This window comes from Pseudomonas iranensis (assembly GCF_014268585.2).
Classification (GTDB): Bacteria; Pseudomonadota; Gammaproteobacteria; order Pseudomonadales; family Pseudomonadaceae; genus Aquipseudomonas; species Aquipseudomonas iranensis.
The window spans coordinates 2798400-2856070 of sequence record NZ_CP077092.1; the positions used below are offsets into that span (position 1 = coordinate 2798400).

The 57671-nt window shown below is 61.3% G+C and carries 52 protein-coding genes (2 of these 52 cut by a window edge); 31 read left to right on the forward strand and 21 right to left on the reverse strand.

Annotation, left to right across the window (positions count from 1 at the left end; translation table 11 throughout):
• The 4 genes in view from HU724_RS12595 to cydB are tightly spaced (at most 27 nt apart) and all read left to right on the forward strand, a layout consistent with a single transcriptional unit that may run on beyond the window.
• Positions 1-95: the final stretch of a hypothetical protein gene (locus tag HU724_RS12595; RefSeq protein WP_016774424.1), read on the forward strand. The gene continues 121 nt to the left of window position 1, outside the view; 95 of the gene's 216 nt are visible here — the last part of the coding sequence; the start codon falls outside the window, past its left edge; it ends in the stop codon at positions 93-95.
• 23 nt (positions 96-118) lie between these two features.
• Positions 119-508: a VOC family protein gene (locus HU724_RS12600; protein WP_186569045.1), complete on the forward strand. Its 390-nt coding sequence runs from the start codon at positions 119-121 to the stop codon at positions 506-508.
• 27 nt (positions 509-535) lie between these two features.
• Positions 536-1885: a cytochrome ubiquinol oxidase subunit I gene (locus HU724_RS12605; RefSeq protein ID WP_225927684.1), complete on the forward strand. Its 1350-nt coding sequence runs from the start codon at positions 536-538 to the stop codon at positions 1883-1885.
• Between the two features lie 12 nt (positions 1886-1897).
• Positions 1898-2899, forward strand: coding sequence for a cytochrome d ubiquinol oxidase subunit II (gene cydB / locus HU724_RS12610; protein ID WP_186569047.1), 1002 nt, complete (start codon positions 1898-1900; stop codon positions 2897-2899).
• Between the two features lie 3 nt (positions 2900-2902).
• On the opposite strand, the gene HU724_RS12615 is transcribed toward cydB, so the two are convergent.
• A complete protein-coding gene (locus tag HU724_RS12615) occupies positions 2903-5512 on the reverse strand; it encodes a bifunctional diguanylate cyclase/phosphodiesterase (RefSeq protein WP_186569048.1) in 2610 nt (869 codons plus the stop codon).
• Positions 5513-5732: 220 nt separating this feature from the next.
• On the opposite strand from HU724_RS12615, the gene HU724_RS12620 reads away from it, so the two are divergent.
• Both HU724_RS12620 and HU724_RS12625 read left to right on the forward strand, forming a co-directional pair.
• Entirely contained in the window at positions 5733-7937 is a 2205-nt protein-coding gene (locus tag HU724_RS12620; RefSeq protein WP_186569049.1) for an OsmC domain/YcaO domain-containing protein, read from the forward strand.
• A gap of 384 nt (positions 7938-8321) precedes the next feature.
• Positions 8322-9464, forward strand: coding sequence for an IS481 family transposase (locus HU724_RS12625; protein ID WP_437180352.1), 1143 nt, complete (start codon positions 8322-8324; stop codon positions 9462-9464).
• A 61-nt stretch (positions 9465-9525) separates the two neighbouring features.
• Here HU724_RS12625 and HU724_RS12630 read toward each other — a convergent pair whose 3' ends face one another.
• From HU724_RS12630 to HU724_RS12640, 3 genes are all read right to left on the reverse strand, one after another.
• Positions 9526-10041: a PaaI family thioesterase gene (locus HU724_RS12630; protein WP_110599289.1), complete on the reverse strand. Its 516-nt coding sequence runs from the start codon at positions 10039-10041 to the stop codon at positions 9526-9528.
• Between the two features lie 8 nt (positions 10042-10049).
• Positions 10050-11207 carry a GGDEF domain-containing protein gene (locus HU724_RS12635; protein ID WP_016774431.1) on the reverse strand — a complete coding sequence of 386 codons (1158 nt, stop codon included), beginning with the start codon at positions 11205-11207 and terminating at the stop codon, positions 10050-10052.
• A 105-nt stretch (positions 11208-11312) separates the two neighbouring features.
• Positions 11313-11561, reverse strand: a complete 249-nt coding sequence (locus HU724_RS12640) for a hypothetical protein (protein ID WP_186569811.1) — start codon at positions 11559-11561, stop codon at positions 11313-11315.
• A gap of 167 nt (positions 11562-11728) precedes the next feature.
• Between HU724_RS12640 and HU724_RS12645 the strand changes: the two genes are divergently transcribed.
• Positions 11729-12370, forward strand: coding sequence for a class II glutamine amidotransferase (locus tag HU724_RS12645; RefSeq protein ID WP_051600691.1), 642 nt, complete (start codon positions 11729-11731; stop codon positions 12368-12370).
• A gap of 85 nt (positions 12371-12455) precedes the next feature.
• Positions 12456-12797: a YajG family lipoprotein gene (locus HU724_RS12650; RefSeq protein WP_137213401.1), complete on the forward strand. Its 342-nt coding sequence runs from the start codon at positions 12456-12458 to the stop codon at positions 12795-12797.
• An 871-nt stretch (positions 12798-13668) separates the two neighbouring features.
• Here the strand turns inward: HU724_RS12650 and HU724_RS12655 are convergent.
• The 4 genes from HU724_RS12655 to HU724_RS12670 all read right to left on the reverse strand — a co-directional run bounded on the left by HU724_RS12655 (position 13669) and on the right by HU724_RS12670 (position 17590).
• Positions 13669-14625, reverse strand: coding sequence for a 2-hydroxyacid dehydrogenase (locus tag HU724_RS12655; protein WP_186569810.1), 957 nt, complete (start codon positions 14623-14625; stop codon positions 13669-13671).
• Positions 14626-14656: 31 nt separating this feature from the next.
• Positions 14657-15415, reverse strand: coding sequence for an SDR family oxidoreductase (locus tag HU724_RS12660; RefSeq protein WP_186569809.1), 759 nt, complete (start codon positions 15413-15415; stop codon positions 14657-14659).
• A 34-nt stretch (positions 15416-15449) separates the two neighbouring features.
• Positions 15450-16142, reverse strand: a complete 693-nt coding sequence (locus HU724_RS12665; protein ID WP_186569808.1) for a fumarylacetoacetate hydrolase family protein — start codon at positions 16140-16142, stop codon at positions 15450-15452.
• A 98-nt stretch (positions 16143-16240) separates the two neighbouring features.
• Positions 16241-17590 carry an MFS transporter gene (locus tag HU724_RS12670; RefSeq protein ID WP_122507058.1) on the reverse strand — a complete coding sequence of 450 codons (1350 nt, stop codon included), beginning with the start codon at positions 17588-17590 and terminating at the stop codon, positions 16241-16243.
• A 541-nt stretch (positions 17591-18131) separates the two neighbouring features.
• Between HU724_RS12670 and HU724_RS12675 the strand changes: the two genes are divergently transcribed.
• Positions 18132-19064, forward strand: coding sequence for a helix-turn-helix transcriptional regulator (locus HU724_RS12675; protein WP_024012697.1), 933 nt, complete (start codon positions 18132-18134; stop codon positions 19062-19064).
• An 8-nt stretch (positions 19065-19072) separates the two neighbouring features.
• Here the strand turns inward: HU724_RS12675 and HU724_RS12680 are convergent, their stop codons facing one another.
• The 4 genes from HU724_RS12680 to HU724_RS12695 form a co-directional block, all read right to left on the reverse strand.
• Positions 19073-20266, reverse strand: coding sequence for a GAF domain-containing sensor histidine kinase (locus HU724_RS12680; RefSeq protein WP_225927685.1), 1194 nt, complete (start codon positions 20264-20266; stop codon positions 19073-19075).
• 125 nt (positions 20267-20391) lie between these two features.
• Positions 20392-22560 (reverse strand): TonB-dependent siderophore receptor, encoded by a 2169-nt coding sequence (locus HU724_RS12685; RefSeq protein ID WP_186569807.1) that lies wholly within the window; start codon positions 22558-22560, stop codon positions 20392-20394.
• A 270-nt stretch (positions 22561-22830) separates the two neighbouring features.
• On the reverse strand, positions 22831-23670 hold the full coding sequence (yghU, locus tag HU724_RS12690; protein ID WP_186569806.1) for a glutathione-dependent disulfide-bond oxidoreductase: 840 nt from the start codon (positions 23668-23670) through the stop codon (positions 22831-22833).
• A 232-nt stretch (positions 23671-23902) separates the two neighbouring features.
• On the reverse strand, positions 23903-24406 hold the full coding sequence (locus HU724_RS12695; RefSeq protein WP_186569805.1) for a cupin: 504 nt from the start codon (positions 24404-24406) through the stop codon (positions 23903-23905).
• Between the two features lie 181 nt (positions 24407-24587).
• On the opposite strand from HU724_RS12695, the gene HU724_RS12700 reads away from it, so the two are divergent.
• The 19 genes from HU724_RS12700 to HU724_RS12790 all read left to right on the forward strand — a co-directional run bounded on the left by HU724_RS12700 (position 24588) and on the right by HU724_RS12790 (position 48940).
• The gene (locus HU724_RS12700; RefSeq protein ID WP_186569804.1) at positions 24588-26375 is read left to right on the forward strand and encodes a thiamine pyrophosphate-requiring protein; all 1788 of its coding nucleotides are present in this window, start codon (positions 24588-24590) and stop codon (positions 26373-26375) included.
• Between the two features lie 10 nt (positions 26376-26385).
• A complete protein-coding gene (locus HU724_RS12705; protein ID WP_186569803.1) occupies positions 26386-27123 on the forward strand; it encodes a DUF72 domain-containing protein in 738 nt (245 codons plus the stop codon).
• A 75-nt stretch (positions 27124-27198) separates the two neighbouring features.
• The gene (locus HU724_RS12710; RefSeq protein ID WP_071172020.1) at positions 27199-28086 is read left to right on the forward strand and encodes a Dyp-type peroxidase; all 888 of its coding nucleotides are present in this window, start codon (positions 27199-27201) and stop codon (positions 28084-28086) included.
• A gap of 9 nt (positions 28087-28095) precedes the next feature.
• Positions 28096-29061, forward strand: a complete 966-nt coding sequence (locus tag HU724_RS12715; protein WP_186569802.1) for a Gfo/Idh/MocA family protein — start codon at positions 28096-28098, stop codon at positions 29059-29061.
• A 225-nt stretch (positions 29062-29286) separates the two neighbouring features.
• Positions 29287-30039, forward strand: a complete 753-nt coding sequence (locus HU724_RS12720) for a GntR family transcriptional regulator (RefSeq protein ID WP_186569801.1) — start codon at positions 29287-29289, stop codon at positions 30037-30039.
• The gene (locus HU724_RS12725; protein ID WP_186569800.1) at positions 30036-31766 is read left to right on the forward strand and encodes a fumarate reductase/succinate dehydrogenase flavoprotein subunit; all 1731 of its coding nucleotides are present in this window, start codon (positions 30036-30038) and stop codon (positions 31764-31766) included. The genes HU724_RS12720 and HU724_RS12725 overlap by 4 nt, the downstream gene beginning before the upstream one ends.
• A gap of 27 nt (positions 31767-31793) precedes the next feature.
• Entirely contained in the window at positions 31794-32039 is a 246-nt protein-coding gene (locus tag HU724_RS12730; RefSeq protein ID WP_003225615.1) for a 4Fe-4S dicluster domain-containing protein, read from the forward strand.
• A gap of 216 nt (positions 32040-32255) precedes the next feature.
• The gene (locus HU724_RS12735; RefSeq protein ID WP_186569799.1) at positions 32256-33680 is read left to right on the forward strand and encodes an ABC transporter substrate-binding protein; all 1425 of its coding nucleotides are present in this window, start codon (positions 32256-32258) and stop codon (positions 33678-33680) included.
• Between the two features lie 215 nt (positions 33681-33895).
• Positions 33896-34675: an ABC transporter permease gene (locus HU724_RS12740; protein WP_186569798.1), complete on the forward strand. Its 780-nt coding sequence runs from the start codon at positions 33896-33898 to the stop codon at positions 34673-34675.
• Entirely contained in the window at positions 34675-35523 is an 849-nt protein-coding gene (locus HU724_RS12745; protein WP_186569797.1) for an ABC transporter ATP-binding protein, read from the forward strand. The genes HU724_RS12740 and HU724_RS12745 overlap by 1 nt, the downstream gene beginning before the upstream one ends.
• Positions 35520-36482, forward strand: coding sequence for a HEAT repeat domain-containing protein (locus tag HU724_RS12750; protein ID WP_186569796.1), 963 nt, complete (start codon positions 35520-35522; stop codon positions 36480-36482). Before HU724_RS12745 ends, HU724_RS12750 begins: the two co-directional genes overlap by 4 nt.
• Positions 36479-36757 carry a DUF971 domain-containing protein gene (locus tag HU724_RS12755; protein WP_186569795.1) on the forward strand — a complete coding sequence of 93 codons (279 nt, stop codon included), beginning with the start codon at positions 36479-36481 and terminating at the stop codon, positions 36755-36757. Before HU724_RS12750 ends, HU724_RS12755 begins: the two co-directional genes overlap by 4 nt.
• 192 nt (positions 36758-36949) lie before the next feature.
• Positions 36950-37567, forward strand: a complete 618-nt coding sequence (gene lexA, locus HU724_RS12760; protein ID WP_186569794.1) for a transcriptional repressor LexA — start codon at positions 36950-36952, stop codon at positions 37565-37567.
• A complete protein-coding gene (imuA, locus tag HU724_RS12765; RefSeq protein WP_186569793.1) occupies positions 37567-38184 on the forward strand; it encodes a translesion DNA synthesis-associated protein ImuA in 618 nt (205 codons plus the stop codon). The genes lexA and imuA overlap by 1 nt, the downstream gene beginning before the upstream one ends.
• A 5-nt stretch (positions 38185-38189) precedes the next feature.
• Positions 38190-39605 (forward strand): Y-family DNA polymerase, encoded by a 1416-nt coding sequence (locus HU724_RS12770; RefSeq protein WP_123442653.1) that lies wholly within the window; start codon positions 38190-38192, stop codon positions 39603-39605.
• A complete protein-coding gene (locus tag HU724_RS12775; protein WP_186569792.1) occupies positions 39602-42679 on the forward strand; it encodes an error-prone DNA polymerase in 3078 nt (1025 codons plus the stop codon). Before HU724_RS12770 ends, HU724_RS12775 begins: the two co-directional genes overlap by 4 nt.
• 652 nt (positions 42680-43331) lie before the next feature.
• Positions 43332-44021 carry a GntR family transcriptional regulator gene (locus HU724_RS12780; RefSeq protein WP_016774461.1) on the forward strand — a complete coding sequence of 230 codons (690 nt, stop codon included), beginning with the start codon at positions 43332-43334 and terminating at the stop codon, positions 44019-44021.
• A gap of 135 nt (positions 44022-44156) precedes the next feature.
• Positions 44157-46268, forward strand: a complete 2112-nt coding sequence (locus tag HU724_RS12785) for a PAS domain-containing hybrid sensor histidine kinase/response regulator family protein (protein WP_133338163.1) — start codon at positions 44157-44159, stop codon at positions 46266-46268.
• Between the two features lie 38 nt (positions 46269-46306).
• Positions 46307-48940 carry an excinuclease ABC subunit UvrA gene (locus HU724_RS12790; RefSeq protein ID WP_186567205.1) on the forward strand — a complete coding sequence of 878 codons (2634 nt, stop codon included), beginning with the start codon at positions 46307-46309 and terminating at the stop codon, positions 48938-48940.
• A 197-nt stretch (positions 48941-49137) separates the two neighbouring features.
• On the opposite strand, the gene HU724_RS12795 is transcribed toward HU724_RS12790, so the two are convergent.
• From HU724_RS12795 to HU724_RS12820, 6 genes are read right to left on the reverse strand one after another with little or no spacing between them, the layout of a single operon-like run.
• Positions 49138-51081 (reverse strand): PAS domain-containing hybrid sensor histidine kinase/response regulator, encoded by a 1944-nt coding sequence (locus HU724_RS12795; RefSeq protein ID WP_073474818.1) that lies wholly within the window; start codon positions 51079-51081, stop codon positions 49138-49140.
• Positions 51071-51946: a sensor histidine kinase gene (locus HU724_RS12800; RefSeq protein ID WP_024012718.1), complete on the reverse strand. Its 876-nt coding sequence runs from the start codon at positions 51944-51946 to the stop codon at positions 51071-51073. The genes HU724_RS12795 and HU724_RS12800 overlap by 11 nt, the downstream gene beginning before the upstream one ends.
• Positions 51939-52952 (reverse strand): ATP-binding protein, encoded by a 1014-nt coding sequence (locus tag HU724_RS12805; RefSeq protein ID WP_186567237.1) that lies wholly within the window; start codon positions 52950-52952, stop codon positions 51939-51941. Before HU724_RS12805 ends, HU724_RS12800 begins: the two co-directional genes overlap by 8 nt.
• Positions 52949-53353 carry an anti-sigma regulatory factor gene (locus tag HU724_RS12810; RefSeq protein WP_016774465.1) on the reverse strand — a complete coding sequence of 135 codons (405 nt, stop codon included), beginning with the start codon at positions 53351-53353 and terminating at the stop codon, positions 52949-52951. The genes HU724_RS12805 and HU724_RS12810 overlap by 4 nt, the downstream gene beginning before the upstream one ends.
• Positions 53350-53712, reverse strand: a complete 363-nt coding sequence (locus tag HU724_RS12815) for an STAS domain-containing protein (RefSeq protein ID WP_016774466.1) — start codon at positions 53710-53712, stop codon at positions 53350-53352. The genes HU724_RS12810 and HU724_RS12815 overlap by 4 nt, the downstream gene beginning before the upstream one ends.
• A gap of 4 nt (positions 53713-53716) precedes the next feature.
• Positions 53717-54568 (reverse strand): STAS domain-containing protein, encoded by an 852-nt coding sequence (locus HU724_RS12820; protein WP_186567203.1) that lies wholly within the window; start codon positions 54566-54568, stop codon positions 53717-53719.
• 260 nt (positions 54569-54828) lie between these two features.
• Here HU724_RS12820 and HU724_RS12825 point away from each other — a divergent pair, with 260 nt between their 5' ends.
• Positions 54829-55092, forward strand: a complete 264-nt coding sequence (locus HU724_RS12825; RefSeq protein WP_038862096.1) for a hypothetical protein — start codon at positions 54829-54831, stop codon at positions 55090-55092.
• Between the two features lie 56 nt (positions 55093-55148).
• Here the strand turns inward: HU724_RS12825 and HU724_RS12830 are convergent, their stop codons facing one another.
• The gene (locus HU724_RS12830; RefSeq protein WP_016774469.1) at positions 55149-55670 is read right to left on the reverse strand and encodes a DUF4142 domain-containing protein; all 522 of its coding nucleotides are present in this window, start codon (positions 55668-55670) and stop codon (positions 55149-55151) included.
• 204 nt (positions 55671-55874) lie between these two features.
• On the opposite strand from HU724_RS12830, the gene HU724_RS12835 reads away from it, so the two are divergent.
• Entirely contained in the window at positions 55875-56129 is a 255-nt protein-coding gene (locus HU724_RS12835) for a DUF465 domain-containing protein (RefSeq protein ID WP_130909934.1), read from the forward strand.
• A gap of 99 nt (positions 56130-56228) precedes the next feature.
• Entirely contained in the window at positions 56229-56393 is a 165-nt protein-coding gene (locus HU724_RS12840; protein ID WP_186567201.1) for a hypothetical protein, read from the forward strand.
• 107 nt (positions 56394-56500) lie between these two features.
• Here the strand turns inward: HU724_RS12840 and HU724_RS12845 are convergent, their stop codons facing one another.
• Both HU724_RS12845 and HU724_RS12850 read right to left on the reverse strand, forming a co-directional pair.
• Positions 56501-57577 carry an SMP-30/gluconolactonase/LRE family protein gene (locus tag HU724_RS12845; protein ID WP_186567199.1) on the reverse strand — a complete coding sequence of 359 codons (1077 nt, stop codon included), beginning with the start codon at positions 57575-57577 and terminating at the stop codon, positions 56501-56503.
• A protein-coding gene (locus HU724_RS12850) for a sterol desaturase/SRPBCC family protein (protein WP_186567197.1) crosses the window boundary here: on the reverse strand, positions 57574-57671 show its 3' portion. It continues 1048 nt past the right edge of the window; the window shows 98 of its 1146 coding nt (coding positions 1049-1146); the start codon falls outside the window, past its right edge; the stop codon is at positions 57574-57576. Before HU724_RS12850 ends, HU724_RS12845 begins: the two co-directional genes overlap by 4 nt.

Sequence of the window (57671 nt, forward strand, 5' to 3'; positions counted from 1 at the left end):
AGGAGCAGGGCCTGATCACCAGTGCCGAATGGCGCCAATTGGTGCGTGACGCTGGCAATGTTTTTACCCTGAACGAGGAACAGCCACAGCGCTGACAGCTGCCATCGGAGGACATCCCATGCTCAGTTATCTGTTTATCGGCGCCAACGATGTCGAGCGTTCGGTGGCTTTTTACAAGGCGATCCTGACGCCGCTTGGCTACCGGCATGACCGTGAAGAACACTACTGTTTCTACTTGCCCGATTGCGCCGACAAGTCCAACGGCCCCGGGAGTGTGCACATCTCGAAACCGTTCAATGGTGAGCCGGCGACGCCCGGCAACGGCATGATGCCGGCATTTCGCGCCGACTCCCGGCACAAGGTCGATCAGGTGCACAAGGCCGGGCTTGACCATGGCGGTAGCGACGAAGGCGCGCCAGGCACTCGCGAGGCCTATACGCCGGACTTTTACGTGGCCTATCTGCGCGATCCCGAAGGCAACAAGCTTGCTGTGTTCTACAGCGGCTGATGGATGGAGCCTGTTGATTCGGCCCTGATGGCCGCCCGCGCTCAGTTCGCGATCACGATCAGCTTTCACATCGTGCTGGCGGCGTTCAGCATCGGTCTGGCGAATTTCCTCATGGTGCTGGAAGCGTTGTGGTTGAGGACCGGGCGTCAGGTTTATCTGGATGTCTATCGCTACTGGCTCAAGGTGTTTGCGCTGAATGTCGCAGTGGGCACGGCGTCGGGATTGATTCTGGAGTATCAGTTCGGCCTCAACTGGTCGCGGCTGTCGGTGCAGGCCGGTGATGTCCTCGGCCCGTTGATGTTCTATGAAGTGATGGCGGCGTTTTTCATCGAAGCGGGATTTCTCGGCATCATGCTGTTCGGCTTAAAGAAAGTCGGTCCGCGTCTGCACTTTTTTGCCACGTGTGCGGTGGCGGTGGGCTCGCTGATCAGCGCGTTCTGGATTCTTTCCGCCAACTCATGGATGCAAACCCCCGCCGGCTATTCGATTGGCGCGGACGGGCGTTTCCTCGCCGAGGATTGGTGGGCGATCATCTTCAATCCTTCGTTTCCCTATCGCTTGGCGCACATGCTGCTCGCTGTGTTCATCGGCAGCGCGACGCTGATTGCCGGGATCAGCGCCTGGCAATTGCGCCAGGCCCGGGAAAACCCGCGTGCTCGCCTGCAATTCTCCATGGCGCTATGGGTGATTGCGCTGCTGATGCCGGTGCAGATTGTCGTCGGCGATTTGCATGGGCGACACAGCTTGCAAGCCCAGCCGCAGAAAGTCGCGGCAATCGAAGCTTCATGGACGCGCCCGGCCCAAGGGGCAGGGGAGCCACTGCGCCTGTTCGCATGGCCGGATATGCACGAGCGGCGCAACCATTGGGAAGTCGCCATTCCACGCATCGGCTCCCTGTACCTGCAGCATGACCTGACCAGCACCATCGCCGCGCTTGATGAGTTCCCGGCTGAGGACATCCCGCCCGTGGCGCCGGTGTTTTTCGCGTTCCGGCTGATGGTCGGGCTGGGACTGTTGATGCTTGGGCAGGGTGTGGTCAGCCTGATCCTGCGCCGACGTAATCGCCTGTACACGGCACGGCGCTGGCTGGGCGCGTGCGTGCTGCTGGCGCCGGTCGGGTTTCTGGCGATGCTTAGCGGCTGGGTCGTCACCGAAGTGGGGCGACAGCCGTTTACGGTTTACGGATTGATGCGCACGGCGGACAGTCTGTCATCGGTGTCCAAGGCTCAAGTCGTCGGCTCGACGTGGCTGATTTTGTTGTTTTATCTGCTGATCTTCGGCATCGGTCTGTGGGTGTTGCTGCGCCTGTTACGCGAGCCGCCGCAGCAGGATCAACCCGGGCCGCAGCCCACGCTTGCCGACGAAACCGGGCACTGAGGAGTCGCAGACATGGACACCGACTGGCTGACTCTGTTGTGCGCTGCCGCATTGGCGTTCTCGGTGATGAACTACGTGGTGCTCGACGGCACCGATCTGGGCGTCGGCATGCTCATGGGCCTCACGCCTTGCAGCAAGCAGCGCAGGGCGATGGCGGTGTCGATTCTGCCGGTGTGGGACGCCAACGAAACCTGGCTGGTGCTCGGCGGCGGCGGGCTGCTGGCGTTGTTTCCGCTGGCGTACGCGATCTTGCTTCCGGCCTTGTACGTGCCTTTTATCGTGATGTTCCTCGCCTTGATCGCGCGGGCCATGGCGCTGGAGTTTCGCGATTACGCACCGAACGAACGACGCAAGCGCATCGTCGACGGCGTGTTGGCGCTGGCTTCGCTGCTGACCGGGTGTGTTCAGGGGATGGTGCTCGGCACTCTCGTGCAAGGCGTTGCGCATCAGGGCGGTCAGTACCACGGCGATGGCCGCGACTGGCTGAATCCGTTCCCGGTGTTCTGTGGTTTGGTGCTGGTGCTCGGTTACGTCTGGCTGGGGACGTGCTGGTTGTACTGGCGCACCCTTGATGAACTGCAGCAGCACTCGGCGCGCGAGGCCCGCGTGCTGTCGCTGGTCGTTGTGGCGTTATTGCTGGTGCTGATCGCATGGACGGCGACGTTGCAGCCGCAATATGCCCGGAGGCTCGCCGATATTCGCCTGTGGTTGCCGGCAGGACTGATCGTCAGCGCTCTAGGATGGGTGTTCAGCAAAGGCTTTCACTGCCGCTTCGATTTCATCCCACTGTTCGCCGCACTGGGCGTTTGTGTGCTGGCTTTCGCGGTGATGCTGGTCGCGCTGTATCCATTCATCATTCCGCCGGATCTGACCTTGAGCGAAGCAGCCTCAAGCCCCACCAGCCAGATCTTCATGCTGGTCGGATTCGCCGTGCTGATCCCCATCACGCTGGCCTACAACACCTTCGGTTTCCGCGTGTTCAGCGGCAAAGTGCGCGTTGCCAGCGATAGCTGAGATTCACGTCACCCGACCTTTTTTGCTCACCAGCGACAGTCGCGAAGCTCGTAGCAGATCAGCAAAAGCCGCCTTGTCGATCGGCCGACTCATGAAGTAGCCCTGCACTTCGTTGCATTGATCCTTGCCGAGAATCGCCAGTTGCTCCTCGGTCTCGACGCCTTCGGCAGTCACCGTCAAACCCATCGCCTTGCCCAGGCCGATGATCGCCTGCACCACGGCGCGGTCATTGCTGCCGCTGCTGATTGAAGCGATGAAGCGCTTGTCGATCTTGATCCCGTCGAACGGATAAGCGCGCAGATAACCGAGCGACGAATAACCGGTGCCGAAGTCGTCCATGTTCAGACGCACGCCGAGCTCCTTGAGCTGATTCATGGTGGTCAGCGCGCCATCGGTGTCGTTGAGCATCACGTTTTCGGTGATCTCCAGCTCCAGACGGCTGGCCGGGAAACGCGTATCCACCAGCACTTCACGAACATCCTCGACGACATCGCTGAGGGCGAACTGCGCAGGCGAGAGGTTGACCGACAGCAGAATGTCATGGGGCCATTCCAGCGCGGTTTCGCAGGCTTCGCGCAGCACCCAGCGGCCCAGCGGGACGATCAGGTCGGTCTGCTCGGCCAGTGGAATGAACACGTCTGGCCCGAGCAAGCCCTGGGTCGGATGCTGCCAGCGCACCAGCGCTTCCACCGAAACGATGTGCTTGCCATCGACCTTGTAGCGCGGCTGATAGTGCAGGACGAATTCGTTGTGCTTGAGCGCATGGCGCAGGTCATCTTCCATTTGCCGGCGCGTCTGGATCTGGTCGCTCATGTGCGCTTCGAAATAGCACCAGGTGTTCTTGCCGTCGGATTTGGCCTGATACAGCGCGATGTCGGCATAGCGGATCAGATCGCTGGCGACGAAACCGTGCCGGCGACTCAGGGCGATGCCGATGCTGGCGCCAATATGCAGCGGATGCTGTTCGTAGAGGATCGGCTGATGCAGGCTGCCGATCAGCCGTGTGCAGAATTTGTCGATCTCGTTATGGCTGTCCATGCCATTGAGCACTACGACGAATTCATCACCACCGAGGCGGGCGACGAGGTCGTGCTCGCGGGTGCATTCGCGCAGACGCGTGGCGACTTCCTGGAGAACCGCGTCACCGGCAGGATGGCCGAGGGAATCGTTGATCGGTTTGAAGTTGTCCAGATCGATCATCAGCAGCGACAGCGGTGGCGAGTGTTCTTTCAATAGCAGCACTTCATCCAGATAGCGCGCCAGTTTGTTGCGGTTGGGCAGACCGGTCAGGGCGTCATGCATCGACAGGTGCTGGATCTGCGCATGGGCGGCGACTTCGTCGGTGATATCGCTGGCAGTGCCGCGATAGCCGACGACGCTGTCCTTGTCGAAAATCGGCCGCGCCGAGAGCCGGCAGTGGCGTGGCTGCCCGGAGTGATCGCGATAAGTACAGCGCAAATCGCCGGCGCTGTTTTCTTCGCTGAGTTTGCGCAGCCATAGTTCCAGTGGCGTGGTGTCGCAAGTCAGTAATTCGCCGATGTCCTGGCCCAGCCACAGGGCTTGCGGGTAGCCGGTGACTTCGCTGAAGCGTGCCGACAGATAGGTCAGCGCCAACTGATCATCAACTTCCCAGATCCAGTCTGACGCCGCTTCGGCCACGGCGCGAAAGCGTTCTTCACTGGCTTCGAGGGCATGATTGGCTTTCTCGAGTGCCTGATTCGAGGCCTGCATGGCATGGATACTGTTGTCGACGTATTGCGAAGAACGCAGGGCGTGGCGGAAGAAGTATGCCGTCAGCAGCATCAGCACCAGAAACGTCGCGCCGAGCGGCGGCACCAGCGTCCACAACAATTGCTGACCGGGTCGTTGCAGGTCGGCGACCAGGCTGTAGCCGGTGCTGTCGAGCGGCACGCTTGGATGGCCTTTTTCAACGGTGTCGTCCGGGACCAGGGTCAGGTTCGTCAGGCCATAACCGCTGCCGATCTTGCGCAGTTTGGTCGGGGTCAGCTTGTCGACGAACACCAGCACCGAGGTGTTTCTCAGTTCATCCAGCGGGCGCTCGTCGTTGGGAATGATCGCGGCAGCGGTGATCAGCGCCGGCCAGCCTTCGAACAATGAATAGCTACTGATCGGCTTGGTCAGGTCAGGCTGACTCAGCACCTGCTCGACCAGCGTCGAGGCGGGCGCTTGCAGCACCGTGGCCACGTCGGTTTCGAGCATCTGCCCGCGAATCACCGCGTACTTGGTGCGATTGCGATCGAGGACAAACACGCCGTCATAGCCGTCGGTCGTGAACATGGTTTTGCCCATGTTTTGTTCAGTGTAGGCCCAGTTGACGTCGATCGGCCCGCTCAAGGCCTCATAGGCGCGGGTCCAGTAGGCATAACTGGTGATGTAGTTTTTCGACGCGGTGATGCGGTTTTCCACGGCGCGCACGGAATAGAACTGGTTCTGTTCCAGATCCTTCGCGTCAAGGGTATTGGCGATCCCAAGCAAGGTGCTGATCGCGGCGATGACACCCGCAACGAACAGTGCGCCAACGGCGATGGCCAGGCGCCGGGTCACGGCGCGTTGCGGGGTGGGGATTGGCTGCGCAGGGAGAGTAACGGCCATGTGCTCGTCCTTGATCCGGTGTCTTCTGAATCTAGAACAATGGCGAGCGCACAATGTTCAGATTGTTGTTATTGGTATCGCCTGGATTTTTTCAAAGTGTAGCGAATCCGTTGGAATTTCCAGAACCGCCGGCCAGCGGCGAATCCCGAAAGGGCGAGACTTCCCGCACAAAAACCGGATAATGGCCGCCATTCGTTTAGCCGTATTCTGGTAATCCCGCATGGAAATCAAGGTCAACTTTCTCGACAACCTTCGACTTGAAGCCAAGTTCGACGACTTCACGGTGATCGCCGATCAGCCCATTCGCTACAAGGGCGATGGCTCGGCACCGGGGCCGTTCGACTACTTCCTGGCGTCGTCGGCCTTGTGCGCGGCTTACTTCGTCAAGCTGTACTGCGACACGCGCAACATCCCGACAGAGAACATTCGCCTGTCGCAGAACAACATCGTCGACCCGGAAAACCGCTACAACCAGATATTCAAGATCCAGGTCGAATTGCCCGCCGATATTTCGGACAAGGATCGCCAGGGCATCCTGCGTTCCATCGACCGTTGCACCGTGAAGAAAGTGGTGCAGACCGGCCCCGAGTTCATCATCGAAGAAGTCGACAACCTCGACGCCGATGCCCAGGCCTTGTTGATGCCGCAGTCCGATTCCCAGGCGGGCACCTACATCGCCGGCAAGGACCTGCCGCTGGAACAGACCATCGCCAACATGTCGAAGATCCTTGCCGACCTCGGCATGAAGATCGAAATCGCTTCGTGGCGCAACATCGTGCCCAACGTCTGGTCGCTGCACATTCGCGATGCGCATTCGCCGATGTGCTTCACCAACGGCAAGGGCGCGACCAAGGAAGGCGCACTGGCGTCGGCGCTGGGCGAGTTCATCGAGCGCCTCAATTGCAACTTCTTCTATAACGACCAGTTCTGGGGCGAAGACATCGCCAACGCCGAATTCGTCCATTACCCGGACGAGAAATGGTTCAAGCCGGGTCCGAAGGACGAATTGCCCAGCGAGATTCTCGACGACTACACCCTCGGCATTTACAACCGCGACGGCGAGCTGCGTGGCTCGCACCTGTACGACACCAACTCCGGCAACACCCAGCGCGGCATCTGCTCGCTGCCGTTTGTGCGCCAGTCGGATGGCGAAGTGGTGTACTTCCCGTCGAACCTCATCGAAAACCTCTACCTGAGCAACGGCATGAGCGCCGGCAACACCCTGGCCGAAGCGCAGGTGCAGTGCCTGTCGGAAATTTTCGAGCGCGCGGTCAAACGCGAAATCCTCGAAGGCGAAATGGCCCTGCCGGACGTACCGCAAGCGGTACTGGAGAAATACCCGAGCATCCTCGCCGGCATCAAAGGCCTGGAAGAGCAGGGCTTCCCGGTGCTGGTCAAGGACGCCTCGCTGGGCGGTGAATTCCCGGTGATGTGCGTGACCCTGATGAATCCGCGCACCGGCGGCGTCTTCGCTTCCTTCGGCGCGCACCCGAGCCTGGAAGTTGCGCTGGAACGCAGCCTGACCGAACTGCTCCAGGGCCGCAGCTTCGAAGGCCTCAACGACTTGCCGCAGCCGACTTTCTCCGGGCAGGCAGTGACCGAACCGAACAACTTCGTCGAGCACTTCATCGATTCCAGCGGTGTGGTGTCGTGGCGCTTCTTCAGTGCCAAAGCGGATTTCGAATTCGTCGAGTGGGACTTCTCAGGCCAAGGCGAAAACTCCAACGCCGAAGAAGCCGCGACCCTGTTCGGCATCCTCGAAGACATGGGCAAGGAAGTCTACATGGCGGTCTACGAGCACATCGGCGCCAAGGCCTGCCGCATCCTCGTGCCGGATTACTCGGAGATCTACCCGATCGAAGACCTGATCTGGGACAACACCAACAAAGCCCTGCAATTCCGCGCCGACATCCTCAATCTGCACAACCTCAGTAAGGTTGGCTTGCGCAATCTGGTCCAGGGCCTGGAACGCAGCGAGCAGGATGACTACACCGATATCACCACGCTGATCGGCATCGAGTTCGATGACAACACACCATGGGGCAAGCTGACGATTCTGGAACTGCGCCTGCTGATCTACCTCGCACTGCAGAAGTTTGACGAGGCGAAGGATCTGGTTGAGGCGTTCCTGCAATACAACGACAACACTGTTGAGCGTGGCTTGTTCTATCAGGCTGTGAATGTGGTGCTGGAGATGGAGCTGGACGAGGATCTCGAGCTGGAAGACTACGAGGCCAACTTCCGCCGGATGTTTGGTGACGAGCGTATGGATGCGGCGATTGGTTCGGTGAATGGCAGTGTGCGTTTTTACGGTTTGACGCCAACGAGCATGAAGCTGGAAGGGCTGGATCGGCATTTGCGCTTGATCGAGAGCTATAAAAAACTGCATGCGGCGCGCGCTGGTGTGGCGGCGTTGTCGCGCTGAAGAGCTGGCTACGAACGTTTCGCTTTCGGCTTGAGTGTGGCTGCGTGGCTTGAACCGCAGCCCCTCACCCCAGCCCTCTCCCGAGGGAGAGGGAGCCGATTTTCAAGCTTTTCAGAATTTGTGTTCGACTCGGTTTCCCAGGTCGGTGTATCTGCACCAGACACTGCGGTCAATTCCCTCTCCCTCTGGGAGAGGGCTAGGGTGAGGGTTTTTTCAGGATTTGAGTTCGACTCGGTTTCCCAGGTCGGTGTATCTGCACCAGACACTGCGGTCAGTTCCCTCTCCCTTTGGGAGTGTATGTACCGGACACATGGTGGACAGGTGTTCGGAGACATGGTGGACACTTTTTAATAGGCACATTGCTCATCATCAAGGAGATGACCTGTGTCCTGGCAAGAGGCATCCACCATGCAACTTCGTACAGAGTTTGTGCGTTTAGCTCGGCAAGAAGGGGCGAATGTTCGGCAGCTTTGCCGTCGATTCAATATCAGCCCAAGTACTGCCTACAAATGGCTCAACAGGTTTGAAACCTCGGGTGCAGAGGGCTTGCACGATCAGTCCCGGCGACCGAAAACATCACCCAAACGTTGTGCTGAAGAGGTTGAGCAGCAAATTTTGACCATGAGTCAGCAATACGAGGCTTGGGGTGCCCGCAAGCTCAAGCGCGTGCTGGAAGACGAAGGCGCTGTGATGCCCTCTGTCAGCACGGTGCATGCGGTTTTACAGCGTCATTCGCGTGTTGATCCAAAGGCTGCCGAGATCAAACCATTTATCCGATTTGAGCACGAAGCGCCTAACGATCTATGGCAGATCGACTTCAAGGGACACTTCGGCCTGAGCCAAGGACGCTGTCATCCATTCACGATACTGGACGATCACTCACGCTTTTCGTTGTGTATTGCCGCATGTGCCAATGAGCAGCGCCAAACCGTTCAGGACCATCTAATGCGGGCGTTTCGACGTTACGGCTTGCCGTTACGCATGACGATGGACAACGGCTCGCCATGGGGCGATCAGACTGGCGTTTACACCGCGCTGGAAGTCTGGCTGATGAGCCAGGGCATCAAGGTTGGCCACTCCCGGCCTTATCACCCGCAAACTCAGGGAAAACTGGAACGCTTCCATCGCAGCCTGAAAAGTGAAGTCCTGCAAGGCCGGTATTTCACCGATCTCGACGACGCACAACGGGCGTTTGATACCTGGCGCGACATCTACAACCAGAAGCGCCCTCATCAGGCGCTGGGCATGGCGGTGCCGGCGACTCGTTACAGTGGCAGCCCACGGGAATATCAGGAGCAACCGGCGGAGCCGGATTACAACGACGCAGATGTGGTCAGGAAGGTACAGGTGGGAGGTGAAATCTTCTGGAAAAACCGGGAATACAAGATCGGAAAGGCTTTTTACGGCAGGTGCATAGCGATCAGGGAGACGACGGAAGACGGCATCCACGATGTCTACTGGAGTAGACATCGTGTCGCTCGAATCGACTTGAACTTGCAGATCGTGACGGCAGGTAAGAAGATCTAAAACCGTCCACCATGTCTCCGAAAATGTGTCCACCATGTCTCCGGTACATACAGGGAGAGGGCTAGGGTGAGGGGCTTTGGCTTTCGCGGCCATGCGCTGCATCCGCCAACTGCCCCGTATCCACCCGCACAAATACCGAATCACCCACTGCCGTGAGCACTTCCCCTGCATACACCTCGCAAATCACCCGGGTCTTGCGCCCGACTTCACCTTCGACCCGTGCACGCAAGAGCAGCGGTACGCCCATCGGCGTTGGCTTGATGAACTTGATCCCGAGGTTACCGGTGACGCAGTCGATGCGCGGCAGGCTGCCGGCTTCGCGGTTTTCTGCGCGGTAGTGCCAGGCCATGGCGGTCCAGTTGGAGTGACAGTCGACGAGCATGGCAATCAGCCCGCCGTAAACCAGATCCGGCCAGCCGCAATATTGCGCTTCGGGCAGATGCTCGGCGATGACGTGGTTGCCGTCCTCATCCCAACGACTTTTCACGTGCAGGCCTTGCGGATTGCGGCCGCCGCAGCCGTAACAAACGCCTTCGGGGGCGGCGAGGTCTTGCAGCGGGGTGTCGTGGCTGGACATGGCGGGTTTCATCCTGGAGTGGCGAGGCCGGACAGGCGCAAGCGGTTGCGGCCGCCGCGTTTGGACTCATAGAGCGCGGCGTCGCCAAGTTCGATCAGCGCCGCCAGACTGGCCGGCGGTTTGTCGAACAGGGTGGCGCCGATGCTTAAAGTCACCGCAGCGGACGTGGGATAGGTGTGCGACGCGAGGGCCAGAAACTGTTCGCGCAAGGCATTGCCCAGTTCAAGGATAGCTTCGGCTGAGGCGTTGTTGAGCAGCATCAGAAACTCATCGCCACCCAGCCGCGCCGTCAACGCATGGGGCGGCAGCTGGGCGCGGATCATCTCGCTCAAGGCGATCAGCAAGCGATCACCGGCAATATGCCCGTACTGGTCGTTGACCAGTTTGAAGTTGTCGATATCGATCAACAGCAACGCACCCGGTCTTTGCGCGGATACGCCGGCCAGCAGGCGAGGCGTGCGTTTTTCCAGGGCGCGGCGGTTGTAGAGGGCCGTGAGCGGATCGCGCTCGGCGAGGCGGGCAATCTGTTTTTCCCGGCGATAACGCTCGGTGCCGGTCATCGACAGGGCGATCAACATGATCGCCATCGCGCCTTCGACCAGCGAGATCTGAATGATCTCGCCGCGAAACGCCGCCAGATCGATCAGCGTGCCGGGGATCACCACGGTCAGGGCCTTGGCCACATAAAAGATGCCGTGGCCGAGCAGCACATAGCGCAATTGCACCGCGCCAACGCTCAACGACTTGCCGTGCGGGCGCAGCAGCGAACTGGCCTTGAGTGTCGGGATCGCCACCAGCAGCGAGTTGGCCACCAGCATGGCCTTGGACCACAGCGGGCCGTCCGGCATCATCAACATGATCAGCCACGTCGCGAAAATCAGGTACCACGCCGGCGACAGTCGGGTCTGGGTGAAGCGCGCCACGCCGAGGAGGAAGAAGAAGTGCGCGGTCACCAGCAGGCCGTTGGCGAACCAGATGCCCAGCAGCAGAAAACCGCTGCTGCGCAGCAGCGCGAGGGTGGAACCGATGGTGATGGTGGCGAAACCGGCGCTCCAGAACAGTAGCGAAGGCTCACGGATGCTGCGCCACTCGACCGCCAGGTACAGCGCGGCAGCGGCTGCGAGGGCGATCGTGATGGTCAGCATCGTTGGCGGGTCGAGCGGCATTTCCGGGCAGGCCTGTCTGTATGGCAATAGGCCTGCGATTGTAAGCGTTTGGTCAGGTTTTTCGCAGGGGGCGTGTTGCCGGGCAGACCACTGGCGCTCCAGCGGTCACTCTTGCGGGCTTAGCCAGGTGTTTACCACGCGGCGATCGAGCTCTTCCCAATAGGCCATGCCCAGCACCCGCGTGGTGTTGAGCCCACGCAGGTAACCGCGCAGTTGATGGGCAGTGTCGCGGATCAGTTGCGCATCGCGGCTGTTTTTGTCCAGCAGGATGCTTTCGTACTGCATCAGGTATTCGGCTACGCGATCGCGATATTCAGGCAGCACGGCGTCACGGATCAGATCAAACGTTCTCAAGGCGAGACCCTCATCATTTTTCTTGAATGTGCTCAGTGTGCATCAGTCTGCGCGACGCGCAACTATTGCTGGAAGTAATAGTGACCATCAAGAAACGCAAGTTCTGCTTTGCCGGCGATCGGCGGAAAATCGCCTCCATCGAAGACGCAGCTCAAGGAAATTGCGCGATGAACATTCTGACTCGACTGGCAATGATCGCCCTGCTGATGGGCGGGGTGGTTACTGCACCTGCTTACGCAGACGACGCCCGGTCGTGTCACCTGCAACCCATCGCCGCCAGCGCCTCGGCGTTGCAGCACACGCAGACCGTGGGTGTGTTGTTGAGCGAAAACACGTTGCAGAACCTGCAATACCTGGAGCGCTACCACGACATGGCGCTGAACGGTGCGAAAGACGCACTGGACTCGCGAATCCGCGACGCCTTTGTCGGCAGCTCCGACCCGGAACTGGCCCTCGACTGGCTGGTGAGTTCGCTGCAACAGCAGTTCGTCTCGGTGACCGTCTACGACAACCTCGATGCGCTGGTTCAGGCCCATCCGGACGTGGTGGTCAAGCTCGACACGTTCAACCGCTTGCTGACTCAGCGCAACAGTTTGGTCGAGGCGCGCTTCTCTGCACGGTTCTACGACGCCGATCTGCAGTACATCGGCAAGGCCGAGGGGGCGATCGAGCAAGAGTTGCCTTCGGTCTGGGTGCACAACCAGGCGGCGCCGCAAATCGCCGCGCAGATCAATCAGCAGCGTGACCTGCAACTCAATGCGCTGAAGCAATTCGATGTGTCGCTCAAGGCCTTGGTGGCGTCGAGCTGATTCTTAAAACGTAAATGGCAACGGCGGCGCCGTGAAGTCGAACCGTTGCCGGTTGAACCGAACCTTTATTTTCAGGATTACCCAGATGCGTCCTCTATTCGTGCCAGCCATGGCTTTTGTTTCCCTGTTGCTCGCCGGTTGCGCTTCGGCGCCGAACGATCCGACCCTGACCTTGCAGACCAGCAAGACGCCGGCGCAGTACGCCGATTGCGTAGTGCCGAAGTTGCAGGGCAGTGCGTTGAATCCGACGGTTTCGCAGAGTCAGCGCAGTTATCGGATTGTGGTGCCGAGCAAGGTCTCGGCGGATAACGTGCTGGAGGCGTACAAGGCGGGGAAGGGCGGCAAGGTGTTCATTTATGAGCGGCATTTGCTGGCGTCGAATTTGTTGCCTTCGAGTTTTGAGCGGGCGGCTCAGGATTGCATTTGATCTGAGCGCTTGACGGGTTTTGACAGAGCTCCTTTGGTTGGCCGCAACCAACCAATTTTTTGGCCCCACACTGGTTTTCGGTTGTGGGGTTTTTTTTGGGTCTTGGCGGCCTTTGGGCCGACCATGCTTTGGGGGTTTTGGGTGAATATCCGTTTTTTTGGGTGTTGCGGCTGGCGGTTTCGCCCTTACGGCGAGTCCCTTTTGGCAAACGCCCCAAAAGGAACCAAAAGGTCTTCGCCCTGACGTTCGGCCCGCTCGCTGGGGCTCGGGGTTCCTTCGCTCCGGGATCGATCCGGGCGCAGCGGCTACGGTTTGCTCCGCTGCACCTCCTTCCGCTGTGTCTGGCTGCGCCAGACGGTCGCTGCGCTCCCACCCCCGGATCAATCCCTCCACTCAGCCTGCCGACGGGCTCCAGGATCAAAAGCTTTCTCGAGCTAACGCTCATCGTGTTGGGTGGCGGGACGGCCTGCTTGGTTTGCTTTTGCTTTTCTGTGGGAGCGAGCCTGCTCGCGAAGGCGGCCTGACAGCCGACCGTTTCCTCACTGCATGCATCCGATCAAAACTGCAGGAGTGAGCCTGCTCGCGATGGCTGTGTATCAGGCAACACGATGATGATTGGGGAGTGTTCTTTTGTCTTGCGATCCGGTTTCTCCAGGGACGGCCCTCACCCTAACCCTCTCCCAGAGGGAGAGGGGACTTGGTCGAGGTGTTTGGTGAAGATGCGCCGACCTGAGACTCTGCGTCGAGCTCGTTCTTGGATTCAACGAAGATCGGCTCCCTTTCCCCCTCGCCCCCTGGGGGGAGAGGGCTGGGGTGAGGGGGCTGGATTTCACTGACTCAACGCAATCTGCAGCCTATCCCAAACAACCATTCACCCGGTCACACACCCAACCGGCACTTTCCCCGCAAACGTATCAACCAGACTCGCCACGACCATTTCCCCCATCCGCGTGCGAGTCTGCAATGTTGCGCTGGCCCGATGCGGTTGCAGCACCACTTGTTCATTAGCAAACAACGTTTCAGGCACATTCGGTTCATCGACAAACACATCCAGTCCAGCCCCGGCAATTTCACCAGCCGAAAGCGCGGCCACCAGATCGGCCTCATTCACCAGTTTGCCCCGGGCGACGTTGACCAGATAACCGTCCTTGCCCAGCGCTTGCAGCACTGGCGCGTCGATGATCGCTTCTCCCTTGTCCGCCGCGGCGGCGAGGATCAGGGCGTCGCTGTCGCGGGCCAGTTGTTTGAGATCGGCGACGAAGGTGTGAGGGACGTCGCTCATCGGTTGCAGGTCGGTGTAGCTGATCGGGCAGCCGAAGGCGGCGGCGCGGGTGGCGATGGCGCGGCCGACGCGGCCCATGCCGACGATGCCGATGCGCATGCCGGAGACTTGTCGGGCCAAGGGCAGCGGGGCGAGTGGGGTCGGGCTTTGTGGCCATTGGCCGGAGCGTACGTAGCGGTCGCTGGTGCACAGGCCGCGACAGACCGAGATGAGCAGGCCGATGGCGAGGTCGGCGACGTCTTCGGTGAGGGCGCCGATGGTGGCGGTGACGCGGATGCCGCGGTCGCGGGCGTAGGCCAGGTCGACGGCGTCGGTGCCGACGCCGTTGACCGCGACGACTTCCAGGTTCGGCAGTTGCGCCATCAGCGCCTGGCTGATGCCGGTGTGACCGCCGGTGATGACGCCGCGAATGCTGGCGCCGTGTTCCTTTACGTAGGCGGGTTTGTCCGCTTGCTGGAAGTAGCGGCGTACGGTGAACAGTTGGTCCAGACGCGCGTTGATTTCCGGGATCAGGATCGGGCTCAGTTGCAGGATTTCTGGCTTCATGGCTACCTCATTACGCAATAAAAAGGCCGGCTCAACCGCGGCCGGCAAACGGCATGGCGCTGGCCATGACGGTCATGTTCAGGACGTTGGCTGACAGCGGCAGGCCGGCGATGTAGCGCACCGCGTCGGCGACGTGTTTGACGTCGACCATCGGTTCGACGGCGATGCTGCCGTTGGCCTGGCGTACGCCTTTGGTCATGCGCACCGACATTTCCGTCAGGGCATTGCCGATGTCGATCTGGCTACAGACGATGTTGAATTCGCGGCCGTCCAGCGCCAGGGATTTGGTCAGGCCGAGCACGGCGTGTTTGCTCGCGGTGTAGGCGCTGCTGAACGGGCGCGGTGTGTGTGCGGAAATCGAGCCGTTGTTGATGATTCGTCCGCCCTGCGGCTGTTGTTTGCGCATCAGCCCAAACGCGCCGCGAGCGCAGAGAAAGACACCGTTGAGGTTGGTGTCGATCACGTTGCGCCACTGCTCGAAGGTCAGCTCGTCCAGCGGCACGGCGGGGGCGTTGACGCCGGCGTTGTTGAAGACCACATCGAGGCGCCCGTAGACCTCGGCAATGGTCGCGAACAGCACGTCGACACTGGCCGGATCACGCACGTCGGTGGGTACCGCCAGTGCTTGGTGACCCTGGCTCAGCGCCAGTTCGGCCAGCGCTTGCAAGGGCTCGGGCCGGCGACCGGCGAGCACGAGGGTGAAGCCGTCGGCCATCAGGCCCAGCGCCACAGCGCGGCCGATGCCACTGCCGGCGCCGGTGACCAGCGCAACTTTCAAAGAGGTCGTCATATTGTTGTTCTCCTTTTTTCTCAATCCGCTGGAATCAGGGCCGTGGGCCGACGCGCATTTCCAGGTGGCCAATGCCGTCTATGCCAGCGCTGATCACGTCGCCCGGTTGCAGGCTGTCGACGCCGGCGGGGCTGCCGGTCATGATCAGGTCGCCGGCGCGCAGGGCCACGGATTGCGAGATGCGCGCGATTACTTCACTGACCGACCAGATCTGGCTGTCGAGATTGTCGCGCTGGCGTTCTTCGCCGTTGACGTTCAGCCACAACTCGCCCTCGGGATGGCCGCTGCGGCTCACCGGGACGACGGCAGTCATCGGCGCGGCGCCGTCGAACACCTTGGCGCCTTCCCACGGCAAGCCGTTGCTCTTGGCTGCGCGTTGCACATCGCGGCGGGTCAGGTCGAGGCCGGCGGCGTAGCCCCACACGTAGGCCAGAGCCTGATCTTCAGGGATATTCGCGCCGCCTTCACCGATGGCTACGACCAGTTCGATTTCGTGAACGAAGTCCTCGCACACTGAGGGGAAGGCGACGTCGCCGACGGCATCGACCACGCAACTTGCCGGTTTCATGAAAAACACTGGCGGCTGGCGCGACTGGCCTTGAGTGTCCGGCCATGGGTAGTTGCGGCCGACACAGAACACCCGGCCAACGGGGAAGCGCTGCTCGGTGCCGAGTACCGGCAAGGTCACCGGCAGATCCGGGGTAAAGACGTATTCGGTCATGTTCATCCTGCGGGTCATCCTGTTTGAAAGGGCAGCGTACGGCGGCTGGCGTCGGCGAAGTTGGACGAAAGCCGCCTGCGTTTGGACAAATCCGGGTTCTTGCCTCAGCGCACCTTCAGCTCGATGCGATACAGGCGTCCGAGCAGTAACGAATAGGAGAGGGTGCCGATCAGCGCGACGCCGCCAATAAACCAGAAGGCATAGGCGAAGGTGCCGGTGGCGTGGACGATGGCGCCGATCACGATCGGCGTGACGATGCCGCCGATGTTCGCCGCCAGGCTGGTAATGCCGCCGGTGAGGCCGATCAGCTCTTTCGGCGCGACTTCCGATACCGCCGCCCACGACGAGGACGCGATGCCCTGGGCGAAGAACGCGATGGTCAGCACGGCGATGCAGATCAGGTTGGAGTCGGTGAAATTGACCAGCACGATCGACATGCCCAGCATCGAACCGACCACCAGCGGCAACTTGCGCGCAAACGACATCGAGTAGCCGCGACGGATCAGCAGGTCGGAAACGATGCCGGCCAGCAGAATCCCCACCGTGGCACCGACGAAGGGCAGCACGGCGAAGATCCCGGCCTTGATCATGGTCAGTTTGCGTTCTTCGATCAGGTAGGTCGGGAACCAGGTAAGGAAGAAGTACAGCGCCGAGGTGCTGGCGAATTTGCCGATGCAGATCGCCCAGATCTGCCGATAGCTGAACAGCTCGGCAATCTGCCGCCAGTTGAAGCGGGTGCGCTCCTGGCTGCTCTTGACCAGACCGCCGCCGGTTTCGATGTACTTCAATTCTTCCTGGCTGACTTTCTTGCAGTTCAGCGGATCGCGATACAGGTACAGCCACAGCACACCGAAGACGATGCCGAGTGCGCCGGTGCTGTAGAACACGTGGCGCCAGTCAAAAGTGGTCGCCAGCCATAACAGCGCGCCGGTGAACAGCGCCGTGCCGAGGTACTGGCCGCACACGTAAATGCTGCTGGCCATCCCGCGTTCCCGCGCCGGAAACCACACCGTCACTGCGCGGCTGTTGGCCGGAAAAGCCGGGGCTTCCATGGCGCCGACCGCCAGGCGCAGGCCGAACAGCGAAGCAAATCCTGTGGCGAAGCCCTGGCAGACGGTGACGGTCGACCAGCTGATCAGCGAAACGCCGTAGGTGAAGCGCGAGCCAAACCGATCGGCAATGAAGCCGGCCGGCACCAGCGCCAAGGCATAGGTCCAGGCGAACGCGGAAAAGATCAGGCCCATCTCGATCTTGTCCAGGCCCAGGTCCTTGGCCATGAATGGCGCGGCGATCGAGATGTTCACCCGGTCGATGTAATTGATGATCGTCGCGATCAGCAGCAGCGACAGCATGAACCAGCGCCGCCGCGTAGGCAGGCGCTGCGCCGTAACGGCATCGCGTGCACCGGCAATCACCGGCGGCACCGTGGCACTGGAAGAATGGGAGTTGGACATGCGGAGACCTCGTTATTGTTAGAAGAGTCGAGATTTTTCGAGCAGCCGATGCCGTTGCCCGCAACGTGTGGGGCAAGGCAATCGAACGGGTTGCAGCGCGGCTTTCAGACGTTCAGGAACGTCTTTGTGCGATTGATTTCAAGGGGAGGTCGGGCGGGGCGGCGAGGGGAAATAGCAGGATCATGACGTGCGCACCTTTGATTGTTTTTGAAAGAGGTTGGGCTGCGTTGGTCATTACACTGGTCGTACAACGGTTCTAAATCAACCGATGGGTTAGAACGTTTTTTCTTGAAAAAAGTGGCTTTGGCGAACCTGTCCAAAAAAATAAATACGATTTGTCTTGATAATAAAGATCAGTTTTAAATCTTAAGCATTTGAAAAATAACGACTATCCGTATTTTTATAGCAATGCGGTTTTTGGACAGGCTCATCGCGAGGCTTCTTTCAAAAAAGCCAACGTCATCGTATGACTCATTGCCGCCCACCGCCCAACCCTGCAAGATGACAGGCGCTACCTCACTGCCCGGAGGACCTTCTGCCCATGTCTTCACCCAGCCGTATCCCGACTTACGTCATGCAGCAACGCAGCGAATTGACCGATTTCTACATTCGCGACAAAAAGGGTCGTCGCGCCGAAACCGCGCCTCACCGGCACGAGTACTTCCAGATCCAGATCAACCTCGGTGGCGACACCGTGCAGCACATCGGCAGCGTCCAGCGGCCATTCCCGCGCAACACTCTGGCGTTCATCCTGCCGCACCGCGTGCACGTGATTCCGCATCCCGCAGACAGCAATTTCATCGTCATCAATTTTTCCCAGACGTTTCTCTTGCCGCATCTGCAATGCGACCCGATGGATCTGGAAGAGGTGTCGATCCTGCTCGCGCCTGAGCTGTCGCCGTTCCGCTTTCAGGAACATCTGGATTTCATTTTGGGCGATGAGGATTTCGCTCAGGTCTGCGGCCTGATCGAACAGATGCGCGCACTCGATGAGAACCGTCAGTTCGGCACGCGGGAAATGCTCAAGGGCTTGTTGCTGCAGATGATCGGCAGCGTGTGTTTTCTCTACGCCGAGCCGCTCAAGCGCCTGGCCGAAGAGAATGCTGCCGAGAACAGTCGTCGCGACGCCTTGAGCCGCATGTTCGAGTATTTGCGGAAGAACATCGCCGATCCTGATCTCAACCTGATCAAAGTCGCCGCTGCGACCTATCTGTCACCGACCTACCTGACGCACTGGTTGCGCAAAGAGATCGGCAAGACCTTCACCGAGCTGGTGCTGGAGCGGCGCATGCACGCGGCGCGCAACTTCCTCCTCAACAGTACGCGCTCGGTGGGCGAGGTGGCGCGGTTGTGCGGGTTCGCCGATGAGGCCTATTTTTCCCGGCGGTTTCGCCAGATTCATGGCCAGCCACCGGGGCAGTTCCGCCGCCGCCAGCTCAACCCCGACACGCCGCAGACGCCACTGAATACTTAGAACGGCGCTCAGACCCACTTGAAGCGGGCAGGGAAGCGCGCGACAAAACAGGTGCCCGTTTCACGGTCGGATGTCACGCTCAAGGTGCCGTTGTGCGCATTGGCAATCTGCCCGGCGATGTACAAGCCCAGTCCCAACCCTTCATGACGCTGGCCTGCTTCGGAACGGGAAAACGGTTCGAACAGCAGCGGCATCAGCGCAGGCGGGATTGGCGTGCCCTGATTGGTCAACGAAATAACGACTTCGTCGCCCTCGGCAAAGGCTTTGAGCACGATCGGTTCGGCGGTGGAGCCGTGGGTCACGGCGTTGCCCAGCAGATTCGATAACAACTGGCTGATCCGCAGCGGGTCGCAATAGACCCCGGCCGGCACCTCCAGCGAATCGATAAACTTCGCCTGCGGGTACGCCACCTGGATTTCTGCAAGGGTCTGGCGCAGCGTTTGCTGCAAGTCATCGACCAGTTTGCGCTGCACCGGGATGCCACTGCCGAGCCGACCCCGGGCGAAGTCGAGGATGTTTTCGATCAGCACGCCCATGCGCACCGAGCTGGTGCGAATCGCCGACAGCAGCGTGCGCGAGCGCTTGTCCTCGACTTTGCTGTCCAGCAGATCGGCACTCATGCGAATGGCGCTGAGTGGCGTGCGCAAATCGTGGCCCAGTACCGCAATGAACTGCTCGCGCAGACGGCCCATTTCGTTGGCATCGGCCAGCGCGGTTTTGGTCGCGTGCAAATGGCCTTGGGTATCCAGGCTCATCGCAATCAGCTGGGCAAAGAGGGTGAGGGTCTTTTCGATGGCCGGGTCATCGAGGTTCGCCGGAACCGAATCAATGGCGCACAGCGTGCCGAAAAACTCGCCATCGGCCTTGATGATCGGAATGGAGATATAGCTTTCCAGGCCGTAGGTTTTCGGCGTGTGATGCGTGGAGAACAGCGGGTGCTGGCTGGCATGGCCGAAGATCACTGGCTGATGGTGCTGGCGGATCTCATGACAAATCGTCGATTCGAGCACCAGTTCGCCGCCGGGTAACAGGCCGAAGTCAATCGAATCATCCACGGCGCAGGCGATCCACTTGCTCTCGGTGACCCGCGCTACGGCGGCGAAGCGCATACCGGTGATGTGCTTGACCATGCTCAGGATCACCGGCACAGCGTCAATGCTGCCGATGGCCTGGAGGTCGGAGGAGAAATCTGTCTGGGGCATGGCCGGTGCTTCGCGAAAGTGTCGCCAGAGACTATCGGTAATTGCCGGCCATGCCTAATGAACCTGCAAAAAGGGCACCGGAAAACTCCCGGCGCCCTGTGTGGTGCTTGCTGAGCGCTATCGCCTCAGAACTTGTACTTGGCGGTCATCATGTAGCTGCGCGGGGTGCCGTAGTTATCGGTCGAGCCCCAGGTCACGTCGGTGCCGATGGAGGAATAGTACTTGCGGTCGAAAATGTTGTTGGCGTTGACCTGCAAGTCGAGGTGCTTGTTGACCTCATAACCGGCCATCAGGTCGGTGACCGCGTAGCCACCCTGTTCGAGGCGATAGCTGCCGCCGTTGGCCAGAGCGATGTCGTTGTACATGCGGCTCTGCCAGTAGACGTTGCCGCCCACGCGCAGTTTTTCCAGCGGGCCTTTGAAGCGATACACGGTGGAGACCTTGAACAGGTGCTCGGGCATGTCGGTGTCGAATTTCTGGTTATTGTTGGCCGGGTTTTCGTCCTTGATGTAGTGGGCGCGGGTGAAGGTGTAGCCGGCGCCGACTTGCCATTGCTCGGTCAGCGCACCTTGCAGTTCCATGTCCACGCCTTGGGCGCGAACCTTGCCGGAGGTTTCGTAGCAGGTCAGTTCCGGGCAGCCTAGCTGGGTCGCTGCCTGAGTGGCGCGGTTGGTCTGGTCCATCTGGAACACTGCCACGCTGCCGTTCAGCGCACCGTCGAAATATTCGCCCTTGATACCGACTTCGTAGTTTTCACCGACGATCGGCTCCAGCACTTTGCCGCCCAGGTCCTTCTGGGTTTGCGGGGTGAAGATGTCGGTGTAGCTCGCGTAGACCGAGTGATGGTCATCGAGTTTGTAGATCAGGCCGGCGTAACGGGTCAGGTTGCGCGTGACCTTGAAGTCACCGTCGGCACTGCGATCGTCGTAGTCATACCAGTCCAGGCGGCTGCCGAGGATCAGCGTCAGCGGGTCGGCCAGGCTCAAGCGCGTGGTCAGGTAAACCGCATCCTGAGTGGTTACGTTGCGCGATTTGCCACTGCGCACGAAGTCAGGCTTGGGCGCGCCGATCGGCAGGCCGGTGTCGTAGGGCGAGTATTCCTTGGTGGTGGCGTCGTACACCCGATTGCTGGCGCCGACTACCAACTCGTGGGTACGGCCGAACGCTTCGAACGGGCCGCTGGCGAAACCGTCGAAGGCGCGTTGCTTGTCGGTGTGGTGCGATTGGTAGGCGGTGGTTTCCAGCGGGCCGTCGTAACGCGACAGGTACGTGCCGGAGAATTCACCCTCGAGTGTCGACGTCGAGCCACCGAGGTGCAGTTTCCAGTCGTTGTCGAAACGGTGTTCGACTTCACCGAATACGGTGTCGACTTGCAGCTTGCGGTTCTCCCAATCGGTACCGGGATAGGTGGAGCGGGGCAGATCAAGGTGGTGGCCGTCTTCGCCGATCGGCAGGCCGCCCCAGAAATAATTGGTCTGATCGTTCTGCCGGGAGAAACCGAGGGTCGCCGTGGTGCTGTCGCTAAGGTCGGCTTCACCGATGGCGTAGAACAGGCCGTGATCGTTTTCTTCCTTGTCGCGAAAACTGTCGGCGCCCTGATACGACGTCACCACCCGGCCACGCAGGGTGCCGCTGTCGTTCAGCGGGCTGGAGGCGTCGACTTCGCCACGGTAGTCATCCCAGCTGCCGGCGGCGCCGGTGAGGGTCACGCGCTGATCGGCGGTCGGACGCTTGCGCACCATGTTGATCGCCGCCGACGGGTTGCCGGCACCGGTGACCAGACCGGTCGCACCACGGACGATTTCCACCCGATCAAACATCGCCAGGTTCGGTTGCACCGCCAGGGTGTACGGCGAATACGAGCTGGGCAGGCCGTCGTACATGATGTTGTCGATGTCGAAACCGCGCGCCTTGTAAGTCTGCCGCCCCGGGCCGCTGGCCTCGCTGAGGAACAGCCCCGGCGTGCCGCGCACCACGTCGTTGACGCTGGTCATGTTCTGGTCGTCCATGCGCTGGCGAGTGATCACCGTCACCGCCTGCGGCGTTTCGCGCATGGTCAGCGACAGCTTGGTCGCGGTCTGCATCGGGCCGGTGGTGTAGGACTGCGTGTCTTCGGTGGTGCTGCTCATCTGCGTGGCGCCGATTTCGGTCGCTTGCAGTTCCAGCGGGCCATTGGCGGGCGCAGTGGCTGCGGTTTCTTCAGCCAACGCAGGAGCGATGCTGGCCATGCCGATGGCGATTGCGAGGAGGTTAGGTGAAAGGTTCGAGCGGCGGTGAATGGTGTGAAACGACATCTATCTGCTTCCCCAAGATTTACCCAAACGAAACTAATGCGAGTGCATGTAAGAATTATTCGCATTAGTATGTCGGAAGTTTCCGGGGGAATAAACCCGTACGAGTCAGTTAGTTAATGATTTTTTCACAATTGGATTTGATGGCTTTCGCAGGCAAATGTGGAAGCGAACCTGCTCGCGAAGGCGGTGGGTCATTCAACGGGTTCGTTGTCTGATACTCCGCTTTCGCGAGCAGGCTCGCTCCCACAGGGTTATGCGTTTTTTCTGAAATCAGTCCAGATCCTTCGCCTCATGCCGCTCCGGCACCTGACTGTCTTCATCACCCCAGGTGCGATTCACTCGCTGCCCACGGATTACCGCTGGCCGCTTGGCGATTTCTTCGGCCCAGCGCTGCACATGGGTGTATTCATGCGCCGCGAGAAATTCCGCCGCCGAGTAAACGTTGTTGCGCACCAGTTGCCCGTACCAGGGCCATACGGCGATATCGGCGATGGTGTAATCGTCGCCGGCCAGATAGGCGTTGTCGGCGAGACGGCGGTTGAGCACATCCAGCTGCCGTTTGGCTTCCATGGTGAAGCGGTTGATCGGGTATTCGAGCTTCTCCGGCGCATACGCGTAGAAATGCCCGAAACCGCCGCCCAGATACGGCGCCGAGCCCATTTGCCAGAACAGCCAGTTGAGGGTTTCGGTGCGACCGGCCGGATCCTTGGGCAGCAAGGCGCCGAACTTTTCCGCGAGATACAGCAGGATCGAACCGGACTCGAACACCCGGATCGGCGGCTCGACGCTGCGATCCAGCAGCGCCGGGATTTTCGAGTTCGGGTTGACTTCGACAAAGCCGCTGGAGAACTGATCGCCCTCGCCAATGCGGATCAGCCACGCGTCGTATTCGGCCTCGCTGTGCCCGAGTGCAAGCAGCTCTTCGAGCATGATGGTGACTTTCACACCGTTGGGCGTGGCCAGCGAATACAGTTGCAGCGGATGCTTGCCGACCGGCAGTTCCTTATCGTGGGTCGGCCCGGCGATCGGCCGGTTGATGCTGGCGAAGTGGCCGCCGGAAGGGGCTTCGTGTTTCCAGACCTTGGGCGGAACGTAAGACGCTTTGCTCATGAAACGGACCTCGTCGATGCTGGGAGAGAACAGGTAGACACCGTATCTCGAAAGGATTGAGAACACTACCTTGTGGGAGCTGGCTTGCCAGCGATGACGGCGGCACATCCAGCATCAATATTGGCTGACCCACCGCAATCGCTGGCAAGCCAGCTCCCACAGGTTCGGAGTCAGGCACAAGTCTCCCGTGGGAGCGAGCCTGCTCGCGAAAGCGTCGGCAGTGTCGCCGCGCCTAATGGCTCCAATACTGCCCAACCGCACCCCCGACTCCCTGCACCGGATCTGTCTCAGGAAACGCCAGCCCCGCAATCCGCGCCAACTGCGCATCACTCGGCGCGGCCCGGCAAATATCCGCCTGCTGCCCCGGCGGATAAGCACCCACCACCAGAAAATCCGCACTCGAGCCCAGATTGCAGTGCCCGGTCCCGGCGGGCAGCAACAGCACATCACCGGCACTGACGTCGACGACTTGCCCATCAGGCCCGCCCAACATCAGCCGCGCCTGCCCGGCCGCCACGCCAAGCACTTCATGGCCTTCGGTGTGGTAGTGGTGATAGTCGTAAACTCCGTAGCGCCACTGCGCCGGCCAGCCATTGGCGCCGAAGGTCTGCTCGAAGCGCGCCGCCGGGTCGTCGCCCTCAACGGCAATCGCGCGGCGGTAGATCAGCACTGGCAGACGCGGATTGTTCGGCACCCAGTCATTACGTTGAAGCAGCAGGGTTTGTACTTCAGTCATGGCCCATCCTCCTTCGATCATTTCTCAATCGACCACAGAGCAGGGCGCGCGCCTCAAAAAAATCATTGCCGCGCAAACACGGCGCCGAAGTTGATACCCGGAAAATCCAGCGAAACTTCATCGCGCAGCGGGCTGTCCAGACCCTTACATGTCCATGCAGCGGTAAATGGCGAGGGTCAAGATGACGATGACAGTTGGTGATTTTCTGGTTGAGCGGCTCAGCGAATGGGGCGTGACGCGGATTTTTGGTTATCCGGGGGATGGCATCAACGGCGTGTTCGGCGCCATGAGCCGGGCCAAAGGCAAGATCGAATTCGTTCAGGCACGGCACGAGGAAATGGCTGCGTTCATGGCCTCGGCCCACGCCAAGTTCACTGGCGAGCTGGGCGTTTGCATCGCCACCTCCGGCCCCGGCGCTTCGCACCTGATCACCGGCCTCTACGATGCGCGCATGGACCACATGCCGGTGCTGGCCATCGTCGGTCAGCAGGCGCGCACGGCGCTGGGCAGTCACTACCAGCAGGAGCTGGATCTGGTGTCGATGTTCAAGGATGTCGCCGGTGCGTTTGTGCAGCAGGCTTCGGCGCCGTCGCAAGTGCGCCATCTGCTTGATCGCGCGGTGCGCACTGCGGTCGGCGAGCGCCGCGTCACCGCGTTGATTCTGCCCAATGACTTGCAGGATCTGCCCTACGAACAACCGGCGCGCGCCCATGGCACCGCGCATTCCGGCGTCGGCTACAGCAAGCCGAAAGTCGTTCCTTATGCAGCCGATCTGCAACGCGCCGCCGAGGTACTGAACAGCGGCGAGAAAGTCGCGATTCTGGTCGGTGCCGGTGCGCTGGAGGCGACCGATCTGGTCATCGCCGTGGCGGAGAAACTCGGCGCCGGTGTCGCCAAAGCGCTGTTGGGCAAAGCAGTGTTACCTGACGATTTGCAGTGGGTCACCGGCAGCATCGGCCTGCTCGGCACCGAGCCCAGCTACAAGCTGATGAGCGAGTGCGACACCTTGCTGATGATCGGTTCGGGCTTCCCGTATTCCGAGTTTCTGCCCAAGGAAGGCCAGGCGCGCGGGGTGCAGATCGACTTGCAGCCGGACATGCTCAGCCTGCGTTATCCGATGGAGGTCAATCTGGTCGGTGATTCAGCGGAAACCCTCGCCGCGTTGCTGCCGCTGCTGGAACAAAAGACCTCGAACAAATGGCGCAAGAAGATCGAAGGCTGGCGCGGGAGTTGGGAGAAAACTCTGGAAAAACGCGCCATGGCCAAAGCCGATCCGGTCAACCCGCAACGAGTGGTCTACGAGTTGTCGCCGCGTTTGCCCGAGCAGGCGATTATCACCAGCGACTCTGGCTCTTGCGCCAACTGGTTCGCCCGCGACCTGAAAATCCGTCGCGGCATGAAATGCTCACTTTCCGGTGGCCTGGCCTCGATGGGCGCGGCGGTGCCCTATGCGATCGCGGCCAAGTTCGCCTTCCCGGAACGCCCGGTCATTGCCCTGGTCGGCGACGGCGCGATGCAGATGAACAACATGGCCGAGCTGATCACTGTCGCCAAATACTGGCGGCAATGGCAGAGCCCGAAATGGATCTGCGCGGTGTTCAACAACGAAGACCTCAACCAGGTCACCTGGGAGCAGCGGGTGATGGAGGGCGATCCCAAGTTCGAAGCGTCGCAAAGCATTCCGGACGTGCCGTATCACCTGTTCGCGATCTCCATTGGCCTCAAGGGCATTTTCGTTGACCGTGAAGAAGAGGTCGCCGCTGCGTGGGAACAGGCACTCGCCTCGGAAGTGCCGGTGCTGATCGAGTTCAAGACCGACCCGAACGTGCCGCCGCTGCCACCGCACATCAAGCTTGAGCAAGCGAAGAAATTCGCCACGACCCTGCTCAAGGGCGATCCGGACGAAGCCGGGGTGATCGTGCAGACCGCCAAGCAGGTGCTGGGCGCCGTGTTGCCGGGCAAGAAATGACGGTGCGCGCTTGAACGAACCAGCGATATTCATCGGTTGCGCCGGCTGGAGTCTCGGGCGCGAGCACTGGCCGGCATTCCCCGCCGAGGGCACGCACCTGCAACGCTACGCCGCGCGCTTCAACTGTGTGGAAATCAACAGCTCGTTCTATCGTCCGCATCGGCGTCAGACCTACGAACGCTGGGCCGACTCGGTAGCGCCGGACTTTCGCTTCGCCGTGAAAGTGCCGAAGCTCATCACCCATGAACAGCGGCTGGCGGACAGCGCGGCCGCGCTCGATGAGTTTCTCGGGCAATGCCAGGGCTTGGGAGATCGACTCGGTTGCCTGCTGGTGCAACTGCCACCCAAACTTGCCTTCGATGCGCCGGTGGCCGAGGCGTTTTTTCATGCCCTGCGCGAGCGGTTCAAGGGCAGTGTGGTGCTGGAACCACGACACGAATCGTGGACTGGCGCTGAGGCCATGCTGGTGGAGCTGCAGATTGCCCAGGCAGTGGTCGATCCCTCGCGGATCAGCACCGACACCGCGCCGGGCGGCTGGCAAGGCTTGCAGTATTGGCGCCTGCATGGTTCGCCACGGATTTATCACAGCGGTTATGACGCGGCTTATTTGCAGCAGCTTGCTCAGAACCTGCAGAGCGCGAAGGCTGAAGGCAAAGACATCTGGTGCATCTTCGACAATACCGCCAGCGGTGCTGCCACGGCCGATGCGCTGGCTTTGAAGGCCTTGATCGAAGGCGTCGAACGCTGAACGACGACGCTCTCACCAACCCACACAAACCATCCGGCTACAGGTAAACTCCGCTCACTTTTTCAAGGAGTTCACATGAGTTACTACCAGCCGGGCATTCTCGCTACCCCTGTTCCTGCGCAAGCACGTCATCTGTTTTTCGCCCTGGCGTCGGTTGAAGCCTTGCCGCAAGCGATCGACAGCCTGCTGATGCTGGTGGATGGCAAGTCGGCGGTGGTTGGCTTTGGTGAGTCATTGACCAAGGCGCTGAATGTCGAAATCGCTGGCCTGCGCAGCTTCCCGGCGCTGACCGGCGTCGGCGTGAACAACCCGTCGACCCAGCATGCCCTTTGGATCTGGTTGCACGGTGTCGACCGTGGTGAACTGCTCAACCGCTGCAACGCTATCGAAGCCGCGCTGGCCCCGGCCTTGCGTCTGGTCGAGATGCAGGAAGCCTTCCGCCACATGGACGGCCACGACCTCACCGGTTATGAGGACGGCACGGAAAACCCCCACGATGACGCCGCTGTCGCCGCCGCGCTGCTGAGCTCCGGCGCAGACGGACTGGTCGGTGGCAGCTTCGCCGCGATCCAGCAGTGGCAGCACGACCTCAAGGGTTTTCATCGCCTGTCTGCCGGCGCCAAGGACGACATCATGGGACGGCGCTTGAGCGATAACGAAGAAATCGACGACGCGCCGATCTCCGCCCACGTCAAACGCACCGCGCAAGAGAGCTTCGCGCCGGAAGCGTTCGTCGTGCGCCGCTCGATGCCATGGATTGAAGGCGATCGTGCCGGTTTGATGTTCCTCGCCTTCGGCTTTTCGCTGGATGCTTTCGAAGCACAGCTGCGGCGCATGAGCGGCCTGGAGGACGGTATTGCCGATGGCTTGTACCAGATCAGTCGGCCGATCACCGGCGGCTACTACTGGTGCCCGCCGCTCAAGGACGGACGCCTTGATCTGCGCGCGCTGCGCATCGGCTGAGGACTGCCTATGAACGTGGTGCGCTGGGGCATGATCGGTTGCGGCAGTGTCGCTGAACGCAAGAGCGGACCGGCCTTTTACAAGGCGCCCGGTTCGGCACTGGTCGCGGTGATGGGCCGACGCCTCGAAGCCGTCACCGATTACGCTTCGCGCCACGGTATCAGCCGCGTCTATACCGATGTCGATGCGCTGATCAACGATCCCGAAGTCGACGCGGTGTACATCGCCACACCACCCGACAGCCACCACGCCTACAGCCTGAAAGTCGCCGCCGCCGGCAAGCATTGCTGCGTGGAAAAGCCCATGGCGCTCAATGCCGGGCAAAGCCGCGAGATGCAGCAAGCGTTCGCCGCTGCCGGTCTGCACTTGTTCGTCTCCTATTACCGCCGCTCGCTGCCGCGCTTCGCTCAGGTGCGGCATTGGCTGGAGGAGGGGCGCATCGGTGATGTCCGCCATCTGAGCTGGACACTGACCAAAGCGCCGTCGCCGGCTGATCTTGAGGGGCGCGATAATTGGCGCACCGATCCGGCGGTGGCCGGCGGCGGATACTTTGCCGATTTGGCCAGCCATGGCCTGGACCTGTTCCAGTATCTGCTTGGCGACATCGTTGAAGTCGCCGGTTTCACCGCGCGTCAGGCGGGTCTGTACGCGGCGGAAGATGCGGTCAGCGCCACTTGGCGGTTCGCTTCCGGAGCGCTGGGCATGGGCTGCTGGAACTTTGTTGCGGATCGGCGCGAGGATCGCGTCGAGATTATCGGCAGCCAAGGGCGGATCGGGTTTTCGGTGTTCGACGAGCATCCGGTACAGCTCTTTGCCGAGGAGCAGCTCAGCCTGGAGATTGCCCATCACGAGCATATCCAGTGGCACCACGTGCTGGGGATGAATGCGCATATTCGGGGTGATTCACAGCATCCCGCCGTGGCCGAGCAAGCCATCAAGACCGATTGGGTCATGGACCGGATACTCAAACGCTGAATAGCTCACGATCCCCTGTGGGAGCGAGCCTGCTCGCGAAAGCGGTGTGTCAGTCACGGAGGTATTGTCTGACAGAATGCTTTCGCGAGCAGGCTCGCTCCCACAGGTGTCCCACAGGTCTCCCGGCGCAACGCGCATCTAAGGTTATGCCCAAACAATATTTCTCAACCTCGTCATAACCTCTCTAAGATCACGTCATAACTCGTTATAACAAGTGATCCGACGATGACCGATAACGTTCTCTCCCTCAGTAGCGTTCCGCTGCACACCCAACTGCGCGACGTTCTGCGTGCGCGGATTCTCGACGGTGAATACCCGCAAGACAGTCAGATGCCTTCCGAAAGCGAACTCGGTGCGCTGTTCAAAGTCAGCCGCATCACCGTGCGCCAGGCACTCGGTGATCTGCAAAAGGAAGGCCTGATCTTCAAGATCCATGGCAAGGGCACCTTTGTCGCCAAGCCGAAAACCTTTCAGAACGTCGGCAGCCTGCAAGGCCTCGCCGAGTCGATGACCGGGCGCGGCTACGAGGTGATCAACCGCCTGCGCAGTTTCAAATTCATTCCGGCCGACAAGCGTGTCGCCGAGCGTCTGCAGGTGACCGAGGGTGAAATCGTCGCGCAGATCAAACGCGTGCGCCTGATCAACCGCGAGCCGATCTCGCTGGAAATCACTTACCTGCCCAAAGCCGTCGGCGAGCGATTGGAAAAGGCTGATCTGGTCACCCGCGACATCTTTTTGATCCTCGAAAACGACTGCGGCATCGCCCTCGGCCACGCCGATCTGGCCATCGACGCAGTGCTGGCCGACAGCGATCTGACCCAGGCGCTCAACGTCGAAGCAGGCTCGCCGATCATGCGCATCGAGCGCCTGACCCATGACGCCCAGGGCCAGCCGCTGGATTTTGAACACCTTTATTACCGTGGCGATGCGTTCCAGTACCGCCTGCGGATCGACCGGCAAAAAGGGGAGCAGGCATGACCCGCAACGTTCTAGAACAGGAATACGACATCGTCGTGATTGGCGGCGGTACGGCCGGGCCGATGGCGGCGATCAAGGCCAAGGAGAAGAACCGCGATTTGCGCGTGTTGCTGGTCGACAAGGCCAACGTCAAGCGCAGCGGCGCGATCAGCATGGGCATGGACGGCCTGAACAACGCGATCATCCCGGGGCATTCCACGCCAGAGCAGTACACCAAGGAAATCACCATCGCCAACGACGGCATCGTCAATCAGGCGGCGGTCTACGCGTATGCGACGCACAGTTTTGAAACCATCGAACAACTCGACCGCTGGGGCGTGAAGTTCGAGAAGGACGAAACCGGTGACTACGCGGTGAAAAAGGTTCACCACATGGGCGCCTATGTGCTGCCGATGCCGGAAGGGCACGACATCAAGAAAGTCCTGTATCGGCAGTTGAAACGTGCGCGGGTGAGCATCACCAATCGCCTGGTCTGCACGCGTTTGCTGACCGACGAGGAGGGCGCGGTCAACGGAGTGATGGGCTTCGATTGCCGCACCGCCGACTTCCATGTGATCAAGGCGAAAGCGGTGATTCTCGCCTGCGGCGCGGCCGGGCGCCTCGGTCTGCCGTCGTCGGGCTACCTGATGGGCACTTACGAAAACCCGACCAATGCCGGTGACGGCTACGCGATGGCCTATCACGCAGGCGCCGAACTGGCCAATCTTGAGTGCTTTCAGATCAACCCGCTGATCAAGGACTACAACGGTCCGGCCTGCGCCTACGTCACCGGCCCGCTGGGTGGCTACACCGCCAACAACAAGGGTGAACGCTTCATCGAGTGCGACTACTGGAGCGGGCAGATGATGTGGGAATTTCACCAGGAACTGGAAAGCGGCAACGGCCCGGTGTTCCTCAAACTCGATCACCTGGCCGAGGAAACCATCCAGAACATCGAGGAAATCCTGCACAGCAACGAGCGCCCGAGCCGTGGCCAGTTCCACGCCAACCGTGGCACCGACTACCGCACGCAGATGGTCGAAATGCACATTTCGGAAATCGGTTTTTGCAGCGGCCACTCGGCGTCCGGTGTGTGGGTCAACGAGCGAGCCGAGACGTCGGTCAAGGGCTTGTACTCGGCCGGCGACATGGCTGCGGTGCCGCACAATTACATGCTCGGCGCGTTCACTTACGGCTGGTTCGCCGGGCACAACGCCGCGGAATTTGTCGCCGGTCGCGAGTTTTCCGCACTGGACAGCGAGCAGATCGCCAAGGAGAAAGCCCGGGTCTACGCGCCGCTCGATCGCCAGGACGGTCTGCCGCCGGCGCAGGTCGAATACAAACTGCGGCGCTTCGTCAACGACTACCTGCAACCGCCGAAAGTGACCAAGAAGATGCAGATCGGCCTGCAACGCTTCAGCGACATCGAGCGCGATCTCGAGCAGATGAAAGCCAACAACGCTCACGAACTGATGCGAGCGATGGAAACCAGCGTGATCCGCGACTGTGCCGAAATGGCCGCCCGCGCGTCGTTGTTCCGCGCCGAAAGCCGCTGGGGCCTGTACCACTATCGCGTCGATCATCCGCAACGCAACGACGCCGAGTGGTTCTGCCATTGTCATCTGAAGAAGGGCGAGGACGGCAAGATGACCAGTTTCAAGAAAGCCGTCGAGCCTTACATCATCCCGCTCGACGCCGAGGAAATGCAGGCTTACGACCGCCTGCGGGTCGGCGCCTTCGCCGCTTGATGCATCACTGAAAAGAGAGTCCGAACCATGGCTTATCAAGCTCAGGAAATCTTCTTCCGCTCCAACGCGCCGGTCACGGTCGACGAGGACAAATGCATCGCCGAAAAGGGCTGCACCGTGTGCGTCGACGTCTGCCCGATGGACCTGCTGGCGATCAACCCGGCCACGCAAAAGGCCTACATGGCGTTCGATGAATGCTGGTACTGCATGCCGTGCGAGAAGGATTGCCCGACGGGGGCGGTGAAGGTCGACATCCCCTATCTCCTGCGGTGACAGGTCGGACGCCATCGCTGGCAAGCCAGCTCCCACAGGCTTCTCTAGCGTGTGCGAAATTTTGTTCCACTACAGATCCCTGTGGGAGCTGGCTTGCCAGCGATGAGGCTCGCCGGGACAACCTAAAAGCTACCCGGAAACCCCGGACGCTCGATTCACCGAAAACCCCTCGTTTCCCACCGCGCCCCGATCGCGGCGGAGACGAACTTCAAACCAATGATTCGAGGGGAAACACTCATGTTGCGTGCAGCACTCGCCGGTCTGGTACTGGCTTCATTCACCTTGTCGGCCTCCGCCGAAACCATCCGCATCGCCATCGGCACCCAGGACACCACCATCAACTGCGCCGCCGGCGGCCTGTTGATCCGTGAACTCGGTCTGCTGGAAAAATACCTGCCCCACGATGGCGCCTACAAAGATGCGAAATACGACGTGCAGTGGAAGAATTTCACCAGTGGCGCGCCGCTGACCAACGAGATGGTCGCCGGCAAACTCGATTTCGGTGCCATGGCCGATTTCCCCGGTGCGTTCAACGGTGTGGCGTTCGAAACGGCGGGCAAGCACAGCCTGTTCATCAGCGTGCTGTCGGGCAGCATCAAGGGCAGCGGCAACGGCATCGTCGTGCCGAGCGCTTCGTCGGTGCAAAGCCTCAGCGAACTCAAGGGCAAGACCATTTCGGTGCCGTTCGCCTCGACGGCTCACGGCATGTTGCTGCGCGCCGTGGCAGAGCAGGGCTGGGACCCGCTCAAGGATGTCAACATCATCGCCCAGCCACCGGAAGTCGCCGGCTCGGCATTGCAGGCCGGCAAGATCGACGCTCACGCCGACTTTGTGCCTTTCGCCGAGCTGTTCCCGAGCCGTGGTTTCGCCCGCAAGATCTACGACGGCGCTCAGGCCAACGCGCCGACTTTCCATGGCGCACTGGTCGATCAGGCCTACGCCAAAAAGTACCCGGAAATCGTCGTCGCCTATCTGCGTGCGAGCATCGAAGCCAACCAACTGCTCGCCGCCGAACCGGAGAAGTACAGCGAACTGATCGCCAAGGTCACCGGGGTCGATGCCGAGGTCAACTACCTGTTCCATGGCCCGTTGGGCGTGCAGACCCGCGACCTGAGCTGGAAGCCTGAATATCGCCAGGCTGTGGGTACTGCCATCGATACCCTGAAGCTGCTGAAGAAAGCCGATCGCGGGCTCGACCTGAACAGCTTCATCGACGACCAGTACATTCGCGCCGCGTTCAAGGCTTCGAACCTCGATTACACCGCGCAACTGGCCAACTACGCGCAGACGCCATTGCCGGGTGTGGATGCGGCGACGGGCAAAGCCATCACCGACGTCAGCCATGTCGCGGAAATCTGGGTGCGTGGCGAGGAAAAAGTCCGCCGTTATGGCTCGGCTGAAGCGGCGTTCACCGCGTTGGCAGGGTTGAAGCAGGAGGGCAAGAACATTCGCGCGGTGTATGCGCAGGCCAGTGACAGCGGGATCAAGTTGCTCGCTGAACAGGCGTGGTTTGCCAGCGACGCCAAGGGCGGCCTCAGCGCATTTCTGCTCAAGGGCCAGGCCCGGCAATACGCTGCGGCGCAGGGTGGCAAGGTGTTCGACTTTAGCGATGCCACTGCGCAAGCCGTTGCCGCGCGCTGAAGACCAAAAGCCCCTCACCCTAACCCTCTCCCGGAGGGAGAGGGGACTGACCCAGTTGTTGGTGAGAGATACGCCGACGTGAAGTACCGAGTCGAACTCAGGTCGTGAAAAGCACGCCAATCGGCTCCCTTTCCCCCTCGCCCCCCTGGGGGAGAGGGCTGGGGTGAGGGGGTAAATCTCAGCCATCACAGAGAACCCGAACTGGAAACCGGACTATGAAAACACCCTTGCGCTGGACATCAAGAGCCGCCTCACTGCTGCTCTGCCTGCTCTTCTGGCAGCTCGCCGCCAGCCACCACTGGAACCTCGGCCTGGTCACCTTCGCCAATGTGCCAACTCCCTTGGCGGTCATCGAAGCCGCGCTGGGCCTGGGCGACTCGGGCAAACTCTGGCAGCACCTGAGCAGCAGCCTCGGCCGCGTTTTCGCCGGCTACCTAGCGGCACTGATCATCGGCATCGCCCTGGGCCTGGCCATCGGCCGGTCGAAATGGGCCGAAGACATTCTGCTGCCACCACTGGAGGTCCTGCGCCCGATCCCCGCCGTGGCGTGGATTCCGCTGGCGATCCTGATGTTTCCATCCTCGGAATTGTCGATGGTCTTTATCACCTTCACCGGCGCGCTGTTCCCGATCCTGCTCAACACCGTGCACGGCGTCGAAGGCGTCGATCCACGCCTGATCGCCTCGGCAAAAAGCCTCGGAGCAGGGCGCCGGGCGATTCTGCTGGAAGTAATCCTGCCGGGCGCTGCGCCGAGCATCATTACCGGCCTGGCGATCGGCATGGGCACTTCGTGGTTCTGCCTGGTGACGGCGGAAATGATCTCCGGGCAGTTCGGTATCGGTTACTACACCTGGGAGTCCTACACCATTCAGAACTACGCCGACATTGTCGTCGGCATGCTCCTGATCGGCGTGTTGGGCATGGGCAGCAGTTGGCTGATCAAACGCCTGGGCGGCTTGTTCACGCCTTGGCATCGACCGCGAGGCAAAGCCTGATGAGCGTGATGCAAACCCCGGAAGGGCGGATCGACATTCGCCAGTTGTCCATCGTCCTCGGCCAGGGCCGCGAAGCCTTCGAAGCGGTGCAGGGTCTCGATTGCCAGATCGAACCCGGCCAGTTCGTATGCATTCTCGGCCCGTCCGGTTGCGGCAAGTCGACCTTGCTTGGCGCCCTGGCCGGACACTTGAATGGGGGTACCGGCAGCTTGAAAGTCGACGGCAGCGCGGTAGCCGGCCCGTCGTCGCAGCGCGGCATGGTGTTTCAGCACCACACGCTGTTCCCGTGGCGCACGGTGCGCGACAACGTCGCCTTCGGCCTGAAGATGCGCGGCGTCGGCAAGACTGAGCGCCGTCGCGCCGCTGACGACATCCTCAAACTGGTCGGCCTCGAAGGCTTTGCCGAGCGCTGGCCGGATCAACTCTCCGGAGGCATGCAGCAACGGGTGGAGATTGCCCGGGTGCTGGTCAATCGCCCGCGCCTGTTGCTGATGGACGAGCCGTTTGGCGCGCTGGATGCGCTGACCCGCTTGAACATGCAGGAACTGCTGCTGGACATCTGGACGCGCATCCGCACCACGGTGGTTTTCGTCACCCATGACATCGACGAGGCGCTGTTTCTAGCCGATCGCTTGCTGGTAATGAGCGCGCGACCAGGGCGAATCATCGAAGACCTGCGTCTGGACTTTCCACGCCCGCGTACCAGTGAGCTGGTGACCAGCCCCGAGTTCGCTCGACTGAAACGCCATTGCCTCGACCTGCTGCGCCACGACAACGACCGACCGCTGCCGCGCCTCAACCCGCTCGGCCTGCCTCCTGAAAACCCTTTGCCGCGATTTGCCCTATGACCTCTATTTTTGCTGTGACCGACAACGAAGACATCCTCGCCCTGCAACCGCGCCTGACGGCTGAAGACGCTGGCGTGCGGCGCATTGCCCTGATTGATCTGGCCGATCTGGAGGAACCGGATGGTTTGCTCTGGCTGGTTGATCGACTCCGGCAGGATCCCGCCGAGGACGTCCGCGCTGAAGCCGCACGATTGCTCGAAGCGTGGGAGGATGAGGCGGTCGTGCAAGCCTTGTGCGAAGCACTGACGGATCCGGCGCTCGCGGTGCAATCGGCGGCGGCGCAAAGTCTGAGCCTGCTCAAGACTGCGGCGGCGGGGCGGGTGATTCTGCCGTGGACCGCGCATGCCGAGGTCAGTGTGCGCATCGCCGCCTTTCGGGCGTTACGCGAATTGCGCTTCGCCGAGGCCGCGCCGGCTGCCGTCGCAGCGCTGGAGGACACCGATGCCAATGTCCGTCGCGAAGCGGTCGGTGTGCTCGGCTGGCTCAAACAGCTCGACGCGCTGCCAGCCCTGGCGCGCCTGGCCAGCGACGACCCGGACACCGAAGTGCGCCGCGCCGCGACGGGTGCGCTCGGTCTGGCCAGTGGCACCGAAGTATTGCCGGCGTTGCGCCAGGCTTTGCGCGACCCTGCCTGGCAAGTGCGCGAAGAAGCTGCGACCACGCTGGGCAAGGTTGGCCACAGCGACGCCGGCCCGGCCTTGGTCGAAGCGCTGAGCGATGATTACTGGCAAGTGCGCCTGCGCGCCACTCGCAGCCTTGGCCGCTTGCGCTTCGTCCCGGCGCTGGAAGCATTGATCGACACCCTCGGCCACCGCATCAGCAATCTGCGCAAGGAAGCCGCGCTGACCCTCGGTGAATTGAACGATCGCGGCGCCGTGGCCGCGTTACAGGCGGCGCAGGACGACGGCGACCCGGAAGTGCGCAAAGCCGTGCGCATCGCTCTGAGTCAATTGCAATGAATCCGCTGGCGGTGGGCAACTCGCAGAGTGCACGCACGTTGCGCCTGAGCTGGCCGGACGGGCGCGAATCGCTGCTCAAGCATGCCGATCTGCGCCGGCAGTGCCCGTGCTCGCAATGCCGCGCATTTCGCCTGCGCGGCGTCACGCCGCTGATTGATGATCGCGTGCGCCTGATCGAGGTCAATCCGCAGGGGTATGGCGTGCAACTGGTATTCAGCGATGGCCATCAGCGCGGGATTTACCCGTGGGAGTACCTGGCGCAACTGGATTCCTGACCTTATCCGATGTTCGTTCCCACTCTCCGCGTGGGAATGCAGTCCGTGACGCTCCGCGTCACTGGACGCGGAGCGTCCCTTGAGGCATTCCCACGCAGAGCGTGGGAACGATCAGATCGCAGCCTTCGGCAGCTCCTGCGTCGGCTTGCGCCGACTGGCGGTTCTTGTCAGGCATTTCCCACAGGAGTACAAATGTACTCCATGACGAACCTCACTCCCCGCCGTACCGCCATTCTGACCTTTATCCGCGATCGCATCGCCGAACACGGTCAGTCTCCAAGCCTCGCTGAAATCAGCGAGGCTTTTGGTTTTGCCTCGCGCAGTGTGGCGCGCAAGCATGTACTGGCGCTCACCGAAGCCGGTTTCATTGAGGTCAATCCGCATCAGGCCCGGGGCATTCGCCTGCTCGGTCAGCCACCGCGTCCGGAATTGCTGGAGATCCCCGTACTTGGTCGTGTTGCCGCCGGCGCACCGATTGGCGCCGATGCCGATATCCATAACCGTTTGCTGCTCGACCCGGCGCTGTTCTCCCGCACCCCGGATTACATGCTGCGGGTGCAGGGCGACTCGATGATCGAAGACGGCATTCTCGATGGCGATCTGGTCGGTGTGCGGCGCAATCCCGAGGCGCTGAACGGCCAGATTGTCGTTGCGCGTCTGGACGGTGAAGTCACCATCAAACGCTTCGAACGGGTCGGGGATGAAGTGCGCCTGCTGCCGCGCAACCCGGCGTACAAGCCGATTGTCGTGCGTGATGATCAGGATCTGGCCATTGAAGGCGTGTTCTGTGGTCTGGTGAGGCAAGGCTGATGGGCGCCGTCGTTGCGTTGGATACGCTGTTCAATGGCGGCCAGGTCTGGCGCGGCCGGCCTGCGCCACCGGCGGCGAGTCCGCAGCCGACCGGGCATGCGGGACTGGACTCGGCTCTGCCCAGCGGCGGCTGGCCGGAAGCGGCATTGAGTGAAATTCTCTTGGCCGGCCCCGGTGTCGGCGAGTTGCAACTGGTCTGGCCAACCTTGGCGCGATTGTCCGCGGCGGGTGAGCGCATCGTTCTGGTGGCGCCGCCGTTCGTGCCGTACCCGCAGGCCTGGGCCAATGCCGGAGTCGATCTGCGCCAGTTGTCGGTGATTCAGGCCAGCGAACGCGATGCCTTGTGGGCGGCGGAGCAATGCCTGCGCTCGGGCAGTTGCGGCGCGGTGCTGTGCTGGCCGAACAAGGCCGATGACCGAGCCTTGCGGCGTTTGCAGGTAGCGGCGGAAACCGGCCAGACCCTGGCCTTTGCCTGGCGCCCGTTGAGCGAAGCGGTCAACCCGTCACCGGCAGCGTTACGGATTGCCATCGATGCCAAACCGGCGCAGCTACGCGTACTCAAATGCCGTGGCGGCCTGGCGCGTGCTACGCCGATTGCCTTTGCCGTGGGGCACTGATTGTCATGCGCTGGGTATGTATCCTGTTTCCGCAATTGGCCCTCGACGCCGTACTGCGTCAGCGGCCCGACCCTGAAGAGCCGCTGGTCCTGCTCAGCGGCCCGGCCCAGCGGCGGGTGCTGCAAGCGGTAAATCCGGCGGCACGCAAACTCGGCCTGCGCCCCGGCATGTCGATGACCGCCGCGCAAGCCATGAGCAAAGGCTTTGCCACCGCCGATTATGAGGTGGCCGAGGTCGAGCACTGGCAGCAGTTTCTCGCCGCATGGGCCTATCGTTTCAGCGCGCAAGTCAGCGTGCATTATCCGCGTACCGTGGTGTTCGAGATCGAATCCAGCCTCGGACTGTTCGGTACCTGGCCGCAATTCGAAGCACGCCTGCGTCAAGAACTGAAAGATCTGGGCTTTCGTCATCGCATCGTCGCCGCGCCGAACCCGGTGGCTGCGCGAGTGCTGGCCAATGCCTACGATGGCTTGGTGGTGCCGGACGGTGAGGCTTTGCAGCATCATCTCGGGCAATTGCCGGTCGACCGCGTCGGGCTGGAGCCGAATGTCGCCACGGCGTTGTCGCGCATGGGCCTGCGCAATCTCAGTCAGGTGCAAAGCCTGCCACGCCAGGCACTGGCCCGGCGTTTCGAAGCGCAGATGCTCAAGCACCTCGACACGCTGTTCGGCGCACGCCCTCTGGCGCTGGCGTTCTATCTGCCGCCCGACCGTTTCGATATCCGCATCGAACTGAATTTCGACGTGCAATCCCATCAAGCCTTGCTGTTCCCGTTACGGCGCTTGACCGGCGACCTGTCGGCGTTCCTCTGCGGGCGCGACAGTGGCGTGCAGCGTTTCGATTTGCTTCTGGAACACGCCGGGCTGCCGGACACAGTGATCAAGGTCGGCCTGCTCAGCGCCGAGCGTGACGCGGCGATGCTCTTCGAACTGGCCCGTGGCCGGCTGGAGCAAGTCCAGGTCGAAGCACCGGTGCGTGGTTTTCGCTTGCGCGCCGAAGACCTGCCGAGTTTCGTTCCGCAGTATCAGGAGCTGTTCGACGACCGCCCGCAGCAGACCTTGCCCTGGGAGCAATTGCGCGAACGTCTGCGCGCACGGCTGGGTGATGACGCGGTGCAGGGGCTGCGCTTTCAGGCCGATCATCGCCCTGAGTGCGCGTGGCAGAACGCTGCCGATAAACACCTTTGCACGGGGTTGCCCAGCGTGCAGCGTCCGGGCTGGCTGCTCAACGAACCGCAAAGCGTGCCGGAAGGTTCGGCGCGGATTCTCATGGGGCCGGAGCGCATCGAATCCGGTTGGTGGGACGGTGGCGACGTGCGGCGTGATTACTACCTGATCCAGAACCGCGCCGGTCAGCAGGGCTGGGCCTGGCGGGCGGTGGGTGAGGGCGGTCCGCTGTGGCTGCAGGGCTGGTTCGCATGAGTGCCGATTACGTCGAACTGCATTGCCTGTCGAACTTCAGTTTCCAGCGCGGAGCCTCGAGCGCGCTGGAACTGTTTCAGCGGGCGAAAAAGCACGGCTATCAGGCGCTGGCGATCACCGACGAATGTACCCTGGCCGGCATTGTTCGTGCGTGGCAAGCGGCGAAGTCCGTCGAGTTGCCGTTGATCATCGGCAGCGAGATACGCATCGACAACGGCCCGAAACTGGTGCTGCTGGTGGAAAACCTTGCCGGTTATCAGGCCCTGTGCGGCTTGATCACCCAGGCCCGGCGGCGTACGCAGAAAGGCCAGTATCGGGTGCTGCGCGAAGACTTCGCCGAAGCGCTGCCGGGTTTGCTGGTGTTGTGGGTGCCGGATTCAGTGGATGACCGGGAAGAAGGGCGATGGCTGAAACAAACCTTCGGCGACCGCGTGTGGCTCACGGTGCAACTTCATCGCGGGCAGAACGATCAACAGCGGCTCGCGGCATTGTTGGCTCTGGCGGCAGAGTGGCAGATTCCAGCCGTGGCCAGCGGCGATGTGCACATGCACGCCCGGGGGCGCCGTGCCTTGCAGGACACCATGACTGCAATCCGTCATCACGTGCCGGTGGCAGAAGCAGGTTTGCGCCTGCATCCCAATGGCGAGCGGCATTTGCGCTGCCTCGATGAGCTGCGCGCCCTGTATCCGCCGGACTTGCTCGAAGCGTCGCTAAAACTGGCCAGACGCTGCATCTTCGATCTGAGCGAGCTGCGCTATCAGTACCCGAAAGAGCTGGTGCCCGAGGGCCACAGTGCCAGTTCCTGGTTGCGCCATCTGACCGAGGAGGGCATTGCCTGGCGCTGGCCGCAAGGGCCTCAGGCCAAGGTGCTCAAGCAGATCGACGACGAACTGCAATTGATCGCCGAACTCGGCTACGAAAGCTACTTCCTCACCGTGCACGACGTGGTGCGCTTTGCCCGCGAGCAGAAAATCCTCTGTCAGGGCCGTGGTTCGGCAGCCAACTCGGCGGTGTGTTATGCCTTGGGTATTACCGAAATCGACCCGGAGCGCACCACGCTTTTGTTCGAACGTTTCATGTCCAAAGAGCGCAACGAGCCGCCGGACATCGATGTCGATTTCGAGCACGAGCGCCGCGAAGAAGTCCTGCAATACGTGTTCAACCGTTACGGCCGGCGACGTGCGGCGCTGACGGCGGTGGTCAGCACCTATCACGCCACCGGTGCCGTGCGCGATGTGGCCAAGGCCCTCGGCCTGCCGCCGGATCAGATCAACGCGCTGGCCGACTGCTGCGGGCGCTGGAGCGATGAAACGCCGCCGCTGGAACGTTTGCGTGAAGGCGGCTTCGACCCGGATAGTCCGGTGCTGCGCCGGGTGCTGAGCCTGACCGGGCAACTGATCGGCTTCCCCCGGCATCTGTCGCAGCATCCCGGCGGTTTTGTGATCTCCGAGCAGCCGCTGGACACCTTGGTGCCGGTCGAAAACGCGGCAATGGCCGACCGCACCATCATTCAGTGGGACAAGGACGACCTCGATGCGGTCGGCCTGCTCAAGGTGGATATCCTCGCCTTAGGCATGCTCAGTGCGATTCGCCGCTGCTTCGACCTGCTGCGCCGGCATCGTGATCTGAACCTGACGCTCGCGACGATCCCCGCCGAAGACAAACCGACCTACGAAATGATCAGCCGCGCCGATACCGTCGGCGTGTTCCAGATCGAGTCGCGGGCGCAGATGTCGATGCTGCCGCGCCTGAAGCCTAAGACCTTCTACGATCTGGTGATTGAAGTGGCGATCGTCCGGCCCGGGCCGATTCAGGGCGGCATGGTTCATCCGTATCTGCGCCGACGTAATAACGAAGAGGCGGAAACCTATCCATCGCCGGCGCTCGAAGTCGTACTCAAAAGAACCCTGGGCGTGCCGTTGTTCCAGGAACAGGTCATGCAGATCGCCATCGTCGCTGCCGACTATAGCCCCGGCGAGGCCGATCAGTTGCGCCGCTCGATGGCGGCGTGGAAGCGCCATGGCGGACTGGAGCCGCACAAGGAGCGCCTCGCCGCCGGCATGAAAAAGAACGGCTACACACAGGAATTCGCTGCGCAGATCTTCGAGCAGATCAAGGGCTTCGGCAGTTACGGCTTCCCCGAATCCCACGCCGCCAGTTTCGCCTTGCTGACCTACGCCAGTTGCTGGCTCAAGTGTCACGAGCCAGCGGCCTTCGCCTGTGCACTGATCAACAGTTGGCCGATGGGCTTTTACAGCCCGGACCAGATTCTGCAGGACGCGCGGCGGCACCAATTGCAGATCCGTCCGGTGGACGTGCGCGCCAGTGACTGGGATTGCAGCCTCGAGCCGCTGAGTGCCGGGCAACCGGCTATTCGCATGGGCCTGCGCATGATCAAGGGGTTTCGCGAAGAAGATGCCCGGCGCATCGAAGCCGCGCGCCGCCACGGGGCCTTTGCCGATGTCGCTGACCTGGGTGAGCGCGCCGCCCTCGACAGTCGTGCGCAGGCCTTGCTGGCAGACTCCGGCGCCTTGCGCGGTCTGGCCGGGCATCGCCATCGTGCGCGTTGGGAAGTGGCTGGGGTGCAGAAACAACTCGGCCTGTTCGCCGGTCTGCCCAACGAGGAAGAAGTCAAAATCGTCTTGCCTAAACCCAGCGTTGGCGAAGACCTGCATGCTGATTACGCCACGGTGGGGACGACGCTGGGGCCGCACCCGTTGGCATTGCTGCGTGGCGAGTTGCAGGCCCGGCGCTGCCGCAGCTCGCGGGAATTGATGGATATCGAACATGGCCGGCCGGTCAGCGTGGCCGGTCTGGTCACGGGCCGACAGCGACCCGGTACGGCCAGCGGCGTGACGTTCGTGACCCTGGAAGACGAGTTCGGCAACGTCAACGTGGTGGTCTGGCGTGACCTGGCCGAGCGTCAGCGCCAAGTGCTGGTGGGGTCGCAATTGCTCAAGGTCGACGGCCGCTGGGAACGCGAAGGCGATGTGCGCCACCTGATCGCCGGGCGCATGAGCGACCTGAGCCCGCTGCTCAACGGCATTCATGTGCAAAGCCGCGATTTCCACTGACCCTTGTGGGAGCGAGCCTGCTCGCGAAAGCGCAGTGTCAGGCGATGACGATGTTGACTGTGCCGGCGCCTTCGCGAGCAGGCTCGCTCCCACAGGGATTTTGGTTGCGATGAAGATTGTCGATCTGCCCCGTATCAGTGTGGGAGCGAGCCTGCTCGCGAAAGCGCAGTGTCAGGCGATGACGATGTTGAATGTGCCGCCGCCTTCGCGAGCAGGCTCGCTCCCACAGGGATTTGGGTTGCGATGAAGATGGTCGATCTGCCCCGTATCAGTGTGGGAGCGAGCCTGCTCGCGAAAGCGCAGTGTCAGGCGATGAAGATGTTGAATGTGCCGCCGCCTTCGCGAGCAGGCTCGCTCCCACAGGGAATTGGGTTGCGACAAAGATTGCTGATCTGCCCCGGACCATTGTGGGAGCGAGCCTGCTCGCGAAAGCGCAGTGTCAGGCGATGACGATGTTGAATGTGCCGCCGCCTTCGCGAGCAGGCTCGCTCCCACAGGTTTTGGCTGTTTATCCAAAATCGAGATAAATCAAAAGGCTGCACCTTTGGCCCGAAGGCAGATATTCTGCGCTTCACACTGGTACGGGAACCCGATCAATCTCCATGGCCAGCCACTGCCAGGATGAATTGCCCGACGCCAAAGGAGTGTTCGAATGAGCGAAAAGAAGCTGGAAACCACGGTCGATCGCGTCTACCAAGGGGTTTATGCGGCGATCAGCAAGCGTTCGTTGCGCCCGGGCATGAAGCTGGGCGAGGCCTCGCTGGCCGAGCTGTTCAATGTCAGTCGCACTTCGGTGCGGGCTGCGCTCAAGCAATTGGAGGCCGATGGTCTGGTCACCACCGAGCCCAACAAAGGCGCATCGGTGTCGCTGCCCAGTGACGCAGAGCTGCGTTCCTTGTTCGAAACCCGGCGGCTGATCGAGATCGGCATCGTCACCGAACTGTGCCGGCGTAAAGACAGCGTTGCCATGCAGGATCTGCGTGAGCACTTGTTACTGGAAGATGCCGCGCATGCTGCCGGCGACCATGAACGACTGATCCATCTGCTCGGCGAGTTCCACCTCAAACTGGCGCGCAGCCTGAACAATCCGGTACTGCTCGACTGGTTCCAGAAGCTGATCTCCCGGGCCTCGCTGTATGCCGCCGCGCTCGATGATGACAGTCATCAAGCCTGCCGCGACGATGAACACCTGCGTTTGCTCGAGTACATCGAAGCCGGCAATCAGAGCGCCGCAATCGAACTGACCTGCACGCACCTCAACGGAATCGAGAAAGCGATCCTCGACGTCGCGGCAAAAATGAAAACCGGCTATCACCCACTCAAACACTTGATTGGCGTCTGAATGGCTCTGCGTCGCAAATCAGCTATACCTGCGATGAAACCAATGCGTTTCCACAGCCTCGAAACACACGGGCGTCGCGTCGTTGCAGCGTTGCGATAGATCGGAAAACCGCAAAAAAGGACACTGAGTCAGGCGATGCAGTTTTTATCCGAAAGCCACGGTTGTGAAGGCTGGAAAGGCGAAATGGCCGAGCGCATCCGTGCGTTCGACTGGAGCCACACGGAACTTGGCGCGCTCGCCGAATGGCCGGCCAGCCTGTGCAACACCGTGCAACTGATGCTGGCTTCGCCGTTGCCCATGGTGATGCTGTGGGGCCACGCCGGCTACATGATCTACAACGACGCTTATTCCGAATTCGCCGGCGGCCGCCACCCCTATCTGCTTGGCGTCCCGGTTGAGCTGGGCTGGCCGGAAGTCGCCGAATTCAACCGACACGTCGTTGACACCTGCCTGGCCGGTGGCACCTTGTCCTATCGCAACAAAGAGCTGGTATTGCTGCGCGACGGCGTGCCCGAAGACGTCTGGATGGATTTGTATTACAGCCCGGTGGCCAACGACGAAGGCGTGCCCGGCGGCGTCATGGCGATGGTGGTCGAAACTACCGAACTGGTGCATTCCGAGCGCCTGCGCCAGGCGGCCGAAGATGCCTATCGCGCCGACAACGAGCGCGTGCGTCTGGCGCTGAATGCCGGCGCATTGCTTGGCTCGTTTGTCTGGGACATCAAGAACAATCGCTTCTCCGCTGACGAACGTTTCGCCCGCACCTTTTCCTATCCGCCGGATCAGGACCTGAGCGATCTGCAACAAGAGATCGCCGAATCGCGCATTCATCCCGAAGATCACCGTTGGGTGCAGGAGCGGGTTGCCCATTGCGTGCGCACAGGCGAGCCCTATAACGCCGAATACCGTGTGCGCCGCGCCGACGGCCAGTATCTGTGGGTGCTGGCCAGTGGTGCCTGCGAGTTCGATGAGCAAGGCAAACCGTTTCGCTTCCCCGGCGTGCTGATCGATATTCATGAACGCAAGAATGCCGAAGAGTCGCTGCTCAAATTCACCCGCAACCTCGAACAGCGCGTGGCCGCCGAGGTGGATGCGCGACTAGCCGCAGAAGAACAGTTGCGCCAGTCGCAGAAACTCGAAGCCATCGGCGGCCTGACCGGTGGCGTTGCCCATGACTTCAACAATCTGCTGCAAGTGATCGCCGGCAACCTGCATCTGCTCGCTCGGCATGAGCCCAACAATGCCAACGTGCAGCGCCGGGTCGGGGCTTCGCTGGCGGCGGTCGAGCGCGGGGCCAAACTGTCTTCACAATTGCTCGCGTTTGCCCGGCGGCAACCGCTTTCACCCGCCGTGTGCAACCCAGAACAGATTTTCGAAGGCGTTGGCGAGTTGCTGCAACGCGCCTTGGGCGAAACCATTCAGATCGACGTGCAGTTGCCGCCGCAGCCGTGGCATATCAACGTCGACCGCAACCAACTGGAAAACGCGATTCTCAATCTGGCCATCAACGCCCGCGACGCGATGAAGGGCGAGGGCGTCATCGGCCTCAGCGCCGCCAATGTCTGTCTGGACAGCGAATATTGCGCCGGCAAGGGCATAGCGGCCGGTGATTATGTTCGCGTGGCGGTCACCGACACCGGCGTGGGTATTGCCCCACAAATGCTGGAACAGGTCTTCGAACCGTTCTTCACCACCAAGGCCGACGGCCAGGGCACCGGGCTCGGTCTGAGCATGGTGTTCGGTTTCGTCAAACAAAGTGGCGGCCACGTCGAGATTGACAGCAAGCTCGGCGAAGGCACGCGGGTGCAGTTGTATTTCCCGCGCAGTCTGCGTCCGGTTCGCGAAGAGACCGCCAGTGTCGGCGAACGCAAGAGCGGCGGCCACGAAACCATTCTGGTGGTGGAAGACAATGACGCGGTGCGCGCTTCGGCGGTCGAGTTGCTGCGCGAGGAAGGCTATCGGGTGATGACCGCGTGCAATGGCGACGTGGCCATGCAGATGTTGCTGGAAGGCATCGAGATCGATCTGATCTTCACCGACGTGGTCATGCCCGGCCTGATCAAGAGTTCGGATCTGGCCGCGTGGGCCAAGGTGCAGACACCGCCGGTGCCGGTGCTGTTCACTTCCGGGCATACCCGCGACATCATTTCCCGCGACCACCAGCTCAGCCCCGATACGCATCTGCTCGGCAAACCCTACAGCCCGCAAGCGTTACTGCAGATGATTTGCGAGGTGCTCGGCACCTGATGCCGAGCGCTGCCCAGTTTTTCAATCAAGGCAGGCCGATGATTTCCAAGCGCAATTCCAAAGCACCCGCCGGCATGGTTCGTGTGCGCGGCGCCCGCGAACATAACCTGAAGAACGTTGATGTCGATATTCCGCGCGATGCGCTGGTGGTCTTCACCGGTGTCTCCGGTTCGGGCAAGTCGTCGCTGGCGTTTTCCACGCTGTATGCCGAGGCCCAGCGGCGGTATTTCGAATCGGTGGCGCCATACGCGCGGCGGCTGATCGATCAGGTCGGCGTGCCGGATGTCGATTCCATCGAAGGACTGCCGCCCGCCGTCGCTTTGCAACAGCAGCGCGGCACGCCGAGCGCGCGTTCGTCGGTGGGCAGCGTGACGACGTTGTCGAGCCTGATCCGCATGCTCTATTCCCGCGCCGGCAGTTACCCGCCGGGGCAGCCGATGTTGTATGCCGAAGACTTTTCACCGAACACGCCGCAGGGCGCCTGCCCGGAGTGTCATGGACTTGGTCGCGTCTATGAAGTGACCGAAGCGCTGATGGTGCCGGACCCGAACCTGACCATCCGCCAGCGCGCCGTGGCGTCTTGGCCCTTGGCGTGGCAGGGGCAGAACCTGCGCGACATCCTCGTGACCATGGGCATCGATGTCGACATTCCGTGGAAGAAACTGCCGAAAAAGCAGCGCGACTGGATTCTCTTTACTGAAGAGACGCCGACGGTGCCGGTGTACGCCGGGCTGACCCCGGAAGAAACCCGCGTCGCCCTCAAACGCAAAATGGAACCGAGTTATCAGGGCACCTTCACCGGCGCGCGGCGCTACATCCTGCACACCTTCACTCACTCGCAAAGTGCGCTGATGAAGAAGCGTGTTTCGCAGTTCATGCGCGGCAGCCCGTGCCCATTGTGCGAGGGCAAGCGGCTCAAGCGCGAGGCGTTGTCGGTGACCTTCGCCGGTTACGACATTGGTGAGTTGTCGCAGATGCCGTTGCTGCAAGTGGCCGAAGTGCTGCGGCCTGTAGCAGCGGCAAATTATCTGGAACAGGCCGAGGAGAGCGGCGACACCCTCAGCCATGCGCAAACCCGCGAGGCGCGTCAGCAGCGGGTCGCCCATGGCGCCAGCGGGCATGCCAGCGCGCCGGACGTGCGCCACACGCCGAACCTGTCGCTGGAAAAACGCTTGGCGGCGCAACGCATTGCTGAGGATTTGCTGGAGCGGGTCAGCACCCTGACCGATCTCGGGCTGGGGTATCTGGCGCTGGAACGCAGTACGCCGACGCTGTCGTCGGGCGAGTTGCAGCGTTTGCGCTTGGCCACGCAATTGGGTTCACAGCTTTTCGGCGTCATTTATGTGCTGGACGAGCCATCTGCCGGCCTGCATCCGGCGGATGGCGAGGCGCTGTTCGAAGCGTTGCAGCGCTTGAAGGCTGACGGCAACACGCTGTTTGTGGTCGAGCACGATGTCGAAACCATGCGCCGTGCCGACTGGCTGATCGACGTCGGCCCGGCAGCGGGCGAAAAGGGCGGCCGCGTGTTGTACAGCGGTCCGCCTGCGGGACTTGCTGATATTGCAGACTCGCAGACCCGCGCTTATCTGTTCGCGGAAAACCAGCGCCCTGAGCGCGCCGCACGCAAGCCGAGCGGGTGGCTGAAGCTGGACGGCGTGACGCGCAACAACCTGAATAATCTCAGCGCCGAATTCCCCTTGGGCTGTTTCACCTCGGTGACCGGCGTATCGGGTTCTGGCAAATCGAGTCTGGTCAGTCAGGCCTTGCTGGAACTGGTCGGCGCGCAGCTGGGCCGTCCGGTGGCCGAGGCAGAGTCAGAAGAGCCGAGCCTGGAAGATGACGCGCCGCCGCCCAGCACTGGCCAGATCAGCGCCGGCCTGGAGTCGATCAAGCGCCTGGTGCAGGTTGATCAGAAACCCATCGGACGCACGCCGCGCTCCAATCTCGCGACTTACACCGGCTTGTTCGACAACGTGCGCAAGCTGTTCGCCGCGACTCCCGAGGCACAAGCGGCGGGCTATGACGCCGGGCAGTTTTCCTTCAACGTCGCCAAGGGCCGTTGCGCCACGTGTGAGGGCGAAGGTTTTGTCAGTGTTGAATTGCTGTTCATGCCCAGCGTGTATGCGCCGTGCCCGACCTGCCACGGAGCGCGGTATAACCCGCAGACGCTGGCGATTCTCTGGCAGGGCTTGAGCATCGCCCAAGTCCTGCAACTGACCGTCGATGAAGCGGTGGCGGTATTTGCCGAGCAGGCAGGGATTCGTCGTTCGCTGGAGGTGCTGCGCGATATTGGTCTGGGTTATCTGCGTCTGGGGCAACCGGCCACGGAACTGTCCGGTGGTGAGGCGCAACGGATCAAACTGGCGACCGAGTTGCAGCGCAGCCAGCGTGGCGCGACCTTGTATGTGTTGGATGAACCGACTACTGGATTGCATCCGCGAGATGTCGATCGATTGCTCGAGCAGCTGGATACGCTGGTGACCGCGGGGCACACGGTGATCGTCGTCGAACACGAAATGCGTGTTGTCGCGCAGAGCGACTGGGTGATCGACATCGGCCCCGGGGCCGGCGATCAGGGCGGCAGGATCGTCGCCGCCGGCACACCGCAGAAAGTCGCCACCAGCAAGAAGAGCAAGACTGCGCCGTTTCTGGCTCGGGCGTTAAGCCGATAGTCACGGCGCCTTGCCAGACGCCTTCGCGAGCAGGCTCGCTCCCACAGTTTTGAAAGGTGTACCCAGAAAGGTCGTCACACACCAGATCCCCTGTGGGAGCGAGCCTGCTCGCGAAAGCGGAGTGTCAGTCGCAGATGAGCTGACTGGACGAACGCCTTCGCGAGCAGGCTCGCTCCTATACGGGCATGTGCGCCAGTTCAGGCGCCATCCAGCGTGCGGCGGACCTTGTCGAGCAGTTCACTGATCTGGAACGGTTTGACCAGCATGTCCATGCCGGTGCCGAGGAAGACCTGGCGGTTGAGCGCGGTTTCGGCGTAGCCGGTCATGAACAGGATCGGCAGCCCCTCGTGCCAGCCACGGGCAACATCCGCCAGCTCACGGCCGCTCATGCGCGGCAAGCCCACGTCGGTCAACAGCAGGTCGATGGACGGGTCATTCTGCAAGCGCTCCAGCGCCGATTCGATATCCGCCGCTTGCGTGCAGCGATAGCCGGCATCTTCCAGCACTTCGGTGACGAACAAGCGCACCGTGGCCATGTCCTCGACGATCAGCACATGCTCACCACTGCCTTTGGCATCAGGCACGGGCACAGGCGCGTCGGCGCCGGTCGGGTCGTTGGTGCCGGGCAGCATGATCGTCACTTCGGTGCCACGGCGGGCAACGCTGCGAATGTGCGCGTCACCGCCGGACTGGCGGGCGAAGCCGTAAATCGTCGACAGACCGAGCCCGGTGCCCTGGCCCAGCGGCTTGGTAGTGAAAAACGGCTCGAACACCTTGTCGATCACGTTGTGTTCGATGCCGGTGCCGTCGTCGCGTACCGACAATGCCACGTATGCGCCATCGGCCAGATTCGGATCGCCGTGGGAATAAGCGGCGTAAGTATTGACCCAGATATTGCCGCCGGAGGGCAGGGCATCGCGGGCGTTGATCACCAGGTTGAGCACGGCGCTTTCCAGCTGCACCGGGTCGACCAGCGCAATCGCCGGTTTGTTGGTCAGTTCCAGCTTGAGGGTGATGCGCTCGCCGATGGTGCGCACCAGCAATTCTTCCAGCGAGCGGACATGCTCGTTGATGTCCACCGGCCGTGTATCAAGCGGCTGCTGACGGGCAAATGCCAGCAGGCGATGGGTCAGCGAGGCCGCGCTCATCGCTGAGTTCAGCGCCGCTTCGGTATAGAACTGCACCTTGTCCAGACGCTCATCGGCCACGCGTTTCTGGATCAGTTCCAGACTGGTGATGATCCCGGTGAGCAGGTTGTTGAAGTCGTGGGCGATACCGCCGGTGAGCTTGCCCAGTGCATCCATTTTCTGCACTTGCAACAATTGCGCTTCGGCGTGCACGCGCTCGGCGACTTCCTTGGCCAGCTGCGTGGTGGTGTCATCCAGTCGCGCCAGATGCGAGCGCTCGCGGTGGCGGTGTTCGGTGACGTCCTCGACGAACACCAGGCTCAGCTCTGGCGTGCGATACGGCGAAATCTGCCATTGCGTCTCGCGAATCTCGCCCTGCACGCGCATGTTCAGCGTGCCTTTCCAGCGCTCGCCGTCGACCAGACGCAGACGCAGTTCATCGAGGATCGAGCATTGATCTTCGGCGAAGCATTCACGCAGCGCCTGCGGGTCGCGGTTATCGACGATCAATTGGGCAAAGGCGTGATTGCATTCATGCACTTTCAGATTGGCATCGAGCACCGCGATCGGCGCCGAGACGTTGGCGAAGATCTCGCGGAAACGCGCCTCGCTTTCGCGCAGGGCATTTTCCGTGTCGCGCACCCGCAGCAGGGTACGCAGCGTCGCCAAGAGCACATCCGGGTCGACCGGGTGAATCAGATAGGCATCGGCGCCCGCGTTGAGGCCGGTGATGATGTCGCCGGTCTGGATCGACGCCGCTGACACATGAATCACCGGCAGCAGCGCAGTGCGCGGGTCGGCGCGCAAGAGGCGGACGATGTCGAAACCGCTCATGTCCGGCAGGTTGACGTCGAGGATCAACGCATCGAGGGCTTCGCTCTCGATCAGGGCCAGGCCGTCGCTGCCGGTGCCGGCTTCGAGCACTGTGTAGCCATGGCGCTCCAGGCGCCGACGCAGGGCGTAACGGGTGGCGACGTTGTCATCGACGATCAACAGGCGGATGTCACGATTCATCGACGTTCTCCAGAGCGATCGCCAGCGGGATGATGACAAAGAACGTCGAGCCGACGCCCGGCGTACTGTCTACCCCGACTTCACCGCCGAGCAGGGCGGCGAAACGCTTGCATAGTGACAGACCCAGACCGGTGCCGCGCAGACGTTTCTGCAATGGCGAATCGACTTGAGAGAAGTCTTCGAACAGCGTGTCATGCAGCTCGGCCGCGATGCCGATGCCGGTGTCGCTGACGGCAAAGCGCACCTTGTCTTCACCTTCCAGTCGCGCCGACACGCGCACTTCGCCACGGGTGGTGAATTTCAGTGAGTTGGAAATGAAGTTGCGCAGGATCTGCCCGAGCTTCTTGTCATCGGTATACAGGCGCGGCAGGCCCAGCGGTTCTTCGAAGATCAGATCCACCGCCGAAGCATCGACGATTGGCCGGAACATCCCGCGCAAGGCCGAAAACAGGTCGAACATGTCGAACCAGGCTGGCGAGATGCTGATGCGCCCGGCTTCGATCTTCGCCAGATCGAGCAGGTCATCAACCATGTCGCTGAGCTCGCGGGCAGCAGTGCTGACGAACGCTACCTGCTTGTGCTGTTCAGGGCTGAGCGGGCCGTCGAGTTCGTCAGCGAGCAGACTGTTGATGCTCAGAATCGAGCCCAGCGGTGTACGGAATTCATGGCTCATGTATGACAGGAAGCGGCTCTTCAAATCCGATGCCTGACGCAGTTCTTCAGCCTGAGTGTCGAGCTCGGCGTACAGCGCCAGCACGCCCTGGTTGGTTTCATCGAGCTCTTCGCGCAGGGCAGTGGTTTCGCGCTGCAACTGAGCGATGAGCGCCGCCTGTTCGGCATGGCTCAAGGTAGTCGATTCAGCCATGGGCGGCCTCCAGAGCAACGACCAGCACCGTCACGTCATCGCGACCACGGCAAAAGTCGCGGTGCAGGACGCTGGCTATCACGGACGGATGGCGATGCACCAGTCCGGGGTAGTCTTTGAGATTCCAACGGGACTGTAAGCCGTCGCTGTACATGATCAATAAATGTCCGTTCACGTGAGCATAGTCAAAGGGTTTGGCTTTACGGTACTGGCCGCCAACGATACCGGGATGCGAGGCCAGCCCGCGTGACTTTGCCGGGTCCAGCAAGCTGGCGCCAATGTTACCGACACCGGCGAACGTCAGACCATCGCGCTGGCTGTCGAACTGCGCGAAAGCGACAGCGCCGCCGCGGGTGCCGAGCATTTCCTGATGCAGGTCTTCCATCAATACCACTGGATCGGCAAACGGTGCCCGGGCGAATGCCTGCGCCCCGGCCAGGCCCGCACGTTCGGCGTCCTCGCCATGGCCGAGGCCATCGACCACCAGCGCGCTGATCCGCGAGCCTTCATATGCCAGATGCCAGACATCGCCGCAGGCTGGGTCGGCATGCAGCGAATGCTGGCTGACGCCGAAGCGGATATCGGCCTGACGATCGCTGCGCGGAAAAATTCGCGCCAGCAACACCGCGCCACGGTGGTCGGCGTAGACATCGAAGACATTGGTCTGCCGCGATACGGCGCCGAGGCCGATGCCTTGTGTGCCGCCAGTGGAAAAGCCATCCGCCAGACAGGCATCCAGATCAAAGCCCTGCGCCCGATCCACGGTCTGCATTTCGATGCCGAAACCGTTATCCGGACGAGTCAGCACACGCAGATGAAACTCGCCGCGCTGGGCATGCTTGAGCACGTTGCTTGCCAGTTCCGTCGCGACCAGTGCCACGCGGCCGGCATCGTTTTCGTCGAAGCCATGCTGCTCGGCGAGTTTCTGCGCGGTGCGCCGGGCGTGGCCGATCTGGCTGCTGTCCTCGATCGGCAGAACCTGGGTCAACGACCCGGTGATATTCATGTCCATCGTGTGATCGTAATGCGCGTGCCTTTGCCGGGCTCAGTGTCGAGTTCGAATTCATTGACCAGACGTTTGGCGCCGGTCAGGCCAAGGCCTAGTCCGCTGCCGGAAGTCCAGCCGTCGGTCATCGCCAGTTTGATATCGGGGATGCCCGGGCCTTCGTCGCGGAAGGTGATGCGCAAACCGACCCGGCCGTTTTCCTCGAGGATCTGCCAATCCATGTCACCGCCGCCGCCATAGACCATGGTGTTACGCGCCAGCTCGCTGACGGCGGTCACCAGTTTGGTCAGGTCGATCAGGCGCATGCCGCATTCGGTGGCGAGCTTGCGCGTGGTCTGGCGGGCCAGTACCACGTCCTGTTCGATCAGGATGGGTTGGGTACCACTGCTGCGTACGGTCATTGCAGGCGTACTCGATCCTGCAGCAGTTTCATTCCGCGTTCGACGTTGAGGGCGGTGCTGACGCCCGGCAAGGTCATGCCCAGCTCAACGAGCGTGATTGCCACGGCCGGCTGCATGCCGACCAGCACGGTTTCGGCGTCCATGATTTTCGACAACCCCGAGATTGTGCCGATCATGCGCCCGATGAACGAGTCGACCATGTCCAGCGCCGAGATGTCGATCAGCACGCCACGGGCCGAGGTCCGGCTGATGCGCTCGGACAGATCGTCCTGCAGGGTCATGGCGAGCTGGTCGTGCATGTCGACCTGAATGGTCACCAGCAGCAAATCGCCCATTTGAAGAATCGGAATACGTTCCATCGGCTCAGACCGCTTTGCCGAGGCTGATGCCCAGGCGAGTCAGGGCCAGTTTCAAGGCGTCGGCCAGGTTGGCCTTGGTCACAACGCCTTGCAGATCCAGCCCCAGGTGAACGATGGTTTGGGCGATCTGCGGACGCACGCCGCTGATGATGCAATCAGCGCCCATCAGGCGAATGGCGGTCACGGTCTTCAGCAGGTGCTGGGCAACCAGGGTGTCGACGGTCGGCACGCCGGTAATGTCGATGATGGCGATCTCAGAACCGGTGTCGACGATGCGTTGCAGCAGCGATTCCATGACTACTTGGGTGCGTTGCGAATCGAGGGTGCCAATCATTGGCAGGGCGAGAACGCCGTCCCACAGCTTGACCACCGGCGTCGACAGTTCCAGCAGCTCTTCCTGCTGACGCTTGATCACCGCTTCGCGGGATTTCTGGAAGGTGCCGATGGTGTGCATGCCGACCGTGTCGAGCAGTTCGGAAACTTCCAGCAGTTGCTCGGCGAGCAGTGCCGGCTGGTCCTGATAATGGTTTTGCAGCAGGGCGAACAGCGGACCTTTCAAGGCGAAGATGAAGTTGGCGGTTTGCTGGGAATCCTGGCCGAGCAGGGCGCGGCTCTGCGACAGCTTTTCAAGGAACTGACGGGTGTCTTCCCAGCCTGCGGCGGCAATCTTGCTGCCGTTGCCGTTTTCCAGACCGGCCAGTAGCAGGGAGAGCAAGTCGCGGGTTTGCTGAGCGAGGTCGTGTTCCTTGAGATTGCGCGTGGCGCCGCTGGCTTCGAGGCGTTTGGTCCATTCGCTCAGCAGATGAGCCTGGTTGTTCCTGATTGCTTCAACTGTGCCGTTCTGCAGTGCTGCCATGTGCGTGTCGCTCCGTTACGTAATGGTGCCGGCTCAGCGAAATGACCGGCGCGAATTGACTGACAATTGCCGCTTGAAATAGTTGTTTACCCAGCGGCGAATTTTTCTGCCTGCCGCGTCGAACGCCCCGCTAACTCTAGTCGGCGTGGCAGCAGGCAACGATGTTTTGAACGAATCTGCGGCGTCAGGCTTCGAATCTGCATGCCCGACGTTTTCCAGTCGTGCTGGAAGAAGGAGGCAGGACTATGAATGAGGTGGATATGAACGAGCAAGCGCCGCAACAGCAAAATCAGTCCTCAGAGTCAATTAACCGCAACGACCCGGCCATCGACCCGCAGACACCAGGGCAAAATACCCCCGCGCCGGCTGAACAAGGACAGGCGGACAGCGCGGCTGCCGAGGTCGATCAGAAGCAGCATCACAATGACAACAGCAACGACTTCAGCCCCGGCTTCAAGCCTGACCCGGACCGTCCTGAACCCGGCGAGAGCACCGACGCCGATATCGACACCGATGGCGGTTGATCGCTGAAACGCAAAAAGGCCGCATCGAAGGATGCGGCCTTTTTATTGCCGGGCGGTTACTTGCTCGGATGTTTGGCTTGCAGCTCTTTGGCGTGGGCCAGGTGTTTTTCCAGCGCTGGCAGCATCTTCTGCGCGAACGCTTTCAGTTCAGTAGCGCCTTTGGCCTTGTCATCGGTCACGGTGTTCGCCTGTTTCTTGAACAGCTCGATGGTTTCTTCGTGAGCCTTGACCTGGTTGTTGGCGTAGGCCGCATCGAAGGATTCATCGCGCATGTCGAGAATCTTTTCCTTGGCCTGTTTGACCAGGGTGGTGGTGTCCGGGACTTCGATGTCGTTGGCCTTGGCAATTGCTGCCAGCTCATCGTTGGCTTTGCTGTGATCGGTGATCATCTGATTGGCAAAGGCTTTGATGTCAGCTGACTGGCTTTTTTCCAGAGCCAGGCGGCTGGTTTCGATTTCAGCGATGCCACCGGCGGCGGCGTTATCGACAAAATCATTGTCGGTCGCGGCAAAGGCGCTGCCCATGCCGGCAGACAGTGCAACAGCCAGAGCGAGATGACGCAGGTTGAATCCGTCCATTGGGTATCTCCACGCAGGTTTTTGTGAGCGTTATCCAATGGAGCGAACTCACAAGCCAAAGGTTTTATCGCATTTACGACAGGGCGACGAACGGCAACCGCTGGTCTGACAGGGTGTCGACAGAAGCCATTGCGCAAGGCCATGCTGATAACGAGTCAGCGCATCGGTCGCGCTGGTTGTCGATCAATTTGATGGAGGTGTTTCATGCCGGTTTCACATGATCTGTATCAGGACCTGGGCTGCAAAAAGGAAGAGATCGAGCAAAAACGCTCCGAGGATGCGAAGCTGGATTCGCTGCTCAACAAGTATTTCGACGTGGATAAAGCGGTCGTCGAGGCCGAGAACGCCCAGTCCGACGCCCCCACTGACGACGAGCTGAAAAAGCTCAAAGAGAAGCGTGTGATCGTCAAGGAACAGATCGTCGCCCAACTGGCCGGGCAGCCGCTGACCGGTCAGTAATTACCTGACCCGTGGTCGCCATCCGAAGGGAACGGCGATCACCCACGGCACCTCCAATGTGCAGAGTCTGCAAACCATCGACTCGTTGCGAGGTGCCTCATGAACGATCCGAAATTCCCTAGTGAAGAGCAGGGCGGCTTCGACCCGATTCCGACCCGCCCTGAACCCAACAGCCCGGCGCATACCACAGCGCATCCGGAAAAAACCGTGAAAGAACTTCCGGAGGATGAAGATTCGGAGAAGTTCGACCGGTCCAGCAACTGACAGACCGCCTTCGCGAGCAGGCTCGCTCCCACATTTGGAATTCGTTTCCCCTGTGGGAGCGAGCCTGCTCGCGAAGGCGTCAGTCCATTACATACAATCCCGCTGGCTCACTTCAGCGCCGAATCCAACCCCATCCGCCCCATATGCCTCGCCTTCAACGATCCGAAATACAACCACTGCCCATACTCGCGCACCGTGGTGATCGGCGAATAATTGCCTTCGCTCGCGTCCTGCAGATTGGCTATCACCTTGCCGTCCAGATCCAGCCCCAGCACAAACCCACGCTTTTCAACAGGCTTGGGCAAAACCGTCAACGCCCGCACGATCATCTTGCGTACGAACGGGTGCTGCGCGGTGCCGTCGAGTAACGCGTTGCGCGGCGCGTACAGCGCTACCCAAAAGCGATTGCTGCCATTGAACGAGAGGTTGTCCGGAAGCCCCGGCAAGTTGTCGATGAACACATCATGGGTACCGGCCTTCGGCCCGCTCAACCAGTAGCGACTAATGCGGTATGCACCGGTTTCATTGACCAGCACATAGGCTTCATCCGGACCAAGAGCGACGCCGTTGGCGAACTGCAACTTGTCGAGCAAGACGCTGGTCTTGCCGCTCTGAAAGTCGTAACGCAGCAAACGGCCGTCGGCGCCGTGCTCGATGATCGCCTCACCGTCATGGCCATAGCCCCACCGGCTCGAGGCATCGCTGAAGTAGGCGTAGTGGCCAGACTTGTCGACCGCCACATCATCGGTAAATCCAAATGGCACGCCGTTGGCCTCGGTGGTCAATGGAATCACGCGGCCCTGTGCATCCAGCGACAGCAAGCCTTTGACCGCATCGGCAATCACCAGCATGCCGTTCGGATGACGGGCCAGGCCCAGTGGACGGCCACCGGTGTCGGCCAGGACCTTGCGCTGCGTGCCGTCGAGGCTGCTGCGGATCAGCCGGCCGTCATGCAATCCGGTGATGAGAAAGTCGTCCTCAAGCAGCAAGGCTTCGGGGCCATCGATGTCGCTCGGCCCGACCTTCACCACAGCTTTGAGGCGCTGGTTGTCCGCGTAGATGCCGTCTTTCAATGACGGCGCCGGTGGCGGTGTCCAGGCGACCGGTTCGACCTTGTTCGGCAGCAACAACAAGAAGGCGATGACCAGAGCGATCAGCAGGCACAGCACATAACGTAATTTCACGCGCTGGCCCTCGCCGCGCCGATGTACTGCGCGGTCGTGTCGCGCAGGGCAAGCATGGACGCGGCAGATTCGCGCTCGATGCGCCGCTTGAGCA

Coding starts and splice junctions, on each gene's coding strand:
- HU724_RS12600 (WP_186569045.1), top strand. CDS start 119: ATGCTCAGTTATCTGTTTATCGGCGCCAACGATGTCGAGCGTTCGGTG.
- HU724_RS12605 (WP_225927684.1), top strand. CDS start 536: ATGGCCGCCCGCGCTCAGTTCGCGATCACGATCAGCTTTCACATCGTG.
- cydB (WP_186569047.1), top strand. CDS start 1,898: ATGGACACCGACTGGCTGACTCTGTTGTGCGCTGCCGCATTGGCGTTC.
- HU724_RS12615 (WP_186569048.1), bottom strand. CDS start 5,512: ATGGCCGTTACTCTCCCTGCGCAGCCAATCCCCACCCCGCAACGCGCC.
- HU724_RS12620 (WP_186569049.1), top strand. CDS start 5,733: ATGGAAATCAAGGTCAACTTTCTCGACAACCTTCGACTTGAAGCCAAG.
- HU724_RS12630 (WP_110599289.1), bottom strand. CDS start 10,041: ATGTCCAGCCACGACACCCCGCTGCAAGACCTCGCCGCCCCCGAAGGC.
- HU724_RS12635 (WP_016774431.1), bottom strand. CDS start 11,207: ATGCCGCTCGACCCGCCAACGATGCTGACCATCACGATCGCCCTCGCA.
- HU724_RS12645 (WP_051600691.1), top strand. CDS start 11,729: ATGAACATTCTGACTCGACTGGCAATGATCGCCCTGCTGATGGGCGGG.
- HU724_RS12650 (WP_137213401.1), top strand. CDS start 12,456: ATGCGTCCTCTATTCGTGCCAGCCATGGCTTTTGTTTCCCTGTTGCTC.
- HU724_RS12655 (WP_186569810.1), bottom strand. CDS start 14,625: ATGAAGCCAGAAATCCTGCAACTGAGCCCGATCCTGATCCCGGAAATC.
- HU724_RS12660 (WP_186569809.1), bottom strand. CDS start 15,415: ATGACGACCTCTTTGAAAGTTGCGCTGGTCACCGGCGCCGGCAGTGGC.
- HU724_RS12665 (WP_186569808.1), bottom strand. CDS start 16,142: ATGAACATGACCGAATACGTCTTTACCCCGGATCTGCCGGTGACCTTG.
- HU724_RS12670 (WP_122507058.1), bottom strand. CDS start 17,590: ATGTCCAACTCCCATTCTTCCAGTGCCACGGTGCCGCCGGTGATTGCC.
- HU724_RS12675 (WP_024012697.1), top strand. CDS start 18,132: ATGTCTTCACCCAGCCGTATCCCGACTTACGTCATGCAGCAACGCAGC.
- HU724_RS12680 (WP_225927685.1), bottom strand. CDS start 20,266: ATGCCCCAGACAGATTTCTCCTCCGACCTCCAGGCCATCGGCAGCATT.
- HU724_RS12685 (WP_186569807.1), bottom strand. CDS start 22,560: ATGTCGTTTCACACCATTCACCGCCGCTCGAACCTTTCACCTAACCTC.
- yghU (WP_186569806.1), bottom strand. CDS start 23,670: ATGAGCAAAGCGTCTTACGTTCCGCCCAAGGTCTGGAAACACGAAGCC.
- HU724_RS12695 (WP_186569805.1), bottom strand. CDS start 24,406: ATGACTGAAGTACAAACCCTGCTGCTTCAACGTAATGACTGGGTGCCG.
- HU724_RS12700 (WP_186569804.1), top strand. CDS start 24,588: ATGACGATGACAGTTGGTGATTTTCTGGTTGAGCGGCTCAGCGAATGG.
- HU724_RS12710 (WP_071172020.1), top strand. CDS start 27,199: ATGAGTTACTACCAGCCGGGCATTCTCGCTACCCCTGTTCCTGCGCAA.
- HU724_RS12715 (WP_186569802.1), top strand. CDS start 28,096: ATGAACGTGGTGCGCTGGGGCATGATCGGTTGCGGCAGTGTCGCTGAA.
- HU724_RS12720 (WP_186569801.1), top strand. CDS start 29,287: ATGACCGATAACGTTCTCTCCCTCAGTAGCGTTCCGCTGCACACCCAA.
- HU724_RS12725 (WP_186569800.1), top strand. CDS start 30,036: ATGACCCGCAACGTTCTAGAACAGGAATACGACATCGTCGTGATTGGC.
- HU724_RS12730 (WP_003225615.1), top strand. CDS start 31,794: ATGGCTTATCAAGCTCAGGAAATCTTCTTCCGCTCCAACGCGCCGGTC.
- HU724_RS12735 (WP_186569799.1), top strand. CDS start 32,256: ATGATTCGAGGGGAAACACTCATGTTGCGTGCAGCACTCGCCGGTCTG.
- HU724_RS12740 (WP_186569798.1), top strand. CDS start 33,896: ATGAAAACACCCTTGCGCTGGACATCAAGAGCCGCCTCACTGCTGCTC.
- HU724_RS12745 (WP_186569797.1), top strand. CDS start 34,675: ATGAGCGTGATGCAAACCCCGGAAGGGCGGATCGACATTCGCCAGTTG.
- HU724_RS12750 (WP_186569796.1), top strand. CDS start 35,520: ATGACCTCTATTTTTGCTGTGACCGACAACGAAGACATCCTCGCCCTG.
- HU724_RS12755 (WP_186569795.1), top strand. CDS start 36,479: ATGAATCCGCTGGCGGTGGGCAACTCGCAGAGTGCACGCACGTTGCGC.
- lexA (WP_186569794.1), top strand. CDS start 36,950: ATGTACTCCATGACGAACCTCACTCCCCGCCGTACCGCCATTCTGACC.
- imuA (WP_186569793.1), top strand. CDS start 37,567: ATGGGCGCCGTCGTTGCGTTGGATACGCTGTTCAATGGCGGCCAGGTC.
- HU724_RS12770 (WP_123442653.1), top strand. CDS start 38,190: ATGCGCTGGGTATGTATCCTGTTTCCGCAATTGGCCCTCGACGCCGTA.
- HU724_RS12775 (WP_186569792.1), top strand. CDS start 39,602: ATGAGTGCCGATTACGTCGAACTGCATTGCCTGTCGAACTTCAGTTTC.
- HU724_RS12780 (WP_016774461.1), top strand. CDS start 43,332: ATGAGCGAAAAGAAGCTGGAAACCACGGTCGATCGCGTCTACCAAGGG.
- HU724_RS12785 (WP_133338163.1), top strand. CDS start 44,157: ATGCAGTTTTTATCCGAAAGCCACGGTTGTGAAGGCTGGAAAGGCGAA.
- HU724_RS12790 (WP_186567205.1), top strand. CDS start 46,307: ATGATTTCCAAGCGCAATTCCAAAGCACCCGCCGGCATGGTTCGTGTG.
- HU724_RS12795 (WP_073474818.1), bottom strand. CDS start 51,081: ATGAATCGTGACATCCGCCTGTTGATCGTCGATGACAACGTCGCCACC.
- HU724_RS12800 (WP_024012718.1), bottom strand. CDS start 51,946: ATGGCTGAATCGACTACCTTGAGCCATGCCGAACAGGCGGCGCTCATC.
- HU724_RS12805 (WP_186567237.1), bottom strand. CDS start 52,952: ATGAATATCACCGGGTCGTTGACCCAGGTTCTGCCGATCGAGGACAGC.
- HU724_RS12810 (WP_016774465.1), bottom strand. CDS start 53,353: ATGACCGTACGCAGCAGTGGTACCCAACCCATCCTGATCGAACAGGAC.
- HU724_RS12815 (WP_016774466.1), bottom strand. CDS start 53,712: ATGGAACGTATTCCGATTCTTCAAATGGGCGATTTGCTGCTGGTGACC.
- HU724_RS12820 (WP_186567203.1), bottom strand. CDS start 54,568: ATGGCAGCACTGCAGAACGGCACAGTTGAAGCAATCAGGAACAACCAG.
- HU724_RS12825 (WP_038862096.1), top strand. CDS start 54,829: ATGAACGAGCAAGCGCCGCAACAGCAAAATCAGTCCTCAGAGTCAATT.
- HU724_RS12830 (WP_016774469.1), bottom strand. CDS start 55,670: ATGGACGGATTCAACCTGCGTCATCTCGCTCTGGCTGTTGCACTGTCT.
- HU724_RS12835 (WP_130909934.1), top strand. CDS start 55,875: ATGCCGGTTTCACATGATCTGTATCAGGACCTGGGCTGCAAAAAGGAA.
- HU724_RS12840 (WP_186567201.1), top strand. CDS start 56,229: ATGAACGATCCGAAATTCCCTAGTGAAGAGCAGGGCGGCTTCGACCCG.